The organism is Klebsiella sp. A-Nf5, from assembly GCF_002810545.1.
In the GTDB taxonomy this organism is placed as follows: domain Bacteria; phylum Pseudomonadota; class Gammaproteobacteria; order Enterobacterales; family Enterobacteriaceae; genus Klebsiella; species Klebsiella variicola.
This window is the reverse complement of record NZ_PIOG01000009.1, coordinates 1-55842: the sequence shown is the minus strand read 5'-3', so window position 1 is coordinate 55842 and position 55842 is coordinate 1. Positions and strand designations below refer to the sequence as shown.

At 60.2% G+C, this 55842-nt stretch carries 53 protein-coding genes, 1 pseudogene and 1 riboswitch (1 of these 55 only partly in view); of the genes and pseudogenes, 26 read left to right on the top strand and 28 right to left on the bottom strand.

Going from position 1 to position 55842, the window contains the following annotated elements; translation table 11 throughout:
* A protein-coding gene (araJ, locus tag CWM53_RS00330; protein ID WP_023340216.1) for an MFS transporter AraJ crosses the window boundary here: on the top strand, nucleotides 1-794 show its 3' portion. 361 nt of this gene lie to the left of the window's left edge; only the last 794 of its 1155 coding nucleotides appear in the window; its start codon lies off the left edge, out of view; it ends in the stop codon at nucleotides 792-794.
* A gap of 6 nt (nucleotides 795-800) precedes the next feature.
* Here the strand turns inward: araJ and CWM53_RS00325 are convergent, their stop codons facing one another.
* From CWM53_RS00325 to adhP, 7 genes are all read right to left on the bottom strand, one after another.
* Complete coding sequence (locus CWM53_RS00325; RefSeq protein ID WP_100729627.1) at nucleotides 801-1892, bottom strand: alkylhydroperoxidase domain protein; 1092 nt, start codon at nucleotides 1890-1892, stop codon at nucleotides 801-803.
* Between the two features lie 9 nt (nucleotides 1893-1901).
* Nucleotides 1902-2888 (bottom strand): putative FMN-dependent luciferase-like monooxygenase, encoded by a 987-nt coding sequence (locus CWM53_RS00320; protein WP_165784991.1) that lies wholly within the window; start codon nucleotides 2886-2888, stop codon nucleotides 1902-1904.
* A complete protein-coding gene (locus CWM53_RS00315) occupies nucleotides 2888-4504 on the bottom strand; it encodes a dipeptide ABC transporter ATP-binding protein (RefSeq protein ID WP_074385738.1) in 1617 nt (538 codons plus the stop codon). Before CWM53_RS00315 ends, CWM53_RS00320 begins: the two co-directional genes overlap by 1 nt.
* Complete coding sequence (locus CWM53_RS00310; protein WP_088717340.1) at nucleotides 4501-5349, bottom strand: ABC transporter permease; 849 nt, start codon at nucleotides 5347-5349, stop codon at nucleotides 4501-4503. The genes CWM53_RS00315 and CWM53_RS00310 overlap by 4 nt, the downstream gene beginning before the upstream one ends.
* Nucleotides 5346-6290: an ABC transporter permease gene (locus tag CWM53_RS00305; protein ID WP_100729629.1), complete on the bottom strand. Its 945-nt coding sequence runs from the start codon at nucleotides 6288-6290 to the stop codon at nucleotides 5346-5348. Before CWM53_RS00305 ends, CWM53_RS00310 begins: the two co-directional genes overlap by 4 nt.
* Before the next feature lie 10 nt (nucleotides 6291-6300).
* Nucleotides 6301-7923 carry a TIGR04028 family ABC transporter substrate-binding protein gene (locus CWM53_RS00300; RefSeq protein ID WP_100729630.1) on the bottom strand — a complete coding sequence of 541 codons (1623 nt, stop codon included), beginning with the start codon at nucleotides 7921-7923 and terminating at the stop codon, nucleotides 6301-6303.
* 157 nt (nucleotides 7924-8080) lie between these two features.
* Nucleotides 8081-9091, bottom strand: coding sequence for an alcohol dehydrogenase AdhP (gene adhP, locus CWM53_RS00295; RefSeq protein WP_060875756.1), 1011 nt, complete (start codon nucleotides 9089-9091; stop codon nucleotides 8081-8083).
* 253 nt (nucleotides 9092-9344) lie between these two features.
* Between adhP and CWM53_RS00290 the strand changes: the two genes are divergently transcribed.
* Together CWM53_RS00290 and CWM53_RS32255 are read left to right on the top strand one after the other, a co-directional pair.
* Nucleotides 9345-9944 carry an inorganic diphosphatase gene (locus CWM53_RS00290; RefSeq protein ID WP_074385741.1) on the top strand — a complete coding sequence of 200 codons (600 nt, stop codon included), beginning with the start codon at nucleotides 9345-9347 and terminating at the stop codon, nucleotides 9942-9944.
* Nucleotides 9945-10111: 167 nt separating this feature from the next.
* Nucleotides 10112-11065 (top strand): helix-turn-helix domain-containing GNAT family N-acetyltransferase, encoded by a 954-nt coding sequence (locus CWM53_RS32255; RefSeq protein WP_100630539.1) that lies wholly within the window; start codon nucleotides 10112-10114, stop codon nucleotides 11063-11065.
* 37 nt (nucleotides 11066-11102) lie between these two features.
* Here the strand turns inward: CWM53_RS32255 and CWM53_RS00280 are convergent, their stop codons facing one another.
* From CWM53_RS00280 to CWM53_RS00265, 4 genes are all read right to left on the bottom strand, one after another.
* A complete protein-coding gene (locus tag CWM53_RS00280) occupies nucleotides 11103-12818 on the bottom strand; it encodes an ABC-F family ATP-binding cassette domain-containing protein (RefSeq protein WP_100729631.1) in 1716 nt (571 codons plus the stop codon).
* Between the two features lie 357 nt (nucleotides 12819-13175).
* Entirely contained in the window at nucleotides 13176-13862 is a 687-nt protein-coding gene (locus CWM53_RS00275) for a hypothetical protein (RefSeq protein ID WP_100729632.1), read from the bottom strand.
* Nucleotides 13859-14554: a glycosyl transferase gene (locus CWM53_RS00270; protein ID WP_100729633.1), complete on the bottom strand. Its 696-nt coding sequence runs from the start codon at nucleotides 14552-14554 to the stop codon at nucleotides 13859-13861. Before CWM53_RS00270 ends, CWM53_RS00275 begins: the two co-directional genes overlap by 4 nt.
* Before the next feature lie 183 nt (nucleotides 14555-14737).
* Nucleotides 14738-16435, bottom strand: coding sequence for an NAD-dependent malic enzyme (locus CWM53_RS00265; RefSeq protein ID WP_008804752.1), 1698 nt, complete (start codon nucleotides 16433-16435; stop codon nucleotides 14738-14740).
* Between the two features lie 55 nt (nucleotides 16436-16490).
* Here CWM53_RS00265 and CWM53_RS30700 point away from each other — a divergent pair, with 55 nt between their 5' ends.
* The gene (locus tag CWM53_RS30700; protein ID WP_012541614.1) at nucleotides 16491-16619 is read left to right on the top strand and encodes a hypothetical protein; all 129 of its coding nucleotides are present in this window, start codon (nucleotides 16491-16493) and stop codon (nucleotides 16617-16619) included.
* Here the strand turns inward: CWM53_RS30700 and sra are convergent.
* Both sra and CWM53_RS00255 read right to left on the bottom strand, forming a co-directional pair.
* Complete coding sequence (gene sra / locus CWM53_RS00260) at nucleotides 16616-16756, bottom strand: stationary-phase-induced ribosome-associated protein (RefSeq protein WP_012541615.1); 141 nt, start codon at nucleotides 16754-16756, stop codon at nucleotides 16616-16618. The two genes, CWM53_RS30700 and sra, sit on opposite strands and share 4 nt — an antisense overlap.
* A 177-nt stretch (nucleotides 16757-16933) precedes the next feature.
* Nucleotides 16934-17785: a Vmh family MBL fold metallo-hydrolase gene (locus CWM53_RS00255; RefSeq protein WP_074385746.1), complete on the bottom strand. Its 852-nt coding sequence runs from the start codon at nucleotides 17783-17785 to the stop codon at nucleotides 16934-16936.
* A gap of 114 nt (nucleotides 17786-17899) precedes the next feature.
* Between CWM53_RS00255 and CWM53_RS00250 the strand changes: the two genes are divergently transcribed.
* Nucleotides 17900-18793: a LysR family transcriptional regulator gene (locus CWM53_RS00250; protein ID WP_074386184.1), complete on the top strand. Its 894-nt coding sequence runs from the start codon at nucleotides 17900-17902 to the stop codon at nucleotides 18791-18793.
* 67 nt (nucleotides 18794-18860) lie between these two features.
* On the opposite strand, the gene CWM53_RS00245 is transcribed toward CWM53_RS00250, so the two are convergent.
* Both CWM53_RS00245 and CWM53_RS00240 read right to left on the bottom strand, forming a co-directional pair.
* Nucleotides 18861-19106 (bottom strand): DUF2543 family protein, encoded by a 246-nt coding sequence (locus tag CWM53_RS00245; protein ID WP_100729634.1) that lies wholly within the window; start codon nucleotides 19104-19106, stop codon nucleotides 18861-18863.
* Between the two features lie 166 nt (nucleotides 19107-19272).
* Nucleotides 19273-20187, bottom strand: a complete 915-nt coding sequence (locus CWM53_RS00240; protein ID WP_162677465.1) for an SDR family oxidoreductase — start codon at nucleotides 20185-20187, stop codon at nucleotides 19273-19275.
* 653 nt (nucleotides 20188-20840) lie between these two features.
* On the opposite strand from CWM53_RS00240, the gene CWM53_RS00235 reads away from it, so the two are divergent.
* From CWM53_RS00235 to CWM53_RS00215, 5 genes are all read left to right on the top strand, one after another.
* Nucleotides 20841-21026, top strand: a complete 186-nt coding sequence (locus CWM53_RS00235; protein ID WP_008804757.1) for a general stress protein — start codon at nucleotides 20841-20843, stop codon at nucleotides 21024-21026.
* Nucleotides 21027-21227: 201 nt separating this feature from the next.
* On the top strand, nucleotides 21228-21443 hold the full coding sequence (locus CWM53_RS00230) for a hypothetical protein (RefSeq protein ID WP_008804758.1): 216 nt from the start codon (nucleotides 21228-21230) through the stop codon (nucleotides 21441-21443).
* Between the two features lie 23 nt (nucleotides 21444-21466).
* On the top strand, nucleotides 21467-21973 hold the full coding sequence (locus CWM53_RS00225) for a ferritin-like domain-containing protein (RefSeq protein WP_074385747.1): 507 nt from the start codon (nucleotides 21467-21469) through the stop codon (nucleotides 21971-21973).
* 17 nt (nucleotides 21974-21990) lie between these two features.
* Complete coding sequence (locus CWM53_RS00220; RefSeq protein WP_012968126.1) at nucleotides 21991-22173, top strand: hypothetical protein; 183 nt, start codon at nucleotides 21991-21993, stop codon at nucleotides 22171-22173.
* Between the two features lie 54 nt (nucleotides 22174-22227).
* Entirely contained in the window at nucleotides 22228-23853 is a 1626-nt protein-coding gene (locus tag CWM53_RS00215) for an alpha-amylase family protein (RefSeq protein ID WP_100729635.1), read from the top strand.
* Here the strand turns inward: CWM53_RS00215 and CWM53_RS00210 are convergent.
* The 3 genes from CWM53_RS00210 to CWM53_RS00200 all read right to left on the bottom strand — a co-directional run bounded on the left by CWM53_RS00210 (nucleotide 23850) and on the right by CWM53_RS00200 (nucleotide 26118).
* On the bottom strand, nucleotides 23850-24845 hold the full coding sequence (locus CWM53_RS00210; protein WP_100675532.1) for an SDR family oxidoreductase: 996 nt from the start codon (nucleotides 24843-24845) through the stop codon (nucleotides 23850-23852). The two genes, CWM53_RS00215 and CWM53_RS00210, sit on opposite strands and share 4 nt — an antisense overlap.
* A gap of 314 nt (nucleotides 24846-25159) precedes the next feature.
* Nucleotides 25160-25606 carry a DUF421 domain-containing protein gene (locus tag CWM53_RS00205; protein WP_061154478.1) on the bottom strand — a complete coding sequence of 149 codons (447 nt, stop codon included), beginning with the start codon at nucleotides 25604-25606 and terminating at the stop codon, nucleotides 25160-25162.
* Nucleotides 25607-25614: 8 nt separating this feature from the next.
* Entirely contained in the window at nucleotides 25615-26118 is a 504-nt protein-coding gene (locus tag CWM53_RS00200) for a hypothetical protein (RefSeq protein WP_074385751.1), read from the bottom strand.
* Nucleotides 26119-26263: 145 nt separating this feature from the next.
* On the opposite strand from CWM53_RS00200, the gene CWM53_RS00195 reads away from it, so the two are divergent.
* The 4 genes from CWM53_RS00195 (at nucleotide 26264) to CWM53_RS00185 (ending at nucleotide 28345) form a co-directional block, all read left to right on the top strand.
* Nucleotides 26264-26668, top strand: coding sequence for a YdeI family stress tolerance OB fold protein (locus CWM53_RS00195; protein WP_074385752.1), 405 nt, complete (start codon nucleotides 26264-26266; stop codon nucleotides 26666-26668).
* Nucleotides 26669-26692: 24 nt separating this feature from the next.
* Nucleotides 26693-26827: a hypothetical protein gene (locus CWM53_RS30695; RefSeq protein ID WP_074385753.1), complete on the top strand. Its 135-nt coding sequence runs from the start codon at nucleotides 26693-26695 to the stop codon at nucleotides 26825-26827.
* A gap of 113 nt (nucleotides 26828-26940) precedes the next feature.
* Nucleotides 26941-27372, top strand: a complete 432-nt coding sequence (locus tag CWM53_RS00190; protein ID WP_008804765.1) for an OsmC family protein — start codon at nucleotides 26941-26943, stop codon at nucleotides 27370-27372.
* A 103-nt stretch (nucleotides 27373-27475) separates the two neighbouring features.
* A complete protein-coding gene (locus tag CWM53_RS00185; protein WP_074385754.1) occupies nucleotides 27476-28345 on the top strand; it encodes an oxygenase MpaB family protein in 870 nt (289 codons plus the stop codon).
* 3 nt (nucleotides 28346-28348) lie between these two features.
* Here the strand turns inward: CWM53_RS00185 and CWM53_RS00180 are convergent, their stop codons facing one another.
* Nucleotides 28349-29035 carry an ABC transporter substrate-binding protein gene (locus CWM53_RS00180; RefSeq protein ID WP_100729636.1) on the bottom strand — a complete coding sequence of 229 codons (687 nt, stop codon included), beginning with the start codon at nucleotides 29033-29035 and terminating at the stop codon, nucleotides 28349-28351.
* Between the two features lie 220 nt (nucleotides 29036-29255).
* Here CWM53_RS00180 and CWM53_RS00175 point away from each other — a divergent pair.
* The 4 genes and pseudogenes from CWM53_RS00175 to CWM53_RS00160 form a co-directional block, all read left to right on the top strand.
* Nucleotides 29256-30177: pseudogene (locus tag CWM53_RS00175) on the top strand (cation diffusion facilitator family transporter); the annotation flags it as partial.
* Between the two features lie 264 nt (nucleotides 30178-30441).
* Nucleotides 30442-31359 (top strand): bestrophin family protein, encoded by a 918-nt coding sequence (locus tag CWM53_RS00170; RefSeq protein WP_049163577.1) that lies wholly within the window; start codon nucleotides 30442-30444, stop codon nucleotides 31357-31359.
* A gap of 321 nt (nucleotides 31360-31680) precedes the next feature.
* Nucleotides 31681-33981, top strand: coding sequence for an FdhF/YdeP family oxidoreductase (locus CWM53_RS00165; protein ID WP_087730987.1), 2301 nt, complete (start codon nucleotides 31681-31683; stop codon nucleotides 33979-33981).
* A gap of 145 nt (nucleotides 33982-34126) precedes the next feature.
* A complete protein-coding gene (locus CWM53_RS00160; protein ID WP_061154484.1) occupies nucleotides 34127-35008 on the top strand; it encodes a LysR family transcriptional regulator in 882 nt (293 codons plus the stop codon).
* A 21-nt stretch (nucleotides 35009-35029) separates the two neighbouring features.
* Here CWM53_RS00160 and CWM53_RS00155 read toward each other — a convergent pair whose 3' ends face one another.
* Nucleotides 35030-36436, bottom strand: coding sequence for an MFS transporter (locus tag CWM53_RS00155; RefSeq protein ID WP_074385757.1), 1407 nt, complete (start codon nucleotides 36434-36436; stop codon nucleotides 35030-35032).
* Between the two features lie 262 nt (nucleotides 36437-36698).
* Here CWM53_RS00155 and zapE point away from each other — a divergent pair, with 262 nt between their 5' ends.
* Nucleotides 36699-37760 (top strand): cell division protein ZapE, encoded by a 1062-nt coding sequence (gene zapE / locus CWM53_RS00150; protein WP_100630527.1) that lies wholly within the window; start codon nucleotides 36699-36701, stop codon nucleotides 37758-37760.
* Between the two features lie 35 nt (nucleotides 37761-37795).
* Here the strand turns inward: zapE and katG are convergent, their stop codons facing one another.
* Nucleotides 37796-39973: a catalase/peroxidase HPI gene (katG, locus tag CWM53_RS00145; protein WP_100675542.1), complete on the bottom strand. Its 2178-nt coding sequence runs from the start codon at nucleotides 39971-39973 to the stop codon at nucleotides 37796-37798.
* A gap of 342 nt (nucleotides 39974-40315) precedes the next feature.
* Nucleotides 40316-40395: riboswitch (ZMP/ZTP riboswitch) on the top strand.
* Between the two features lie 17 nt (nucleotides 40396-40412).
* On the opposite strand from katG, the gene CWM53_RS00140 reads away from it, so the two are divergent.
* The 3 genes from CWM53_RS00140 to CWM53_RS00130 all read left to right on the top strand — a co-directional run bounded on the left by CWM53_RS00140 (nucleotide 40413) and on the right by CWM53_RS00130 (nucleotide 44038).
* A complete protein-coding gene (locus tag CWM53_RS00140) occupies nucleotides 40413-41045 on the top strand; it encodes a LysE family translocator (RefSeq protein ID WP_100696390.1) in 633 nt (210 codons plus the stop codon).
* Between the two features lie 221 nt (nucleotides 41046-41266).
* Nucleotides 41267-43177, top strand: coding sequence for a penicillin-binding protein 2 (mrdA, locus tag CWM53_RS00135; protein ID WP_165784122.1), 1911 nt, complete (start codon nucleotides 41267-41269; stop codon nucleotides 43175-43177).
* A 111-nt stretch (nucleotides 43178-43288) separates the two neighbouring features.
* Nucleotides 43289-44038, top strand: a complete 750-nt coding sequence (locus CWM53_RS00130; RefSeq protein ID WP_074385762.1) for a glutamine amidotransferase — start codon at nucleotides 43289-43291, stop codon at nucleotides 44036-44038.
* Here the strand turns inward: CWM53_RS00130 and pqqF are convergent.
* From pqqF to CWM53_RS00095, 7 genes are all read right to left on the bottom strand, one after another.
* Nucleotides 44022-46307 (bottom strand): pyrroloquinoline quinone biosynthesis protein PqqF, encoded by a 2286-nt coding sequence (gene pqqF / locus CWM53_RS31580; protein ID WP_100729638.1) that lies wholly within the window; start codon nucleotides 46305-46307, stop codon nucleotides 44022-44024. The genes CWM53_RS00130 and pqqF overlap by 17 nt on opposite strands.
* A complete protein-coding gene (pqqE, locus tag CWM53_RS00120) occupies nucleotides 46307-47449 on the bottom strand; it encodes a pyrroloquinoline quinone biosynthesis protein PqqE (RefSeq protein WP_100729639.1) in 1143 nt (380 codons plus the stop codon). The genes pqqF and pqqE overlap by 1 nt, the downstream gene beginning before the upstream one ends.
* Complete coding sequence (gene pqqD, locus CWM53_RS00115; RefSeq protein ID WP_074385765.1) at nucleotides 47436-47714, bottom strand: pyrroloquinoline quinone biosynthesis peptide chaperone PqqD; 279 nt, start codon at nucleotides 47712-47714, stop codon at nucleotides 47436-47438. The genes pqqE and pqqD overlap by 14 nt, the downstream gene beginning before the upstream one ends.
* Nucleotides 47715-47716: 2 nt before the next feature.
* A complete protein-coding gene (pqqC, locus tag CWM53_RS00110) occupies nucleotides 47717-48472 on the bottom strand; it encodes a pyrroloquinoline-quinone synthase PqqC (protein WP_008804780.1) in 756 nt (251 codons plus the stop codon).
* Nucleotides 48466-49392, bottom strand: a complete 927-nt coding sequence (gene pqqB, locus CWM53_RS00105) for a pyrroloquinoline quinone biosynthesis protein PqqB (protein WP_100675547.1) — start codon at nucleotides 49390-49392, stop codon at nucleotides 48466-48468. Before pqqB ends, pqqC begins: the two co-directional genes overlap by 7 nt.
* A gap of 54 nt (nucleotides 49393-49446) precedes the next feature.
* A complete protein-coding gene (pqqA, locus tag CWM53_RS00100) occupies nucleotides 49447-49518 on the bottom strand; it encodes a pyrroloquinoline quinone precursor peptide PqqA (RefSeq protein ID WP_002905689.1) in 72 nt (23 codons plus the stop codon).
* Between the two features lie 136 nt (nucleotides 49519-49654).
* Complete coding sequence (locus tag CWM53_RS00095) at nucleotides 49655-50674, bottom strand: dipeptidase (RefSeq protein WP_100729640.1); 1020 nt, start codon at nucleotides 50672-50674, stop codon at nucleotides 49655-49657.
* Between the two features lie 243 nt (nucleotides 50675-50917).
* Between CWM53_RS00095 and CWM53_RS00090 the strand changes: the two genes are divergently transcribed.
* The 4 genes from CWM53_RS00090 to CWM53_RS00075 all read left to right on the top strand — a co-directional run bounded on the left by CWM53_RS00090 (nucleotide 50918) and on the right by CWM53_RS00075 (nucleotide 55370).
* Nucleotides 50918-51910, top strand: coding sequence for an alpha/beta fold hydrolase (locus CWM53_RS00090; RefSeq protein WP_023322671.1), 993 nt, complete (start codon nucleotides 50918-50920; stop codon nucleotides 51908-51910).
* A gap of 86 nt (nucleotides 51911-51996) precedes the next feature.
* Nucleotides 51997-52737 carry a response regulator gene (locus CWM53_RS00085; protein WP_004180014.1) on the top strand — a complete coding sequence of 247 codons (741 nt, stop codon included), beginning with the start codon at nucleotides 51997-51999 and terminating at the stop codon, nucleotides 52735-52737.
* On the top strand, nucleotides 52734-54077 hold the full coding sequence (locus CWM53_RS00080; RefSeq protein WP_074385769.1) for a sensor histidine kinase: 1344 nt from the start codon (nucleotides 52734-52736) through the stop codon (nucleotides 54075-54077). Before CWM53_RS00085 ends, CWM53_RS00080 begins: the two co-directional genes overlap by 4 nt.
* Nucleotides 54078-54179: 102 nt before the next feature.
* Complete coding sequence (locus CWM53_RS00075; protein ID WP_100729641.1) at nucleotides 54180-55370, top strand: cytochrome c biogenesis protein/redoxin; 1191 nt, start codon at nucleotides 54180-54182, stop codon at nucleotides 55368-55370.
* Nucleotides 55371-55842 lie beyond the last annotated feature (472 nt).

Sequence of the window (55842 nt, the reverse complement as noted above, 5' to 3'; positions counted from 1 at the left end):
CGCCGGGGAAGGTGACCGCCGCGGTGGCGGGCATGATCGGCGGGATGACGGTGGCTAACCTGGTGGGGGTCCCCGGCGGCACCTGGCTTGGGCATCACTTCAGCTGGCGCTATACCTTTGCCCTTATCGCCGTGTTTAACGTCGCCGTGTTGATGACTATTTTCTGCTGGGTGCCCACCCTCTATGATCGCACCAGCACCCGGCTGCGCGAGCAGTTCCGTTTTCTGGCCTCCCCGGCGCCGTGGCTGATTTTTGCCGCCACCATGTTTGGCAACGCGGGTGTGTTTGCCTGGTTCAGCTATATTAAGCCCTTTATGATCAACGTCTCCGGCTTTGCCGAAAGCAGGATGATGCTGATTATGATGCTGGCGGGGCTGGGAATGGTGGTCGGCAATCTGTTCAGCGGCAAAATTTCCGGGCGCTTTAGCCCGCTGCGCATTGCGGCCATAACCGACGGGGTCATTGCCGTGACGCTGCTGCTGATCTTTGCCTTCGGTGAGCATAAAGTCGCCTCGCTGACCCTGGCGTTTATCTGCTGCGCGGGACTGTTTGCCCTGTCGGCGCCGCTGCAGATCCTGCTGCTGCAGAACGCCAAAGGCGGCGAGATGCTGGGGGCGGCAGGAGGGCAGATTGCCTTCAACCTCGGCAGCGCCATCGGTGCCTTCTGCGGCGGGATGATGATTGCCCAGGGCTTTGGCTGGAACAGCGTGGCGCTTCCTGCCGCCACGCTGTCGTTTCTGGCGATGAGCGCCTTGCTCATCTATGGCTGCCATCAGCGCCGACAAGCTTGCTAACGACGCTTACTCACGCCAGGGTTCGCCAAGGGTCAGCATCAGCCGGTTGGCCCAGGCGAAAAAGGCCGTAGACTGCAGCAGATCCAGCTGGGCCAGGGTATCTAAACCCTGCTCATCAAGCGCCGCCAGATGGCGGGCATTCAGCCCGGGCGGCGTCACCGACAGCGCAGCGGCGGCGTCGATTTCCGCCTGCCAGCGCGGCGACTGGCCGTCACTCAAATTCTCCCCCGGCGTCACCGCCAGCAGCGTGTCGACGGCGGTCTCGTCCTTTGCCAGCTGCGCCGCTTTGCGGGCATGCACCGAGGCGCAGTAAATACAGCCGTTGATTTTGCTGGTCACCGTGGCCGCCAGTTCGCGTTCGGCGCGCGGCAATCCTCCGGGGGTATAGAAAATGCCTTTATCGGTCAGCGTCCGCTGCTCCAGCACCGGCTGGTTGCGCGCCAGCAGGCGAAAGTAGGGGGAGTCGCTATGGCCATATTTGGCCAGAATCGCCTGTTCTTCAGCGCTGAATTCCGCCAGCGGTTTATCGGCCAGCCAGGGTTCCCAGTGCAGCTCGTCGCGGGTGAAGCGAACCGGGGCCGCTTTGCCGCTCTGGGTGTGCGGTGTGGTATGCCAGTATCCGGCGACCAGCGGCGTATCGGCGCTGACAATGGGCTTATGGTTAAGCGCCCGCAGGCCCAGCAGCAGTCGGCTCTGGAAGCTGACAAAGGCCACCAGTTGCGCCAGAGTGACGATGCCCCGCAGGCTCCAGCCCGCGCCGGTTAAGGTGTGCAGCGCGCCGGGGGTGGCTTCGACGGGGGTGAAGGTGAGCAGGCGGGCAAAGGCCAGCGCCGGGACCAGACGATCGGTGGTTGGATCGGCGAGCCCGAAACCGGCATAGTGCGCCGCCAGCGCGTCCGCCTGGTGCAGTTTCGCCACCTTCGCGGCCACCGCGAAGCGTTCATCAAGAGGAAAGTCAGCGTCCTGCTCGCTGAACAGTACTTCATAACTTCCCTGGGCGTGACGGGTGGCGGCATCGCGTACGGCGCGCGCCTGGTCGAACGGGGAACCGGCGGCAATCTCCGCCAGTTCGGCCAGAATATCCTGACTCAGCGTCATGGTGACTCCTTATCTGATGTGGGGGGCAATATGCTGAGCGATCAGCTCAATGGAACGCAGCGTATCCCGGTGCGAAGGCTCCACCGAGTGCACCTGAAACGAAATATCGGTGGCGCGGGCCAACACGCTGTCCTGCGCCAGGGAGGCAATGACATGCTCAGGATCGCCAACGTGGGCATCCAGCTGTTGCAGATAGTCGGTGACACTGTCACCTTCTATCGTATGACCCGCCGCCCGGTGCTGTGTCGCCTGCTTGCGCAGACCGGGCTCGGCGACCTGCAAGGCGTGGGCGTGACTGTCGGCGACGAAGGCGGTGCGCGAGGCGAGGATCCGCGGTGCAACGCCGTCCGGGAGCGCCGCCAGGTAGGCGTCGATGATCGGGTTCTGAATGGCGTCCAGCGGCAGGCGTGGCTCACCGAGTGGACGTGGTTGTGTGCGCGACAGCATCAGCCCGTGCCCCGCCTGACCGGCACGGATGGCGCCCTCCGCCGAGAAGGTGGCGATCCAGATACGCTCCGCCAGCTGCGGCGCGGGCGGATAGAGACGGTTGTCCGGGTGGCTCAGGGTGTCGCCGCGCCAGGCGCTATGGATCAGGTGCAGATGGTCGGCAAACACCGCCCCGCGCTGCTCGCTGGTCAGGCCGAAGGGCAGAAACGACGTTGGCGTGCCGCCGGAGCCAAACCCCACCTCCAGACGCCCGTCGGTGAGTAAATCCAGTACCGCCGCGTCTTCGGCGACGCGCAGCGGATTTTCCATCGGCAGAGTGATAATCGCCGTGCCGAGACGGATCCGGTCGGTCTGTGCCGCCACGTGGGCGAGAAACACCAGCGGTGATGGCAGGCCGCCTTCCTGTTCATGAAAATGGTGCTGGGCAATCCATGCGCTGTCGAAGCCCAAACGCTCCGCGTGGCGGATCTGTTCGGCCGCCAGCCGGTAGCGCGTTTGCGCGGAGCCCTGATCGAGCAGACGGGTAAAAAAGCCGAGGCGTTTAGGCATTATGCGTTCTCCGTGTGGGCCTGTGCTAAGCGGGGTGAAACTTGGGGAATGGCGGCGATCAGTTCGCGAGTGTAGGCCTGCTGCGGGGTAGCGAACAGGCGGCCAACGTCGCCATGCTCCACTACCTGGCCGGCGCGCAGTACCGTGACGCTGTCGGCAATCCGCCTGACCGTCGCCAGATCGTGGGTAATGAACAGGTAGCTGAGACCCAGCTGCTGCTGTAACTGCTGCAGTAGGGCGAGGATCTGCGCCTGAACGGTGACGTCGAGCGCCGAGGTCGCTTCGTCAAGAACCAGTATCGCCGGCTCGAGGATCAGCGCCCGGGCAATCGCCACCCGCTGCCGCTGGCCGCCGGAGAGCTCCCTCGGCGTACGCGATAGCAGCTCCGGGGCCAGCGCCACCCGCGCGGCGACGGTCTCCACGCGCAGGCGACGTGCCGACGCGCTGAGGCGCTCAAAGTTTTTTAACGGCTCTTCGATAATAGCAAACAGCGTCTGGCGCGGGTCGAGCGAGGCGAAGGGGTTCTGGTAGACAAACTGGATTTTCCGCCGCAACTGACGCTGCGCCTCGCGGCTGAGATGCCCGGCGTCGATACCGTCGATGGTCACCTGTCCGGCATCGGCGCGCTCAAAGCCCAGCAGGATCCGCGCCAGGGTGGTTTTTCCGGAACCGGATTCGCCCACCAGCGCATGGGTGGTGCCGCGTCTGACCTCAAAACTGACGCTGTCGAGCGCCTGCAGCGCCTGTTTGCCCAGCGAGAAGCGTTTACTGATCCCCTCAACGCGAATGGCCGGCGTGGCCAGCGGCCGGTGACGAGACGCCGTCAGCCCCAACGGCGCATCCTGCAGGTCGTGGAGCAGCTGGCGGGTGTAAGGGTGTTGTGGACGCTGGACAATCACCTCGGTGGGGCCCTGTTCCTGAATCTCTCCCTGGCGAAACACCATGATCCGGTCGGCGCGTTCTGCGGCCAGCGCCAGATCGTGGGTGACAAACAGCACGGCGGTACCCGACTCGCGGCGCAGGATATCAAGCAGGTCGAGAATGCGCTTCTGCACCGTGACGTCGAGGGCGCTGGTGGGCTCGTCGGCAATAATCAGATCCGGCTGCAGGGCAATGGCGATGGCGATCAGCACCCGCTGTTTCATCCCGCCAGACAGCTGATGCGGATACTGGTCAAAACGCTGTTCCGGGTGGCTGAGACCGACTTTAGTGAGCAGGTTAAGGACCTGCAGTCGGCGCTCACCTGCGGAGAGGGACTGATGCAGCCGCAGGATCTCTTCCACCTGCTGACCTATGGTTTTTACCGGGTTAAGCGAATTGCCGGGATCCTGCGGGACCAGACTAATGCTCACCCCACGCAGGCGGTTAAGCCGTTTTGCCGACCAGTCGCTAATCTCTTCGCCATTGAGGACAATCCGCCCGCCATCCCGGCGGGCATTATCCGCCAGCAGGCCGATTATGGCCTGCGCGGTGGTGGTTTTCCCCGAGCCGGATTCTCCGACGAAGGCCAGCATTTCGCCACGCTGGATGGAAAAACTCACGTTATGCACCACTTCGCGCCATTCGCCCCGCGAGCGGTAGCTGATGCGCAGATCTTCAACGGACAAAACGTTCATGGGCGTACTCCACTCCACTGGCGGCTAAGACGATTGGCGGCAAGGACCACGGCGACCACGGCGAGGCCGGGGAAGGTGGTCAGCCACCAGGCGGTCGACAGGTAATTGCGACCTTCGGCGATCAATAATCCCCACTCCGGGATCGGCGGCGGGGTGCCGTAGCCGAGGAAGCTGAGGGTAGCCAGGGCCAACATCGCCTGTCCGAACTGCAGCGTCGCGAAAGCAAGCACCGCAGTGAGCGAGTTGGGCAGAATATGGCGCCAGAAGACGGCGAAAAAGGTGCCGCCGCTGCCCCGGGCCGCCTCGACGTAATCACTGTGGCGCACGCGCACGACTTCCGCCCGCGCCAGGCGTGCGAAGCTGGCGATCGCCGACACGCCGACAGCCACCGCCGCATTCACCGTGCCGAAACCGAGCAGAATAATCACCGTGAGCTGCAGCAACAGGGAGGGGATGGCCAGCAGGACATCGACCAGGCGCATGATCGTGGATTCAACGCGTCCGGTCAGCGCCCCGGCGAGGGTACCAAGGGCGGTACCCGCCACCAGGCCGATGGCGACGGCGATCAGCGCCGCCGACAGGGAATGTACCGCGCCGTAAACCACCCGCGTCCACAGGTCGCGCCCCAGCTGGTCGGTACCCAGCCAGTAGTGCGCCTGCGGCGCCAGGCGCTGAGCGCCGGGGATCCCTTCCAGCGGGTTAGCGGAGGTAAACCACTGCGGGGCGAGGGCCATTAACAGCGCAGTGATCATCACCGCCCACGCCAGCCACAAGCCAGGCTGCAGACGCACCCTGCGCCATTCCGGGCGGCGGCGAACCGCGATGGCATAATCGACCAGGCTCATTTCGCACCTCCGGTCTGTAAATGGAGTCGGGGATCCAGTCGCGGCATAACCAGGTCGACCAGCAGGTTTATCAGGACGAAACCGAGGGCGGAGATCATCACCACTGCCTGCAGTACGGCGATATCCTGGTTATTGACCGCCTGCTGGGTCAGCTGGCCGAGGCCGCTGCGGCCGAAGACGGTCTCAGTGATCAGCGCCCCGGCAATCAGCTCGCCCAGCAGCAGCCCGGCAATATTCAGCGCCGGCAGCAGAGCGTTGCCCATCATATGGTGCCAGAGGACGCCCGTTTCGCTCATTCCCTTGGCGCGGGCGACCGCGACGAAGGGCTGAACCGCCACCTGATCCATGCTGCGCATCAGGATCTGCGCCAGCGGTGCCGAAATGGGCAGCGCGACGGCGATAACCGGTAAAATCAGCCCTTCCAGTGGGCCGGGGTTGATCACCGGGATCCAACGCAACTGAAACGAGAAGAGCTGGATCAGGGCGATACCTAGCCAAAAGGTTGGCAGAGAGATAAACAGCACCGGCAGCGACTGCAGGAGGTTACTCAGCCAGCGCAGCCCAGGCAGACGCGAGGCGAAGGCGAGGGCGAACGCCAGCGCCACGGCCAGCAGGAAGGCCGGCAGCGCGAGGCTTAAGGTATCCGGCAGGTTGCTGGCAATCAGACTACTGACTGCCAGCCCTGCCTGCAGGGAATAGCCGAAGTCGCCGTGCAGCATCGCCAGCAGCGTGTGCAGGTACTGGCGCCACAGCGGGCTATCGGCGCCGTAGGCCAGCCGCATGTCAGCGATTTGCGCCGGGCTCAGGCCGAGGTCCGGGTTCTGAAACTTGATCAGCACTGCATCTCCCGGCAGCACCTGCAGCAGGAAAAAGGTGAGGGTAAATGCCGCCCACAGGACCAGCAGTCCCTGGCCGAACCGTCGCAGAAGATAAGCGCTCATATCCGGCCTCTTAGTGCTTATCCAGCCACGCGCCGTAGAACGACGGACGACCGACGGCCTCGAAGCTGACGCCTTTGACCCACGGCGCGCCGGCGAACACCTGCGGCTCTTCGAAAATGGGGATCACATAGGCGTTATCGATCAGATAGCGCTGGGCGTCACCGGTTAATTGCAAGCGCTGCTGCGGCTCTACCGCCGCGGAGATGCCGGTCAGCAGGTCATTGAGCTTATCATCGCGGAAGTGCTGCACTTTATCGCTGGAGCCGCCTTTCTGCAGCAGCGCATCGCGATTGTTGGGGAAGAACATACTTTTCACCACATCCGGGTCGGCGCGGCCCACTTCTGAGACAGTGAGCGGGGTTTTCTGCGGGTCGAGGTTGTCCAGCGTACGGCTACCGGCATCCCCGGCTTTGACGGTCAACGCCACACCCACCTGGCGCCACTGCTGGGCGATCAGCTGCAGCACTTCCTTATTCTGCGGCTGCGGCAGCGATTCATAGACCGTCAGCGCCAGCCGCTGGCCGTCTTTAGTGCGAATACCGTCCGCGCCGGGCTTCCAGCCGGCATCGTCCAGCAACTGTCGGGCTTTGGCCTGGTCGAAGGTCAGTTTATCGCTCAGATTGACATAGCCGGCGGCGGAGCTGGCCAGTACGGAGGTCGCTTGCGGGTAGTTAGCGGAGAACAGCGTCTCCACCACCTGTTTGGCGTTGGTGGCATGGAGCAGGGCCTGGCGCACCCGCAGGTCGGCGACCAGCGAGTTATCCGGGCGGAAGCTCAGGCTGTCGTTGACCCCGCGGGTAGGGGCGGCGTAGACCTTAAATCCCTGATCGGTCGCCTGCTTTTCATCGTAGGCCTGCACCTGGCGAATAAAGCCCGCCTGACCCGCCAGCAGCGCGCCGATGCGCACACTGTCTTCCGGGGTCACAATATAGGTGATGCCGTCGAGGTTAGCGGGCCCCTGCTGGGCAATGTTTTTCGGCCCCCACTGATAATCCTTGCGCGCCACCAGCGTCAGCTCGCGGCCTGGCTTTTCATCCTGCACCACAAAGGGCCCGGAGCCGATAATATGCCGGGCATCGCCCAGCTCTTCAAAATTGCGCTGCAGGGTGCTGAGTGATACCAGACCGGAGCCGATGGTGGCGGTTCCCTGCAGGAAGCCCGGCGACGGTTTGTTGAAGTAAAATTTCACCGTCAGCGGGTCGATCACTTCGCTGCGCTGGTAGTTATTGATGACCTCTGAGACAGGCAGGCGATGGGCTTTATCTCCCAGACCATAGGTGTCGAAGTTTTTGGCCACGGCGGCGGCGTCAAGCGGCGTGCCGTCCGAGAAGGTAACCCCTTTGCGCAGGTGGAAAGTGTACTCGGTTTTATCGGCATTGCTGGTCCAGCTCTCGGCAATCCACGGCTCAATCTCCAGCGTTTTTGGGTTCTGCCAGGTGAGCTTGTCGGTTATCTGATTGAGAATACCGCCATTCGGATAAAAGCCGCCGGCGGGCGGATAGAGATTGGTGTGCGGTTGCTGCTCCAGATAAATTAAGGTGCCGCCTTTAACCGGCGTGTCGGCGGCCCAGACGGAAAAGGCGCCGGAGAGAAACAGGGCGGCCAGCGCAGGCAGGCGAAAATGACGATGCATGGTGAATTCCTTTGTTATCTATTGTGTTGCCATCATCGGGCGCGGCTAAAAACAAAGGAACCAAGGAATTGCGCTAAGCATTTGCGGAAATTGGATTTACTTCGCGAGTGGGAAGCGTGGGGCAAGCGCCTCTCCCGGGCGGGAGAGGCGTCGGCGATTAGCTGCGCAGATCGATAACCATACGACCGCGGATCTGACCTTGTTCCATCTCTTTAAAGATGGCGTTGATATCTTCCAGCGGGCGCAGGGTGACTTTCGGCACCACTTTGCCTTCGGCGGCAAACTGGAAGGCTTCCACCAGATCCTGACGAGTACCGACCAGCGAACCGACTACCTCGATGCCGTCGAGCACCAGACGTGGAATATCGAGGCTCATCGCCTCCGGCGGCAGGCCTACCGCGACCACGCGGCCACCGGCACGAACGGCATCCACCGCCGAGTTAAAGGCCGCCTTAGCTACCGCGGTCACCACGGCAGCATGCGCGCCGCCGGTTTTTTCCTGAATCACTTTCGCCGCATCTTCATTACGGGAGTTGATGGTCAGATCGGCGCCCATCGAGGCCGCCAGCTCCAGCTGCCCGTCGTTGACGTCGATAGCGATCACTTTGGCGTTAAAGACATTTTTCGCATACTGCAGCGCCAGGTTACCCAGCCCGCCGAGACCGTAGATAGCGATCCACTGACCCGGTTTGATGTGGGAGACCTTGACCGCTTTGTAGGTAGTGACGCCCGCGCAGGTGATACTGCTGGCGGCGGCAGAGTCGAGGCCGTCCGGCACTTTAACTGAGTAGTTGGCGGTGACGATGCACTCTTCCGCCATGCCGCCGTCGACGGAATAGCCGGCGTTTTTTACCGAGCGACACAGCGTCTCATTGCCGCTGTTACAGTAATCGCAGTGGCCGCAGCCTTCGAAGAACCACGCCACGCTGGCGCGATCGCCTGGCTTCAGGGAGGTCACGCCCGGTCCGACTTTTTGCACCACCCCGATCCCTTCATGGCCGAGTATGACGCCGGTTTTATCGCCAAAATCGCCGTTTTTCACGTGCAGGTCCGTATGACACACGCCGCAGCATTCCATTTTCAACAACGCTTCACCGTATTCCAGCGGGCGCAGCGTTTTTTCCGTGACGTTAACCTGATGGTCGTGGGTAACAACAGCAGCCTTCATGCCTGTCTCCTTGTGAGGGGATTGTTTAATTTTATTAATGCAATAGTACCCAATAAGGATTAGACGCTATGGAGAAAAATACAAGGCGCTTTAGTACAGGATGTGGTTTTTTGCTACAGCGGTAGCACAAAATTCAGACAATACCTCTAATTTTGGTAGGTAATAATAGCGTCACTGAATGGTCATGTTTTCTTCATCACCCAACTCTATCGTTTTGCGCATCAATTTCTTATAACAACAGAGTGATACAACAATGCATCTGGTAAAAACCATCCTCACTGCCGGTCTGTTTCTGTCCGCCGCCGCGCAGGCGCAGAACGTACTGGAATTCCCCCAGCCGGAAAACAACCCGGAAGAATTTTACGCCGTCACCGAGATCCCGGCAGGTGGCATGATTAAGTATGAAACCGACGCCAAAACGGGGTTTATCATCGCCGACCGCTTTCAGTCGATGCCGGTGGCTTACCCGGCGAACTACGGCTCGCTGACCCAGTCGCTGGCCGGAGATGGGGACCCGCTGGACGTGGTGTTTTACACTCGCGCGCCGATGGCGCCGGGCACACTGATTAAGCTGCGGCCGATCGGTGTCCTAAAGATGATAGACGGCGGTGAGAAAGACGACAAAATCATCGCCGTGCCGGCCAGCAAAATTGATCCGACCTATGACGACATCAAGACCATCACCGATCTGCCGAAAATCGAGCAGCAGCGGCTGGAGGCCTTCTTCCGGGTCTATAAAGAACTGCCAGAGGGGCGTAAAAAGGTTGAGCTGGCCGGTTTTAATGATGCCGCCGCTGCGAAGCAGGAGATCAAATCGGCCTGGGAGGCCTGGAAAGCGAAGAACCCGCAATAATATTCATCGCGGGCGCTGTCCGGCGCCCGCGGTATTCGCTCTCACGACCCCTGTGGCGGCGAAATCAAAGGTCACACGGCAACGCTTATCTCACCATATTGCATCTTGACGCAGGATGAAGATGATGGTTGTATTGTACAACCATTTCATGTTTCGGACCCGCTGCCATGCCTGACACCCCCTTAATCCAACAGATTCGTACCGCCTCGCGGTTAATGGTGCGCGAGCTGGGCTTTATGAGCACCACGCTGGCCGCCACCCATTATTCACCTTCGGCGGTGCACACCCTGCTTGAGGTATCGATGAGGGGGGAGATGACGGCCGCGCAGCTGGTCACGTTGCTGGGACTGGAAAAATCAAGCGTCAGCCGGATGGTCTCTCGTCTGCTGGCGGCCGGTGAGCTGGAGGAGCGTCCTTGCGCGGAGGATGCGCGCGCGAAATCACTCGCCTTGACGGCAAAGGGGCACGATACGGTGGCGAAAATTAACGCCTGGGGTACCCGCCAGGTGGTGGAGGCGTTAGACCATCTGGATGAGACGCAGCAGCAAACGGTCGCCACTGGACTGGCGGCCTATGCCCGGGCGCTGGCGCAGTGTCGGGATAGCGCGCTCGCGGATACGGCTCCGCAAATTTCGCTGATGACCGGCTATCAGCCGGGGATGATCGGCCGGATTGCCCAGATGCACGGGGAGTATTACGCCCGTCATCATGACTTTGGCGCTTTTTTTGAAGGCAAGGTCGCCAGCGGCGTAGCGGAATTTGCCACCCGGCTTTCCTCCCCGGCCAACCAGATCTGGCTGGCGATCCGCGAAGGGAAAATCGTCGGCTCGCTGGCTATCGATGGCGAGGACCTCGGCCAGCAGGAGGCGCATCTGCGCTGGTTTATTCTCGACGACAGCTGCCGGGGAACCGGCATCGGCAGGCGTCTGCTCAGCGAGGCGATGACTTTCTGCGATAGTCGCCAGTTTAGCGCGGTACAGCTGTGGACCTTTAAAGGGCTGGACGCGGCCCGCAAACTGTATGAATCCTTTGGCTTCACGTTAACCCGCGAATGGCAGGGGGAGCAGTGGGGAAAGGTAATGACCGAGCAGCAATTTACCCGGTCCGGAAACACCGGCTAAGGGCGTGACGCCTTAGCCGGTGGGGGGAACATGGAGATTACGCCAGCTGGTTAAGCAGGCGGTTAATCTCCTCTCGCCACTGCGCCTGAAGTGATGGCTTTTGATGTTTTGGCTTGCGGGCCATATCGTCAGCCAGCCATTGCTCAAGGTCAATCAGCCGCGCCAGCAGCGCCTCCTCATCATTGTCAGCCCCGGCGGGCGTACTCTGCAAAGCGAGCCGACTGTCCGGGGCGGGCGCCACGGCCTGCAGACGGGCATAGACCTCCTCCAGGCTGTGCCATTCCGTTAACCCGGCGTTGTCGATCAGCCAGAAGCGGTTACAGCTTTCGCTAATCAGCTGGCGGTCATGACTGACCAGCAGCACGCCGCCGGGGTAATCGCGCAGCGTCTGCGCCAGCGCCGCTTTACCCTCCATATCAAGATGGTTGGTGGGTTCATCCAGCAGCAGCAGACTGTAGCGCGCCAGCGAGAGGCCAACAAACAGTAGCCGCGACCGCTCGCCGCCGCTGAGGGTGCTGACCTTCTGGCTATGTCTCGCCCAGCCAAACCCGGCGGCGATCAGCGCCCGTTTACGGGTGTCGGCCGACGGGGCGAACGGTGTCAGCGCGTCGAGCAGGCTGGCATCGTCCGGTAACTGCTCCAGCGTCTGGTCATAGTAGCCGGGGTGCAGCCGGGGATGCAGGCGCAGCCCCGGGAGGGGCGATGCGTCCTTCATCTGCTGCCACAGCAGGCGCAGCAGGGACGATTTACCGCCGCCGTTGCGGCCCATGATGGCCACGCGATCGCCGCTGCGCAGGCGCGCCACGCCGGTGGTGAAGAGGGATGGCAGGCCCGGCGCGGGCGCGACGGGCAGGGTGTCCATCTCCAGCAGGCGGTCAGCCGGCAGGGCGTCCCCCTGCAATGACAGACGCCACGGCGGGCCGACGCTGAGCTCGGTTTGCTCGTCTTTCAGGCGGGCGACCTGCTTCTCCATCTGTTTGGCTTTGCGGGCGAGGTCTTCGTTGTCATAGACCCGACCCCAGGTGGCTAGGCGCCGGGCGCTGGCGCTGACCCGGTCGATCTCCTTTTGCTCGGCCTTATGACGCAGCGCGGCGCTTTCATCCTGCTCCTGCAGTGCCTGACGGGCAGCGCTGCAGGGCAAGGCGAAGCTGTGCAGCGTCTGGTCGCGGAGGATCCAGCTGGCATTAGTTACAGCATCCAGTAAGATGTTGTCGTGTGACACCAGCACGAAGCTCCCCTGCCAGGTTTGCAGGAAGCTTTCCAGCCACAGCAGGGTCGGCAGATCGAGGTGGTTGCCAGGCTCATCCAACAGCAGCAGATCAGGCTGGCGGATCAGCGCCCGGGCCAGCAGCAGGCGCGTGTGCTGGCCGCCGCTCAGGGTAGTGGTTTGTTGCTCCATCACCGCCGGGGTAAAGCCCATCTGCGCCAGCAGGCGTTCAGCCAGCCAGCGCTGCGCTTCCCGTACATCGGCGGGTAACGGGGCCAGCACGGCCTGCAACAGCGACTGTGAACGCAGCGCCTCCGGCAGATGCTGTTCAACGCGGGCCATCAGACACTGACCGGCGAGTGAGACGCTGCCCGAGGTGGGCGCGAGGGTACCGTCCAGCACCTGCAACAGGGTGCTTTTGCCGCAACCGTTATGGCCGATGAGACCGATACGGTCGCCTTTCTTCAGGGTGAAGGAGAGAGTGTTAAACAGCGGCCCAAAGGCAGTCTCCACGTGGAGCGCATGGGCAGTTAGTAATGTACTCATAGTCAACTTACTCAAGAGTTACAGGCATGCAAATGCCTCGTCAAAACTCGCTGACGATAACCCGGTAAGCCGGAGAGAAGGGATTGCGTGAAGTGTCTTCGCTCAAGCCATAGTTATCGCAGCACGATACCGATAACGCTTGAGCTGGCGCAATTGCCTAATGCATGTGAAACAATAAACATTTCACAATACAGCATGGGGGGCCTCCTTTTTTATTCAGTTAGTGGATGGGTGGTGGCAGTGTAGTGGGGAAAGGAAAAGTGCGCCAGTGACAAAACTGGCAGGGGGCCCCCGCCAGCTTTCGCCTGCGCCGCCTTTGTCTACGAAGCCGGGTTGCGCAGAGGGCTTATGTGTTTGCTAGAACATGATGGGAAACCAGCGGGCGTGGTCGCGGGTATATTCCGTCAGTGCCTGGGGATCCTTTATCACCTGGCAGGGAGCCTCGAGAATATTCGGATACGCATCCGGATACCAACTCTCCTTGGTCGTTAAGGTCAAAAAGCGAGACTCCCGGTGGGTTTCACAGGTATAGGCGTTTTTAATATTGTCGGCTTTGCGATATCCCTTGGGATCGCGATATTCGATATACACTTCGTACTCAGAGCGGGTATCCCGCCACGCGCCCGGTTCCAGTTTCTGCCAGCGGACCGTCTGGTAGTAGCGCTCATGCTCGCCGTAGCGATAGACAGGGGTCTCCCCGCCGGGAATCACGTCGGGTCTCAGGAAGAAAAACACCAGTCCCGCCAGCAGGAGTAACACCGGTGGGAGAATGTGGGTCAGCAGCCGCGGCGTCCGACGGTTAACCAGCAGCAGCCACAGCAGCGGTGGGATCGTGCTGACGATAAAAGCAAAGAGGATTTTTGCCGGCGTATAGAGTTCATGCACCGAAACCTCGCCGGCTTTCGCCGCGTAAAACGCCTGCTTATCGCCGAAATACCAGTACTCACCGTGAAAGGCGCTGATGGCGCTCACCAACAACAGTCCGCTAAACAGCCCCAGCCAGAGACGTAATGTCGGTCGCAGAACGATTTTTTGCTGGCTCATTTACGGCTCCTGATGGTTTTAGTGACCAGAAGCTCGTCTTCAGAGACCGTATCCAGATCGGCAATCTGGCTACACTGGTTGGCAAGGACCTGCGGATCGCCGTTCGGAAACCAGCCCTCATTTAATGACAGGGTGTAAAACTGGCTATGCCGCTGCACTTCACAGCGCCAGGCGCGGCCAAGATTGTTTCTGTCGATAAGCCAGCGGGGATCTTTTGCTTCAACAAAGGTTTCATATTTTGATTGCTTAGCGGAATGACTACCTGACCGGGTTTTCATCCAGAATATAGACGCGTAATAGGTATTGTGTTTACCGTACTGAATACTGGCATATCGTCCGGGGGTAACCTCCGGGTGGAGGAAAATAAATATCCCGGCGGCAATCAGTACCATCAGCGGTAATATAGGATGCTGTATAGCCCGCCAGGGGATTTTACGTACCGCCAACAGCCAGACCAGGGTAATAATAAACACGTAGAGCAGGGCGAAGAAAAATTTACTCGGTTCATAGATGACGACATCCACCAGATCGCCGGTGGCGGGCTGATACTGGTCAGCGCGCGGGGTGAGCATCCACATATCGCCGCTGAAGAGGCACATTCCGGTGATGATGGCGATACCGCCGATAAGAAACAAGACAATCCGGATCAGAATAGCATTCGCTTTATTCGCGCCAGGGGTTAATTTTTGCATTTCACATTCCATTGTGAGGGGGTGAGAAACAACTATTTTGCACAGCGGAGGGCGCGCGGCAAATGCTATCCGTTTTATATTTTTACGATGAATGAATATGGGCGAAAAAGGCGTTTCTGTGGCGGGAGATATTATTCTGACGTTATTAAAAACCGGGCCGATATGTCGACCCGGTGAGCGTGATTAAATCGAGGTGCGGCGATAATTGCGATATTCCGGCAGCCAGAAATTATCGCTAATGGCCTGCAGCAGCGCTTCAGCGGAGGTTTTCACCGCCACGCCTTGCTCCTGCGCCACTTTGCCGACCGCGAAGGCAATTGCCCGTGAGACGGTCTGGATATCCTTCAGCTCCGGCAGCACCGGACCTTCGCCGTTGTTCACCAGCGGCGAGTGTTTCGCCAGGGTTTCACTGGCGGCCATCAGCATCTCGTCGGTGACCCGCGACGCGCCGGAAGCAATCACCCCCAGACCAATGCCCGGGAAGATATAAGAGTTATTGCATTGCGCGATGGCGTACTGCTTGCCTTTCAGGGTGACCGGGGCAAACGGGCTGCCGGTGGCGACCAGCGCCTCGCCGTCGGTCCAGCTCAGGATATTCTGCGGCGTCGCTTCCACCCGTGAGGTCGGGTTAGAGAGCGGCATCACGATTGGCCGCGGGCAGTGCTTGTGCATCTCGCGGATAATCTCTTCCGTGAACAGCCCCGGCTGACCCGAGACGCCGATCAGAATGTTCGGCTTCACGTTACGCACTACGTCCAGCAGGGACAGCACATCGTTAGTGGTATCCCAGCCCTGCAGATGCTCACGCTTCTGCACCAGCTTGTTCTGGAACGGCAGCAGATTAGGCATGCCGTCGGTTAACAGGCCGAAGCGGTCAACCATGAACACGCGCTGGCGGGCCTCTTCTTCGCTAACGCCTTCGCGGACGATCTGGGCGATAATCTGCTCGGCGATGCCGCAGCCGGCGGAACCCGCGCCGAGGAAGACGATTTTCTGCTCGCTGAGCTGGCTACCGGCGCCGCGGCTGGCGGCGATCAGCGTCCCGACGGTGACCGCCGCGGTGCCCTGAATATCGTCATTAAATGAACAGATTTCATTGCGATAGCGGTTGAGCAGCGGCATGGCGTTCTTCTGCGCAAAGTCTTCAAACTGCAGCAGGACGTCCGGCCAGCGGGCCTTAATCGCCTGGATCACGTCGTCAACGAACTGATAATACTCGTCGTCGGTAATGCGCGGATGGCGCCAGCCCATATACAGCGGATCGTCCAGCAGCTGCTGGTTGTTTGTTCCAACGTCCAGCACGATGGGCAGGGTATAAGCCGGGCTGATGCCGCCGCAGGTGGTGTACAGCGACAGCTTGCCGATCGGGATCCCCATCCCGCCGATCCCCTGGTCGCCGAGGCCGAGAATACGCTCGCCATCGGTGACCACAATCACTTTCACGTTATGGTTCGGGACGTTCTGCAGGATGTCGTCAAGGTTATGGCGATTCTGGTAAGAGATGAAGACGCCGCGGGCGCGACGGTAAATCTCGGAGAAACGTTCGCAGGCGGCGCCCACCGTCGGGGTATAGATAACCGGCATCATCTCTTCGAGATGGTTGCCGATCAGGCGATAAAACAGGGTTTCGTTGGTGTCCTGGATGTTACGCAGGTAGATGTGTTTGTCGATTTCAGTTTTGAATCCCTGATACTGGATCCAGGCGCGTTCCGCTTGCTCTTCGATGGTTTCAACCACTTCCGGCAGCAGGCCAAGAAGGTTGAAATTGCTGCGCTCTTCCAGACTGAAGGCGCTGCCCTTGTTGAGGAGGGGGAATTCAAGCAGAACGGGACCCGCGTAAGGGATGTACAGGGAACGGTTTTTCTTATGAGTAAATTGCATCGCACTAACTCCTTGATCATGACCACAGTCCCGGCGCGGCGATAAGCGAGGGCGGGTGGAAAGCAGCGGGCAGAGTATAGAGCAGATGGTCGTCAAGCGGGTAAACAAGCAATCAATTGCCATAAAAAAACACCATCCTGGCAACAGGACGGTGTTGTTTATCATCATTCAGACTGAAAATTAACCACCGCGGCGTTTGCGGCCGGTAGCATGGATGTGGTTGAGGGTGGTTTCTTCATCGCCTTCCAGCACCACTTTTTTCTGCTGGGAAAGCTTATAGTTCAGACCGAGAAGATGACGTGCCTGATGGTTCGATTTCATTCTGACTCCTTTATCCTGTTCTGGTTTCAAGGGCAAACCCGGTGGTGACCGGATGAAATGTAACCCAAAGTCGGCCGCACGTTTTTTGTGCGACCTCAGCTAGGGTGGTCCATTTTCAGGGCAATAGCAACCTTCGCGCGCCAGATTAAGAACAGTCTCCCTCACGCACCGCCGGGATCACCACTTCATCTCACCGGTGTTAACTTTGGCGCTTAACTCCAGCGAGCTGGTCTCCGCCAGGCCCGGCCACTGCGTCTCCATGGCCTTGATCACCCCGGCCGAATCCTGATGCGTCTTCAGCGCCTGCTCAAACTGCTGGAGATACGTTTTTGTAAAGCGCACCGCGCTGTCTCCCTCCGGCGGTGTGCCGAGGTAATGGCCAGGGATCACCCGCTGCGGGTGCAGGGCGATCATCTGGTCCAGGGTATTGCGCCATTGCTGGCGACTGGCCGGCGTCTGGGTGTCGGCGGTCCAGAGATGCATGCCCCACGCCACGCCGGTACCACCGAGGATCGTTTTGTTCGCCGGGATCCAGACGAACGCCGCGTAGTCCTGCGGCTGCTTAATCGTTACTTTCTCGCCGTCGATGGTAAAGCTGTTGGCCTTCAGCGCCTGCGGAACGTACACCTGCGTCGGCGCGCCATCTTTCATTTGCGGGCCCCAGTACGCCAGTTTGGCCGCTTTGGTGGCTTCAATATGTTTGACCACCTCCGGCGTGGCGACCACTTCCGCCTGCGGGAAGGCTTTCACCAGCGGTTCAAGACCAAAATAGAAATCCGGATCGCCAGAGGTGATCACAATTCGCGTCAGCGGCTTGCCGTTTTTCTTGATCATGTCCACCAGCTTTTCGCCGTCTTTGACGCTGAACTGCGCGTCAAACAACACTGCTTCGTGCGGGCCGGAAACGAGGGTGGAGTTAACGGCAAAGATGCCCTTTTCCTGCGGATTGTAGGTTTGCAGCGTCAGAGGCGCCGCGAAGACAGAACCGCTGAACAGGGCCGTGGCAACAGCAAGAGTAGATAATTTCATGATGTGTTCTCAGTAACAGGTGAATGCGTTCCATTGTACGGATTTCGCTATTTGATAGAATTCCTGAAATAAGAGATGCTGAGTTTCATAAATCGTGCAGATGAAGGGGGCATGATGGACAGAGTGATTGCTGCGCAGGTGTACCTGCGCATCTGCGAGCTGGGAAGTCTCAGCGCCGCGGCGCGGGCGCTGGGGATGTCGCGTCCGATGGTCAGCCGCTATCTGGAGCAGATGGAGAACTGGGCTGGCGCCCGGCTGATCCATCGTTCCACCCGCCGGCTGACCCTGACGCCGGCGGGGGAAACAGTGTTGCTTAAGACCCGCGGGTTGACGCGGATCGCCGATGAAATCGCCGGCGAGCGCCAGCGGGCCGACCCCAGCGGCACGCTGCGCGTCGCCTGCGCGCACTTCACGGCAATGCAGCTGATCTCTCCGCTGCTGCCGGACTTCCTCGCTCGCTATCCGCAGCTGCGTCTGGAGCTGGATATCAATAACCATCCGGTCAGCCTGATCGGCGAGCGCATCGACGTGGCTATTCGCATTACCGACAACCCGGAGCCCGGGGCGATCGCTCGCCGCCTTGGGCTATGTCGTTCGCTCCTCTGTGCCGCACCGCGCTGGCTACAGCAGCATGGCCCGCTGACGACGCTTGACGATCTGCAACAGCATAACTGTCTGTTATACAGCCACTTTGCCGGCCAGCGCTGGCAGTTCAGCGATGCGCAGGGGCAGGAGGCGTCGGTGGCGGTGAGCGGCAATCTGAGCGCGGGGATCTCTTCTCTGCTGCTGGAGGCGGCGGTCGCCGGGTGCGGCATTGCGATGCTCCCCGAACTGGAGGCGCGGAGCGCGTTGGCCAGCGGGGCGCTGGAGGTGGTGCTCCCTGACTGGACGCCGAAGGCGCTGAGCGTCTATGGCATCTATCTTTCCCGCGACTATCAGCCCGATGGGCTACCGCTGTTTCTGGATGCGCTGCAGCGACGTCTGGGGGAGATTGCCGCCGGGGCCTGAACATAGGTGTTGCGTTCAGCGGCAACACCGGCGGGCGGTGGCCCTGCCGGTGAGCTGACGATGAGACTTACTCGTTGCCCCATTGATTAAGGAAGTTGGCAATATCGTCTATTCGGCGTTCATCAATAGCCGCTTCACGGGCCATCTCCTGCTGCGCCTCTTCATCGATCTCTTCGTTATTCATCAGCCGCTCAATCAGCAGTTGAAAATAGCGCGCCAGCGCATCGCGTTCCGTCTCTTTGACCGGCGCGGCCGCTTCGGTCTCGTATTCGTCCACGATGTCATAAAATTTCAGGGGGATCCCATTACTCATCAGTTGTCCTCAGGGTCAGCGCACAGCGGCGGGCAGATATCATAGCATGCGGCCGGCTAAATACGCTGCGGGAGAGGAAAAATCGCCACGCAGGGGTTGCGCGGCGATCGTGTTGGGGAGGGACCGGCATGACGCCGGCCCGGTTATCGTTCCGGAGGCGAGGGATTTAGACCACGCCGTCCCCGCCGTCAGAACACCATACCTGACCGGAAGTATACGAGCAGGCATCCGATGCCAGGGTGACGTACAGCGGGGCGATCTCTACCGGCTGCCCCGGGCGGCCCATCGGTGTGTCTTTCCCGAACTGTTTCACTTTCTCGTCCGGCTGGCCGCCGCTGGATTGCAGTACCGTCCAGTAAGGGCCTGGCGCCACGGCGTTGACACGAATGCCTCGTTTCGCCACCTGCTTGGCCAACGATTTGGTGAAGATCGCCAGGCAGGCTTTGGTCTGGGCATAATCGAGCAGGATCGGGCTGGGTTTATAGGCCTGCACCGAGGTGGTATTAATGATTGCGCTCCCTGACTGGAGATGGGGCAGCGCCGCGCGAGTGATCCAGAACGGCGCGTAGACATTGGTTTTAAAGGTGGCGTCAAAGTCTTCGGTGGTGAGCTCCTCGAGGGTCTCGCAGTATTGCTGACGTCCGGCGTTATTGACCAGGATGCTCAGGCCTCCCAGTTTTTCCACCGCGTCGGCCACCAGCGACTGACAGAAGGACTCGGAGCGAATATCCCCCGGCAGGGCCACTGCCGTGCGACCTTCGGCTTTGATCAGCGCGATGACTTCATCGGCATCCTCTTGCTCCTCCGGCAGATAGCTTATGGCGACATCGGCCCCTTCGCGGGCAAAGGCGATCGCCACCGCGCGGCCAATGCCGGAGTCGCCGCCGGTAATTAACGCTTTCTTACCCGCCAGCCGCCCGGTGCCGGTGTAGCTGGTCTCCCCGTGGTCCGGTGATGGCTCCATTTCCGCATCCAGACCCGGTGGGTTTTGTTCTTGCTCCGGGAACTCCGGACGTGGAGCCGTCTCTTCTGGCAACATGGAGGTGGGTAATTTTTTCATTGGCGGTTTTTCATCTTGCATAGTCATCTCCTTCAGACAGAACGGGCCAGACCTAAGGATAGGCCAGCTTCACCCCAGGCCTGGCAACGCGAGAAGATCATCTATCTTGTTTAACAGGCAAAACAGGGGCCTTATTTGACTTTAACCGGCTGATCCATGGCGACTTTCGTTGTATGTCGCTGCGTTATTATTGGTGGTGTTAAATTAGGATTATTCCATCCTTAATTCGGGGCTGGGCTATTTTTATCGGGCGGGCTGAATGACGGTGCGATTTTTAAAAGCGAAGGGGTGGAACATTGTGAAAAAATATTCTTTCGCACCCATGGGTGAATGATGAACTACCTCATTATGAGTATTTTTATGACTGAAGTGCCTGGCTGATGAAAAAATAAAAAAACGCCCATCATTTTCATTTTTTTACAAAAGCGCCGGAGCGAGAAAATTTCATGATAGTGAGTGGTGATAATCTAAGGCGAATAAATGAGTTACACTGTATTTATTTTTTCCGCCGCTTCGTTATTTATTTTTTATTTGCCATTTGGCGTGGATAAAAGCCTGGCGTTAATTTGACTGCTGCGAGCATTCCTCTAGTGTTAGATATCGAGGGCGATGATTTGTAACAGGGTCATTTTCCATTTACCAACCGAGATCGAGTAAACCTAAAAGGTGAAATTATGGCAGAGCATAGAGGCGGTTCAGGTAACTTTGCAGAAGATCGTGAAAAAGCATCCGAAGCCGGGCGTAAAGGCGGACAGCACAGCGGCGGGAACTTTAAAAATGATCCTGAACGTGCATCCGAAGCCGGTAAAAAGGGTGGTAAGAACAGTCATGGCGGTGGTCGTAAAGCCGGTGACAGTTAATGACTGAAGCCTGAGGCGCGTTAAAACGGGCGCCGGAACAAAAACCTGTGGGCCTGCCGGTCCGCAGGTTTCTGTTTATATGGGCTGGTAATAATAAATCGTGTCGCCTAATCCATATTTATCTGTGAAACGCGAAGGGTAAATGATATTAACAATATGCTGGTCAATGGTTAAGTATTTATAACATAGCAGGTAATAAAAATGAAACTGACACCGGCATTGATTAAACGCTGCCATCTTGTCGCTGCTGTGATGTGGGTAATATTGGCAATACCCTCGTTAATCTGGTGGAAAAACAGCGTCCTGTGGGTCATTCTCATTAGTATTTATGCGAATATCGTTGGGCATTTGTCCGGATATAGCGCAGCGCGGGCGGATCAGGCGGCGGAAGAGAATGAAGATCCCACATCCAAATAAAGGATTAGTTATCAGAGGTATTTATGACGGATATTGAAAATTACCATAACTGGCTGCGCGATGCACATGCGATGGAAAAACAGGCCGAAGTGATATTAATCGCCGCAATCAGAAGGAGTGAAAACTATCCGCCACTGCGCACGCGTCTTGAACAACATCTCTATGAAACCCGCCGGCAATTATCGTCTCTGCAGGATATCATTGCCCGTAATCATATTTCCCGCTCCGCGCTGCAGGATGCGATGAGCCGGGTCGCCGCGTTGGGCCAGTCCATTGGGATGATGCTGCCCGGCGATGAGGTCATTAAAGTCATTATCACGGCCTATGTTTTTGCGCAATTCGAGGTCGCCTGCTATACCGCCTTATTGACTGCGGCGAAACGGGTGGGCGACCACCATGCCATCCACGCCCTGGAGGCGATGCTGGCGGAGGAGCGAGGCATGGCTGACTGGCTGCTTCATCATCAGCCGACAATCGTCGGGCAATTTCTGCATCGTGCTGAACTGCCTGGCGTTGAGGCCGGAAAATAAGCCGCCGGAGAAAAACTATGGTTAAACGCCACACGATCGCGCTTCATGCTGTCGAGGAACAGGTTCCTCTGAAATTAACCGCCAGACAGCAGGCTCTGGTGGACGCGGTGGCGAATCGGGCGCCTTCAGCGGAGCACGCTACCGTATCGCCTGTCGCCAAACCCCGGCCGACGGCGAGGGGTGGACGTAAACCGCGCTGAATCTGCTGGAGAGTGACGGGCCACCCGTCAGGGTGAATAAGCAAGGTGATAGTGATGCAACGGGAACAGTGGTTTCACAGAGCGGTCATTTATCAGGTTGATAGTTCACTGTTTTATGACGCTAACGGTGACGGCTACGGCGATCTCGCCGGTATTCGCCAAAAGCTACATTACATTCGCAGCCTCGGGGCGACGGTGCTCTGGCTGACGCCGTTCTATCTCACCCCTCTGCAGGATGATGGCTATGATATCAGCGATCATCTGCAGCCTGACCCGCGATTTGGCACCATTGCCGACGTCATTGAGCTGATTGCCCGCGCCCGGGAGCTGGGACTGCGGGTCATCGTCGAGCTGGTGATCCAGCATACCTCCGCGCAGCACCCGTGGTTTCAGGCGGCCAGGCACGATCCCCGGTCGCCGTGGCGGCCATACTATCTTTGGGCCGACAGGCCGCCGGAGAAGGACGATCCCCCCATGTTTCCCGGCGTCGAGGAGAGCGTCTGGCGCTGGGACGAACAGGCCGGGCAATACTATCGCCACATGTTTTATCGTCATGAGCCGGATCTGAATCTTGCTCATCCGCCGGTGATCGCTGAAATCGAAAACATCATCACCTTCTGGCTGCAGGCGGGAGTGTCAGGTTTTCGCCTCGATGCCGCGTCGCATCTGGTGAAACAGGCCGGGAAGGGTGACGAGGCGCGCGGCTACCCGCTCCTGACCCATCTCCGGCAGGTCGTTCAGCGCCTCAATCCCGATGCGATACTGCTGGGTGAAGTAGACGTTGCGGTAGAAGATTACCGCCATTATTTTGGCCACGGCGATCGGCTGCAGATGGTGCTCAATTTCTGGCTTAACAAATACCTCTACCTCAGTCTGGCGCAGCAGCGCGCCGCCCCGGTGGTGAAGGCTCTGCAGGCGATGGTGACCCCGCCGGACGGGTGCTGCTTCGTCAACTGGCTGCGTAACCATGATGAACTGGATCTCGAGGGGATTGGCGAACGCAATAAGCGCCAGGTTATCCGCACCTTTGCCCCTGATAAATCCATGTCCGTTTACCAGCGTGGCGTACGCCGGCGACTGGCGCCGATGCTGGATGGCGATACCCAGCGCATGGCGCTGGCCCATGCGATCCTGCTGGCGCTGCCCGGTGTGCCGGTGATGCGCTATGGCGACGAGATTGGCATGGGAGACGATCTGCGTTTACCGGAGCGCTATGCGGTCAGAACGCCGATGCAGTGGTCGGCGGCGCCCAACGGCGGCTTCTCCCGGGCGGCGCGGGACGATCTGCCGGTAAAACCGATAGCCAGCGGGCGGTGGCGCTACCAGCGGATCAATGTCGAAACGGCGCTACGCCACCCCCGATCGCTGCTGAACCGGGTGCGCAACATGGTGCTGGCGCGGGCGGAATATACCGAGCCGGGCTCCATTCCTTTCGCCATCCTCGCGGTGAAACCTGCTGCGGTGCTGGGCTTGTGCTATCGCAGCGAATCGCGGGAAGTGCTGATGCTGGCGAACTGCAGCCAGCAGACGGTAGAGGTGCAACTCCCGCCGCTGGCCAGGAGCTACTGGAGCCCGATACTGGAAGATAAATACTATCGGGACAGGTTGACCGGCGGGGATGACGCGCGGCTGTCGCTTTCCGGGTATGGGTACCGCTGGTTCAGCCGGAGCCTGGATTAGCGCCGTTTCCCGGAACGACGGAACAACGCCCGCAGGGCCATCGTCGCCACCGCTACTCCGACGCCGGCAGCCACTTTTCCCGGGAGATCGGCGCTGATCGTCACCGCTTTACGCCGCGCGCCATCGTTAAAGGGGCCGTGTCCGGGGTGATTGCCGCGCACCGGCGTGAACAGGTCGTCCTGATGCTCTGCCGGTTTCGGCTGGCCGGTAAACTGTCCCTCCCACGCCTTTTTCACCATCAGCCGATCGAGCAGGCGAGGGAAGAAGACCTGGCCGAGGATCGACTGGATGGTGCTTTTCCCGACCCACAGCTCGTTGACCGGACGCTGGATAACGCTGTAGATAGCCTCGGCGGCGACTTCCGGCTGATAGACCGGCGGCACCGGCTGCATGGCCTGATCCATTTTATTCCGCGCCCAGCCAAACTGGGCGGTGTTCATCCCCGGCAGCTGGACCATGGTCAACTGGATGTGGCTTTGCTCGTGCATCAGTTCGGTACGCACGGCATCGGTAAAGCCGCGGATCGCCGCCTTGGCTCCGCAGTAGGCCGATTGCAGGGGAATCGACCGCCAGGCCAGCGCCGAGCCGGCCTGAATAATCACTCCCCGATCCCGAGGCGTCATCACCTCCAGCGCTGCGCGGGTGCCATTGACATAGCCGAGATAGGTGACCTCCGTCACCCGGCGAAATTCCTCCTCGCTCATCTGACGAAAGGGGGCCAGGACGGTGGTCATGGCGTTGTTGATCCAAACGTCTATCGCGCCGAGTGTGGCTTCCACCTCGGCGGCAGCGCGCTGCAGCGCCCCGGCATCGGCGACGTCGGCGCTAATGGCCAGCGTTTTAATGCCAAACCGTTCGCAGGCCAGCTGTGCTTCCTGCAGACCCGTCTCATCTCGGGCGATCAGCGCCACGTGATATCCTGCGCGGGCGAAACGCAGCGCGGTGGCTTTACCCGCCCCCGCGGTTCCGCCGGTAATTACCATCACAGACATAGTGACCTCATTCTTTTTGGCTAGCGCAATATTAACTGCACGGATCGGTTAATTATTCCTCACAAATGACAATGACGAGGTGGGAAATATCCTGGAATAACCGCAGTGTGAATCAGGCGACATATCCGGGTGACGCTGGCTGGATCGTGCCTGCATCGGCGAGGACGTTCTATAATCTGTTAGAACCCTGACAACCCGCGAGGAGGAAAAATGGTGACATTAAATATGCTTAGCGTTGAAAAAGAAGAGGATGACGCCACCCGCGCCCCGGAATCGGGTGATAAACAACCGGAGCGCGATAAATAAAATTGAGACTATTCCTTTTCAGGAATAATGGATATCTGGCCGTTACGCTCGAGGATAGCGAATTTGATCGCTTTGAGCTCATAAATCCCATGGTGCTGCCTGGCTGCCAGCAGGATATCATCGACAGAGATATTGACGAGATTTATCTTTTCGTCGATGACAGCACCATTTTCCACCACAATAACCGGGCTACCATCAATGAAATTTTCCGCCTGCGAGAAGCGTTTTTTAATATAGCCGAATAAAATATCAACACCCACCAGAGTGACGATGGTGAGCATCGAACCGGTGACGGAATAGTCTGTGCTGAGCATCGCCTGTTGGGTGGCTTCGCTAATTATCAGCAGCAATATTAGATCAAAGTTGGTTAACTGCATCAGCGTTCTTCTGCCAGCAATCTTAAAAATAATCAACAGGATAAAATAGATTGCTGCGGCTCTGAGGACCATTTCCATAGCCACTCCTAGGGATAGACAAACTGGTTCCAGGTGACAGGCGCGCGATCGTTCACTGCTGCCTGCAGGGAAATATTGCCGGCTGTTTTTGGGGTAATGGATAACCACACCGACATCGGCAAGCGGTTGGCCGTTTGCTGATACACGAGGTATAATTTCCCCTCGGCGCTGTACATTTTATCCGGCTGTGGGCGGATATCACCGACCTGGTAGCGCGATAAAAACGGGGCGGTGAAGCTGATAATGTTTTCATTCCCCCCATCGGGTTTAATCTGGATATTCACTTCGGTTTCACTCATCAGTCTGGCATAGCGTTGATAATCGACGCTTAATTCACCTGCGTCACTTTCCCGGTGCGCTTCACTGAAATAACCGGAGGACCACAGACCGCTTAGTGCGGTAAGAATGATGAGACTCAGAACAATTATCCCATAGCGCCGGAATCGATATTCGAAGCGTAGTGCTCGTTCATTTTCGTCAACGATGGGACAATCCTGTTGATTCTTAATCATTATTATTTCCCCCGCGTTTCGTTTCGGCAACAGCGTAACGATAAGGACATTCTTATATTAGTCGATATCAGAACAATTGACTTTGTAAAAGTGGATAGCCTCAGCCAGGCTTTATTCTAATCACTTATAAAATGACGGAGGGATGATGAAAAAATTAGCGCTCGCTATGGCCTGTGTACTCGCCGTGGGTATTGCACAGGCGGAGGATAAGGGCGGTTTTAGTCAGGATGCCGCACCGCCGCCGCCGCACAAACTGGATGACGGCTATCGCGGCGTCGAGGATGGCCGGATCATGACCGTTGAGCAGGCGAAAACCATGCACGATGGCGCGACTATTTCACTGCGCGGTAATTTGCTCACCCGAGGGGAAAATGACCGTTATCAGTTTCGCGATAAAAGCGGCACCATCACCGCCATCATTCCGGCCGCCGCTTTTAACGAACAGCACGTAGAGCCTGACGATCTGGTCAGCATCAACGGCAGCCTCGATCGCAAAATGACGCCGCCGGTGGTGCGTGTCGATCGTCTGCTCAAGCAGTCGCCTAAGTAACCTACGCAAGCGGAGAATACCGATATGAGTAAACAAGGCGAGCAGGGCGGAAAGCATCCTGCGCGAGAAGCGCCTGCCGAGCATGGCGAAGTGCCGCGTAAACGGGACGACAGCAAGGACGACAAAACCGATCCTTATCATCCACACGATGGCCGTTAGCGAGGCTGACCACGAGATCCTTAAGGGCACAGTGATGCCCAGGCCGCAGAAAAGGCGCAGGTTCGGCATCACGCACTATACTTTTTGTTCGACATCATCACAGGAGGAGTCACATGGCGATTCATAAGAAAGGGCTGGCGCACTGGGAAGGCGATCTGAAACATGGCAAAGGCACCGTGTCGACAGAGAGCGGGGCGCTGAGCCAGCAGCCCTACGGCTTTAACACCCGTTTTGAAGGGGTGAAAGGCACTAACCCTGAGGAGCTGATTGGCGCCGCGCATGCCGCCTGTTTCTCAATGGCTCTGTCGCTGATGCTCAGCGAAGAGGGCTATACCGCAACGTCAATCGACACGACGGCGGTGGTCACCCTCAATAAAACCGACGGCGGCTTTGCGATAACCGACATCGCGCTGCAAAGTCAGATTGTTCTGCCGGACGTTGCGCCGGCGGCGTTCGATGAGATCATTCAGAAAGCGAAGGCCGGTTGCCCGGTATCGCAGGTGCTGAAAGCCAATATCACCCTCGACTACCAGCTGAATCCGTAAGCTGTCGTGCCCGCGTGCAGCGGGCACCCTCTCCGCGATATCTCTCCCTGCCTGCCCAATAGTGGTATCTTTTGTCCTTTAGTTGAACGTAAGGGACACCATCATGATCGGCATTCGCGGGATGATCGAGGCGCAGGTGCTCGGCCTGACCGGCATGGCGCTAAAAGAGATCGATTTTGAACAGCCTAAAGGGGAGCCAGGGCTGTTTGGTCCGCAGTCGGCCATCTGGCAGGTACACGGCGATTTTACCTCGATGCTCTGCGGCGGCATCAGCGCGCTGCTGCTGCAGATGCTGCATCCCCTGGCGCTGGCCGGCGTCTGGGATCACTCCCGTTTCCGTGAGGACATCTTTGGCCGCCTGCGCCGTACCAGCCAGTTTATTTCCGCCACCACCTTTGCCACTACCCCCGACGCCGAGCGGCTCATCGCCAAAGTGCAGGGGATCCATCAGCGGATCGGCGGGGTGGATAAGGACGGAACGCCTTATCAGGCCAGCGACCCGGCGCTGTTGACCTGGGTGCACGTCGCCGAGTGCAGTCGCTTTATGGCCTCCCACCTGCGCTACAAGCGGACGGTGGTCAGCGCCGAGCGCCAGGAGGACTATTTCCGCGAGTCGGCGGAAATCGCCCGCCGGCTGGGGGCCCAGGACATCCCTCAGACGCCGCAGGAAGTGGCGGACTATCTCGAGGCGATGCGTCCGCAGTTGCGCTGTGACGAACGTACCCGGGAGGTAGCCGAGGTGCTGCTCTCTACTCGTCTGCCGGGTAGGCTGAGCCAGCCGGTGGGTCAGGTCATGATGCGCGCCGGGATCGATCTGCTGCCGGAATGGGCGCAGGAGATGCTGGGGCTGCCGCTCACGCCGCTGCAGCGGCGCACGACGCGCCTGATGGTGCATGGCGTGGCCCGTGTGCTCCGTGCCTCGGTACGCAACGGCGCCTGGCATTGCGCCATGCGCCGGATGGAAGTGGAGTGAAGGTCACTCCGCCTTGCCCAGCTGTCGGGCAATCAGTGCCTCCAGGCTGCCATCCGCCCGCCACTCGCTGAGCGCGTCATTCACCGCGTTGAAGCCAGCGACATCCGCCCTGGCGACGCAGATGGCCTGCTGGATCTCGGTAAAATTATCCGCCAGTACCCGCACCCCAGCGTGCTGACGGGCTGCCGCCTCCAGCGGCTGTCGGATACCGGCGACCATATCCCCTTCACCGGCGAGGAAGGCGTCAATGGCTTCCTGCGAGGAGGGAAGGCGATTCAGGCTGGCGTGCTGCAGATGACGGGTTAACCACAGATCGTAAGCGGCGTTTTGCCCGACGTTAATGGTGGTTGCCGGGCGATCCATGTCGGCCACGCTCTGGCAGGGCGAACCGGCTCTCACCAGCGCGGTCCCCTGGATGGTGATGTAGGGAGGCGTAAAACGCAGGGTCGCTTCCCGGGCCGGGTCGATGGCCAGAAACGCGATGTCCCAGTGATCACCGCCAGCGTCAGCCACCACTTTTCCGGCGGCAGGATAGGGGACGAACTCGGCGGCGACGCCCCAGCGCGTCGCCAGCCGATGGCTAAGCTCGACGGTGAGGCCTGCGGGCTCCCCCGTCTCCCCGAGATGGGCCAGGACCGCGTTGCCCAGGTTAATGGCAAAACGCAGCCGGGATGAGGTGATCTCTGACATCGCTGACTCCTGTGGTGGTGAAGAGAAAGTGGCCCGACCTGCCGGGCCAGTCATAAGATAGCCCATCCGCGCGCGGTTGTACCTGTCCTGCCACCCTTTCAGAATATATTAATAATCGACAGCGCCGATATCGTTAAACTGAAAGGCAATGGCTTTTATATTGTTAAGCATAAACTCAGCTTGTCAGTTTATTCTTCCCGCTCACAAAGGGAGAGAAATAATGACACAACATAATTTTGAAAATGATAATAAATATCATGAGCGTTCGATGCAGGCGCGAAAGAGTACCCTTATTAGCGTGGTGGTCAATATTTTCCTTTCCGTGTTTCAGGTTGTGGTGGGAATATTCTCTGGCTCACAGGGGTTGATTGCTGATGGGATGCACTCTTTTTCCGATCTGGTCGCCGATGGGGTGGTGCTGGTGGCGAATAAAAAGAGCCGTCGACCCTCGGACCACGATCACCACTATGGACACTGGCGCTACGAGAATGGCGCCTCGCTGATCCTCGGCGCGATCCTGGTGCTGGTCGGGGTCGGCATGCTGTGGTCCGCGACAGGTCACCTGGTGCAGCCGCAGACGATTCCGGCGGTGCACAGCGTGGCGCTGTGGATGGCGCTGGTGGCGCTGGCCGCCAAGGAGGGTCTGTTTCGCTATATGCTGGCGGCTGCCACGCGGCTGAATTCGTCGCTGCTCATCGCCAACGCCTGGCATGCCCGCTCCGACGCCGCGTCATCTCTGGTGGTGGCGCTGGGGATTATCGGTAATCTGGCTGGGTTCGCCTGGTTCGATCCGCTTGCCGCGCTGGCGGTGGGACTGCTGATCACCCGCATGGGCTATCGTTTCGCCGCCACGGCGCTGCACGATTTAATGGACCGCGCCGTCGATGAAGAGACGCAGCGGGCGATCGCCGGCACGCTGCAGGCTACGCCGGGCGTGGCGGGTCTGCACGATTTGAAAACCCGTAAGGCGGGGGATCTGGTGCTGGTGGATGTCCATCTCGAGGTGGCGGGAGAGATGTCGGTAGCCGAGGGACACCAGATCGCCCGTCAGGCGCGGGAGCGGGTCCTGGCGCAGCATCCGGTGCTCAATGTGATGGTGCATCTCGATCCCAGCGCGCTATGCGGGGCTGACGAAAGCGGCCTGGCGCCCCCGGTGTCCTGAAGCGACAATTTTATTGGCTCAGCGGCTATTTTTTCCCTGAGCCTTAATTGCTGGCGTAACGCGCCCGCGCATCGATTGCCTGAAATATAAAAAAGGCCCATACTAAAAACGCCATTACCATCGCTAAATAATGGCGAAGATCTGCCCATCGCAGTTAACGATAAAATAAACCAATCGGTTCATAGATAATCTCTATTCTTTATTCAGAGATAATGACCAGAGCGGTAATTCAGGAAGTCAGACAATGATCATTCGGCCAGAACAACACTGGTTTCTTCGCTTATTTGACTGGCACGGCTCCGTGCTGTCGAAAATCATCTTTCGTCTGCTGCTTAATGTGCTGATGTCCATCATCGCCATTATCAGCTATCAATGGTACGAGCAGCTAGGGATCCACTTAACGGTGGCGCCGTTCAGCCTGCTGGGGATTGCGATTGCGATTTTCCTCGGCTTTCGCAACAGCGCCAGCTACAGCCGGTTCGTCGAAGCGCGCAATCTGTGGGGGACGGTGCTTATCGCCGAACGCACGCTGGTACGCCAGTTGCGTAATATCCTGCCGGCCGAACACGATGCCCATCGCCGCATCGTCAGCTATCTGGTGGCCTTTAGCTGGAGCCTGAAGCACCAGCTGCGCAAAACCGATCCGACGGCTGACCTGCGGCGGTTGCTGCCGGAGGACAAGGTGGCGGAGATCCTCGCCAGCTCAATGCCCACCAACCGGATCCTGCTGCTGGTCGGCAACGAAATTGGCCAGCTGCGGGAGGCGGGCAAGCTCAGCGACATCACCTACGGGCTGATGGACAACAAACTCGATGAGCTGGCGCACGTGCTGGGCGGTTGTGAAAGGCTGGCCACCACCCCGGTGCCATTCGCCTATACCCTGATCCTGCAGCGCACCGTGTACCTGTTCTGCACGCTGCTGCCGTTCGCCCTGGTCGGCGATCTGCACTACATGACGCCGTTTGTCTCGGTGTTTATCTCCTACACCTTTTTGTCATGGGATTCGCTGGCGGAGGAACTGGAAGATCCTTTCGGTACCGCTGCCAATGACCTGCCGCTGAACGCGATGTGCAACACCATCGAGCGCAATCTGCTCGACATGACCGGTCAACATCCGTTGCCGGAGACGCTGCGTCCGGACCGTTACTTCAATCTGACCTGAACCAGACCCACCGGGCGGTTTCCGCTGCCCGGTCATCGCTTTCCCGTGGGCCTTTTATCCGTCACCGCACAGCGACGAAAAGCGCGAAAATTTGCAAATAAGTTAAATTTAACACCTGATAGATAACATCAATTATACAGATTTGTGGTGTATGTTATTATTCAGTTAACAAACGCAGTACCTACGCTTTCCCATCGTACTATCCTTGAGAAACCGCATCCTAATCAGGTGACGCCGCGCATATCACGCCACGTCGCCCGGGGCCGTCGTACGCCTTTTTTCGGGCTGCGGCGGCCAGAACAGAGCAGCAGGAGTTAAAAGATGACCAACAAAAGACGCGCGGTGCCCGGTGTTCACCCCTATGATGGCCCGGCAGGCGGGTGGGGCGCGCTGAAGGCCACGGCCATCGCTGTGCGCACCCAGATGGATGCCTTCGAGGCGCCCGCCACGCTGCTGCGAACTAACCAGCCGGATGGGTTTGACTGCCCGGGCTGCGCCTGGCCGGATAAAGAGCATAAATCCACTTTTCAGTTTTGCGAAAATGGCGCCAAAGCCGTGACCTGGGAAGCGACCACCAAACGGGTGACGCCCGCGTTCCTCGCGGCCAACACCGTGACCTCCCTGCTGGCGAAGAGCGATTTCGAACTGGAGGGCTACGGCCGCTTAACCCATCCTTTAGTCTACGACCGCGCCAGCGATACCCTGCGTCCGGTGGCGTGGGAGCAGGCCTTCGCCCGCATCGGCGAGATCCTTCGCGGCCTGCAGCCTGATGAGGTCGAGTTCTATACCTCTGGCCGGGCGTCCAATGAGGCGGCGTGGCTGTTCCAGCTGTATGCCCGCGAGTATGGCACCAACAACTTCCCCGACTGTTCCAACATGTGCCACGAATCCACCAGCGTGGGCCTGCCGCAGTCGATCGGTATTGGCAAAGGCACCGTCTCCCTCGACGATTTTGACCAGACCGAACTGGTGATTTCCATCGGCCATAATCCGGGCACCAACCACCCGCGGATGATGGGCACCCTGCATGAGCTATCCCGCCGCGGCGTGCCGATTATCGTTTTTAACCCGCTGCGTGAGCGGGCGCTGGAGCGTTTTGCCGACCCGCAGAACGTGATGGAGATGGCGACCCGGCGCTCGACGCCGATCGCCTCGACCTACTACCAGGTGCGGGCCGGCGGCGACGCGGCGGCGCTGAAAGGGATCGCCAAAGCGCTGCTGCAGCTGGAGGAGGAGCAGGGCAATGTGCTCGACCACGCGTTTATTGCCCAGCATACCCAGGGATTCTCCGCCTTCGCCGAGGATCTGCACGCCACCCGCTGGCAGGATATCGAACAGGAGTCCGGCCTGACGCGTGGATCCCTGACCCAGGTCGCCGTGGCTTACGCCAAATCCAGGGCCACCATCGTCACCTACGGCATGGGTATCACCCAGCATAACAAAGGCACCTCCAACGTCCGTCTGATTGCCGACCTGCTGCTGATGCGCGGCAACATCGGCAAGCCGGGAGCGGGCATCTGTCCGCTGCGCGGCCACTCAAACGTGCAGGGAAACCGCACCGTTGGGATCAGTGAAAAACCCTCCGCGGCCTTCCTCGACAGCCTGCAACGGGTAATGGGGATTACGCCGCCGCGGCATCATGGCCACGATGCGGTAAAGGCCCTGGAGGCCATGATCGCCGGTGACGCCAAAGCGCTGATCTGCCTCGGGGGCAACTTTGCCGTGGCGATGCCTGACCACGAACGCGCCTTCCCGGCGATGCGCGGCCTTGAGCTTAGCGTTCACGTCGGCACCAAGCTCAACCGCTCGCACCTGCTGACGGCGAAAGAGACCTTTATTCTGCCGTGTCTGGGCCGCACCGAGCTTGACCTGCAGGCCAGCGGCCGGCAGTCGATCACTGTTGAGGATTCGATGTCGATGGTGCATGCGTCGTCAGGCAAGCTTAAGCCCGCCTCGCCGACGCTGCGCTCGGAGCCGGCGATTGTCGCCGGTCTGGCGAAGGCCACTCTGCCGGCCAGCAAAGTGGACTGGCTGTATCTGGTGGAAGATTACGACCGCATTCGCGATCTGATCGAACAGACCATTCCGGGGTTCGAGGAGTATAACCAGCGTATTCGTCATCCCGGGGGCTTTCGCATGCCGCTACCGCCGACCGAGCGCATCTGGCCAACGGCCACCGGTAAAGCCATGTTCTCGGTCTTCAAAGGGGTGCATGAGAACGTGGTGGTGGAGGGCGAGGACGTGATGCGCCTGGTGACGCTGCGCAGTCACGATCAGTACAACACCACCATCTACGCGATGGATGACCGCTACCGCGGCGTTTTTGGCCGCCGCGATGTGCTGTTTATGAATGAACAGGACATGGCTGCCCAGGGGCTGGAACATGGCGATCGGGTAGATATTCATACCGCGCTGCCAGACAGCGAGCTGACGCTGGAAGATATCACGGTAGTAGCCTACGGCATCGCGCCCGGCACCGTCGGGGCCTATTATCCGGAAGCCAACGTGCTGGTGCCGCTGAACTATCTGGATGAAGAGAGCGGCACCCCTTCGTATAAGTCGGTTCCCGTTCGCCTGACGCTGCGCTCGAAAGAGATCCGCCCGCTGGCCGGCGTGCGCTAAAAGGTAGTGTGCAGGGCGGCATCTCGCCGTCCTGCGCCCCCGCGCCTTGTATATCCTCGCTTGAATTTATCGCTAGTGAAACTAACATTCTGGTAACCTGTGCGCGGCCCCGGGGGTGAACGGCGGGGTTCAAACGGGAAAGAGAATGGATATTAAGCAACTCAAGTATTTGATCGCGCTCGATCAGACGCGCCATTTTGGCCAGGCGGCGGCGGCCTGCCATATTACTCAGCCGACCCTCTCCATGCGCATTCGTAATCTGGAGGAGGAGCTGAACCTGACGCTCATTCAGCGCGGCCAGCGCTTTGAGGGTTTTACCCCTGAAGGTGAGCGGATCCTGGCCTGGGCGCGGGCGGTGCTGGCCGCCCATGATGGTCTGGCGGCTGAGGCGGCGATCTGCCGCGGGCAGATGGTCGGTCAGCTGCGGGTCGGTATGGTGCCGCTGGCGAGCCTCAATCCGATGCAGTTGATTAAACCCCTGGCGGAGAAATACCCGGCGCTGCAGTTCAGCCTGTTGTCGATGACCTCGGAGCAGATTATCGATGGCGTCAGCCGTAACCAGTTGGATCTGGGCATTTGCTATCTGCAGCATCTGGACCAGCGCCTGTTTAAGGTCGCCCGGTTGCCGCAAACCCGGATGGGGCTCCTGCATGATAAACGCCATTTCGACTTCAGCGGTGGGACGCCGGGGTGGGAGGCGCTGTCGACGTTGCCCCTCGGCTTTCTGACCAAGGGGATGCACTACCGTGAATCCATAGAAATCAGCTTTAAGGCCAAAGGGTTAACGCCGAAATATGTCTTTGAAAGCGATTCGACGTTTCAGATAATCCAGGCGGTGCAGGCGGGGATCTGCTGCGCCATCATGCCGCTTAACAACGGCCTCGAAGCGCTCAGCGATAATCTTGACATTCTGCCGATCGCCGAAACCCAGGTCGATTCACAGCTGGCGCTGATTATGCGCCAGCAGGAGCCGGTATCAACCCTGGCGGAAAAATGCTTCGCCGAGGCGCAGGGGATTTTTGGCTGAGGCCAGCCCCTGCGACAGCCGTCAAATATTCTCCAGACGAATACCCCGCGTTTTGGGGCCGAAGATCCCTACCGACAGCATCACCATCAGCATACTGACGACGATAAAGCTAATCACCCCCGGCGTGCCGGCGTATTGCAGAATAATGCCGATCAGGATGCTGGTGACTGCGGTGGAGAGTCGGCTGAACGAGTAGCAGAAGCCGACGGCGCGGGCGCGAATATGGGTCGGGAAGACCTCGGCCTGGTAGGCGTGGTAGCTGATGGTCAGCCAGGCGTTGGACCAGGTGATCATAAACCCGCAGATCACCAGCAGGATCGGGCTGTTTTGCAGGGCGAACAGGGTCCCGAAGATGACGGTCATCAGCGCGGAGAGGACAATCTGCCACTTGTTCTCAAAACGATGCACGAAGCGGGTGCAGAACAGGCAGCCCAGCGGATAGGCGAGGGTGATAAAGAAGGCGTACAGCAGACTGTGGGTGATGCTGGCTCCCTGACCGGAGAGCAGCGCCGGCAGCCAGTTGCCGAAGCCGAAGAAGCCGATCGCCTGGAAGAAGTTCATCACCATCAGCATCAGGGTGCGCTGCCGATACTGCGGCGCCCAGATCTCGCGGAAGGTGCCGCGTTTGACGACGCTCTGTGCCGCATGCGCATGCTTCGGCGACGGCGTCAGACCACAGCGGGCTTCCATCTCACTCATCACCGCATGCGCGTCATCATGCCGCCCTTTGCTTTCCAGCCAGCGCGCTGACTCCGGCAGCTTTTTGCGGATAAACCAGATCGCCAGCGAGAACAGCGCGCCAAAGATGATCACCCAGCGCCAGCCGCTGAGGCCGAAGAGGGTGGTCGGCACCAGCATCCAGGACATCAGCGCCACCGCCGGAACCGACAGGAACTGGATGAAGAAAGCGAAAGCAAAAGCTTTATTGCGCAGATGGGTTGGCATCCATTCGCTGAGGTAGGTGTCAATGGTCACCAGCTCAATGCCAAGGCCGATCCCCACCAGAAAGCGGAAAAAGATCACCCCTTCCGCGCTGCTCTGCGTCGCCATCAGCAGCGAAAAGAGGCCGTACCAGGCGAGCGCCACCATAAACGTCAGACGGCGCCCCAGCCTGTCCGCCAGCGGCGCTAACAGACTGGCGCCAATAAACAGCCCCATAAAGGTGGCGGAAGCAAAGGCCGCCTGATCGGCAATCCCGAATATCCCCGCCTGCCCGGTGTGGAAAATCCCGTCGGCCAGCAGCCCTGCGCTGATATACCCGGTCTGGAAAAGGTCGTAGAGCTCGAAGAAGCCACCGAGGGAGAGCAGGGTGATAAACGACCATAACCCGACGGAGGCGGGCAGCGCATCAATGCGCCCGGTTAAGCTGGCGTGCGGTTGTCCTGGCGAGGCATAAGGCGCGCCGCCGAGAACCTGGGTGGTAGACATGGTGTTGTATTCCTCAGGATGAATGGTTTGCCTGCTAATGTTAATTGATTGTTAATAGTTTTAAATTTTTAATCCTACGCGTTAGCCGCAATCTTTAGCGCAAGATCGCGCGGTACAACGTGAATAATGCGATTCATGCTGGTTTTCGCCGCATGCCAGGCGAAGAATTGAAGTAAATCACCGCGGACGGTATTTCCCGTTGTGCGATTCGCCAACCCGCGGGAAAGCGGCTAGAATGGCCTCCTCGCAGGAGGTTAAAAGAATGTTAAACAATGGACGTATGGCGTCGAATGCTGAGCAGACAGAGACGACGACTGAGTTTCGCTTTACCCGTGTGATGGCCGAGCAGGCGGCGCGGGCGCGTCTGACGCTTGATGACGATCAGCTGTCGCTGATCGCTCGCCTGGATGCACTGGGCCAGCAGCTGTTGTCCGCGGCGGGTACGCCGCAGGGGTTGTATGTCTGGGGACGGACCGGGCGGGGGAAAAGTTTTATCCTCGACCACTTTTTTGCCAGCCTGCCGCTCGCCGCCCGGCGTCGGGTCCATTTTCATCACTTCTTCCGCGAGCTACATCAGCGGCTGAATGCCCCCGGGGCGCCCGACCTGCAGGCGGTGATGAGGCAGATGACCTCTGGCTGTCGCCTGCTGTGCTTCGACGAATTTCATCTTCACGACCCCGCCGACGCGATGCTGATCAAGGTCTTACTGGAGCATCTCTTTCAGCGCGGCATTGTGCTGTTGGCGACGTCAAACTATCCACCGGAGATGCTGCTGCCCAATCCGCTATATCACGATCGCTTTTTACCGTCGATCGCGCTGATCCGCGCCCACCTGGCGGTCGTCGCGCTGAACGGTGAGGAGGATTATCGCCAGCGTCATCTGAGCGTCGATAATGCCTTCTGCAGCGGGCGGATGTGGGTTAATCCGAATGCACAACAGCGTCAGCTGTACGATCTGCCGTCGCTGCCTGCCGAACCGGTTTCGCTGGCGGTAGGTTATCGCACCCTGCTGGCGGCCGCGGCGTCACCCACTCTGCTCCACTTCACCTTTGCCCAGCTCTGTCAGGCCGCCACGGCGGTGATGGACTACCTGTCACTCAGCGAAAGCTATACCGTCTGGTTACTGGACGAGGTGCCGCCGCTGGCTACGGTGGGGCCGGCGGCCCAGCAGCGCTTTATTAACGTGATTGATGTGCTGTATGAAAAGCAGATCCGCTTGCTGTTGGTGACCTGCTGTGATCTGGAGACGCTGGTGGCCGGGGTGGAGCTGGAGGATATTCAGCGCACGCGGAGTCGCCTGCAACAGTTGCCGCGGGCGGTGTGAGAAAAACGCCCCGGCGGGATACCGGGGCGGGGGGATTACAGATCGAAACGGTCGAGGTTCATCACCTTGGTCCAGGCGGCGACGAAGTCATGGACGACCTTCTGCTGCCCGTCGGCGCAGGCATACACTTCCGCCAGCGCGCGCAGTACAGAGTTGGAGCCAAACACCAGATCCACGCGGGTGGCGCTGTACTTCGCTTCACCGGTTTTACGGTCGCTACCGGTAAACAGCTCCGCGTGGTCATCGGCCGCTTTCCAGACGGTGGCCATATCCAGCAGGTTGACGAAGAAGTCATTGCTGAGCACGCCGACGCGGTCGGTAAATACCCCGTGTTTGCTGCCGTCGTAGTTCGCGCCCAGTACACGCAAGCCACCGACCAGCACGGTCATTTCCGGGGCGGTTAGCGTCAACTGCTGGGCTTTATCGATCAGCAGGGTTTCTGTCGATACACCGCCTTCGATACGGCGATAGTTGCGGAAGCCATCCGCCAGCGGCTGCAGCAGGTCAAACGACTCGATGTCGGTTTGCTCAGGCAGGGCGTCGACACGGCCTGGGGTAAACGGCACGTTAACGCTAACGCCTGCCGCGGCAGCAGCTTGCTCAACGCCGACCACGCCAGCCAGCACGATGATATCGGCTAACGACGCTTTGCCGGAGGCGCGCTGAATCGCCTGCAGAGTCGGCAGCACCCGGCTGGCGATAGCATTGACCGGCCAGTCTTTCTGCGGGGCGAGGGCCAGTCGTGCACCGTTGGCGCCGCCGCGCTTATCGCCACCGCGGAAGGTGGAGGCGGACGCCCAGGCGACCGAGACCAGCTCACTGACCGACAGGCCGGCGCCGGCGATGGCGGTTTTCAGGCTGGCGATATCCTCAGCGCTCGGCTGGTGGGTCGCTGCCGGCAGTGGATCCTGCCAAATCAGATCTTCTTTCGGCACTTCCGGACCGAGGTAACGGGATTTTGGCCCCATATCACGGTGGGTCAGCTTGAACCACGCCCGGGCAAACGCCTCGTTAAAGGCCTGCGGATCGTTGAGGAAGCGGCGGGAGATCTTCTCAAACTCCGGGTCGAAGCGCAGGGTCAGGTCGGTGACCAGCATGGTCGGTTTGCGCTTTTTCCCCGGATTAAACGGATCTGGGATAATTTCCGGCGCGTCTTTGGCTTCGAACTGGATAGCGCCAGCCGGGCTGCGGGTTTGCACCCATTCGTATTTAAACAAGTTCTCGAAGAAGTAGTTGCTCCACTGGGTGGGCGTCTGCGTCCAGACCACTTCCAGACCGGAGGTGATGGCATCCGCACCTGCGCCGCTGCCGTAGCTGGAGTGCCAGCCCAGACCCTGCGCTTCCAGCGGGGCGGCTTCTGGCTCGGCGCCGACGTGGCTGGTTTCAGCTGCGCCGTGGGTTTTGCCCAGCGTATGGCCGCCGGCGATCAGGGCGACAATCTCTTCATCGTCCATCGCCATATTGCCGAAGGTGGCGCGAATGGCAGCCGCGGCGGACAGCGGCTCGCCGCTGGCGTTCGGTCCCTCCGGGTTAACGTAGATCAGCCCCATTTCGGTGGCGCCGATGGCCTGTTTCGCCAGGCTTTCCGGGTGACGGTGGGCCAGCCACTCTTTCTCATCGCCCCAGTCGACGTCCAGATCCGGTTCCCAGACATCTTCACGACCGGCGCCAAAGCCAAAGGTGCGGAAGCCGGCGTTTTCCAGAGCGACGTTACCCGCCAGCATGTAAAGATCGGCCCAGGAGATTTTCTGGCCATATTTCTGTTTTACCGGCCACAGCAGGCGACGGGCTTTATCGAGGCTGACGTTGTCAGGCCAGGAGTTCAGCGGTGCAAAGCGCTGCTGCCCACGGCCCGCGCCGCCGCGACCGTCAACGGTGCGGTAGGTGCCGGCGCCGTGCCAGGCCATGCGAATAAACAAGCCAATATAGCTACCCCAGTCTGCCGGCCACCACTCTTGCGAGTCGGTCAGCAACGCTCTGAGGTCAGCTTTCAGCGCGGAGTAGTCGAGCTTTTTAAACTCTTCCCTGTAGTTAAAATCCTCACCCAACGGGTTGGAACGACTGGAGTGCTGGTTCAGCAGATCGACACGCAGCTGGTTAGGCCACCAGTCGCGGTTGCCGGTGCCGCTGCCGGCGCTCTGTTTTGGCGTCTCGGCGTGGAAAGGGCACTTCCCGGCGGATGCGTTGTTGGATGGGTCGTTAGACGTGCTCATATCAGGCTCCGTTTGCTTTTGTGAATGCCATTACGATATACACTGCTACCAATAAGCGATATTTGAATGAGTCTACGGATTTAATAGCTAATTCCGTTCAACGAAGGGCGAAATACCCTCTCATGGGACCTGGCGGATCCAGGGTGTAAAATAAACCTCACCATTAACCATAGACGTAACGAGACGGCAAAGGAAACGATCTGCAGCATTCTGGCAATCGGAATGCTAATTGTTTGAGATATGACAATTTTACTGCGAGAAAAAGATGAGGGTTGTCTGTTGAGCAACCGTTGCGAATGTCCGGTGCAGGGGTTGTTGCCTGACACAGAATAAGCTAATACTTAGGCACCATGTGACTGGCGCTAAAGACAGAATACTGTTGGGGAGCATGGTCGCCGTCGCCGCGCGCCTGGGCATTACCGATATCTGGAGATAAGTTATGCCTGAATTCGCTTCATTAATGGCCTTTGCCGCGGTGGCGCTGGGGTTGGTGTTAACCCCAGGCCCCAATATGATGTATCTCACTTCGCGTTCGATTTGCCAGGGAAAACGCGCTGGCTTTATCTCCCTTGCCGGTGTGGCTGTGGGTTTTTTTTTCTATATGTTGTGTGCCGCGTTCGGCATCACCGCGTTGGTTTTCGCTGTCCCTTACGCCTACGATGCCTTGCGTTTATGCGGGGTCGCTTATTTGCTCTATCTGGCGTGGCAGGCGATTAAACCGGGAGGGCGGCCGATATTCGCGGTGCGCGATTTACCCGCGGACAGTGGGCGTAAGCTGTTTCTGATGGGATTTATCACCAGCCTGGCGAACCCCAAAGTTGCCATCATGTATTTGTCCCTGCTGCCGCAGTTTATCACCCCCGGACTCGGCAGCGTGCTCAGTCAGTCGTTAATATTAGGCTGTACCCAGGCGATCATCAGCGTAGCGGTGAACGGCATGATTATCTTGCTGGCCGGGCAGGTGGCGCTATTTCTTGGGCGGCGGCCGGGCTGGCAACAATTTCAACGCTGGCTGATGGCGACGGTACTGGCCGGGATGGCGGTAAAGATCGCTTTTGAGGCCAGAAAATAAGCGGGTTGACCGTGTAAACAGATGCCAGCAATACCGGTTGCTGGCTACCCTCGCACCCTGAAGCCTTTCTTCCACACAGAAAGGCTTCCCACGCTCTAACATGCTGAAACATTTCTGCCAGATCATTAGCAACCTTTCAGTAGGGCTGGCGCCGCGATAAGGCTATGCTTCCCGGCCGTTACGCTGTTGGTTTTTCTTGTGATTCAGGTGATGTACCGCTAATGCCCCTTTTGAGAGATGAAATTCGCGACCACTCCGCGGAAGAGATGCTGTTTATCCGCCGGGCCGCAATTGCTTTTCTGCTGGTGGTGGTCTGCTTTGGCGTGCTGATCGTCAACCTCTACCATCTGCAGGTGGAGCAGCATGATTTCTACCAGACCCGATCGAACCAGAACGACATTAAGATGCTGCCCATCGCCCCCAGCCGCGGGCTGATATTCGATCGCAACGGCATTCCGCTGGTGCAGAACATTACCCTGTATCGCCTGCAGGTGATCCCGAGCAAAATTCCCGATATGGCCGCGCTGCTGCAAACCCTGACCCCGATCGTCGACCTGACGCCGGATGACATCGCCAGCTTCCGCGACGATATGCACCACAACAGCCGCTATAAAGCGGTGACGCTGAAGTCCGACCTCAGCGACGTGGAGGTGGCGCGCTTCGCGGTTAACGAATTCCGTTTCCCCGGCGTGACGGTGGAGAGCTATCAGCAGCGCGAATACCCGTACGGCGCCGAGCTGGCGCACGTGGTGGGCTATGTGTCGAAAATTAACGACAACGACCTGCAGCGGCTGGCGAAAGACGGTGAAGAGGAGAACTATGCTGCCGACCACAATATCGGCAAGCAGGGGATCGAGGGCTATTACGAAAAAGCGCTCCACGGCACCACTGGCTATCAGGAAGTGGAGGTGGATAACCACGGCCGGGTGGTGCGTCTGCTGAAAGAGGTACCGCCGGTGGCCGGGAAAAACCTCTACCTGACCCTCGACCTGCACCTGCAGCAGTATATTGAGTCGGTGCTGAAGGGGCAGCGCGCGGCGGTGGTGGTGGTCGATCCCCGGGATGGCGGCGTGCTGGCGATGGTTTCCAGCCCCAGCTACGATCCTAATCCGTTCGTCAAAGGCATCGGCTATCAGGCCTATAAATCGCTGCTCGATAATCCGGACCGGCCGCTGATCAACCGTGTCACTCAGGGTCTTTACCCGCCGGCCTCGACGGTGAAGCCCTATATGGCGCTGTCGGCGCTGTCCGCAGGGGTGATCACCCCGAACACCACCTTCTTCGGCGCACCGACGTGGACGCTGCCGGGCACGGAACGCCGCTACCGCGACTGGCTGAAGACCGGCCACGGGATGCTCAACGTGACCAAAGCCATCGAAGAGTCGGCTGATACCTTTTTCTACCAGGTCGCCTTCGAGATGGGTATTGACCGGATCCATGAGTGGCTGAGCAAGTTCGGCTACGGCCAGTCCACCGGCATCGACCTTAATGAGGAGTATGCCGGGGTACTGCCCAGCCGGGCGTGGAAACAGCGGGTGCATAAAAAGCCCTGGTACCAGGGGGATACCATCTCGGTCGGCATCGGCCAGGGGTACTGGATCGCGACACCGATCCAGATGGTCAAGGCGCTTACCACCCTGCTGAACAATGGCAAGGTGCAGGATCCGCATCTGCTCTACTCGATGAAGCAGGGCAATCATGTGGAACGTTATCAGCAGCCGGCGAACCTGCCGCAGGTGGGTGATCCGACATCGCCGTACTGGGGCATTGTGCGCAACGGCATGTATGGAATGGCGAATCTGCCCAATGGCACCGGCTACAAGCTGTTCCATACCGCGCCGTACCAGATCGCGGCGAAATCCGGTACCTCGCAGGTGTTCAGTCTGAAGCAAAACCAGACCTATAACGCCAAAATGATCCCGGTGCGTCTGCGCGACCACATTTTCTATACCCTGTTTGCCCCTTATCAGCATCCGAAGGTGGCGATGGCGCTGATTCTGGAGAACGGCGGCGGGGATGGCGTAGTGGCCGGACCGACGGCGCGCGCCATTCTGGACCACATCTTTGTTCCGCAGCAGGCGTCATCCGCGGCGGCTGACGTGCCGCAGCGTGACAGCGCCGATGCCCAGTAAGCGACGGGACTTATTCCTGACACGCATCGTTCATAGATATTGGTTATTTGTCCCGCGGCTTTCCGGGCGGCATAGTGATGGCAGGAACATGACCCGGAGCGAGGAGGAAGGGTGACACGTAACCGATTATTGCTGGTTCAGACCGGCACGCCGCCGGCAGCCATCCGCGAGGAGCATGGCGATCTGCCGCACTGGTTCCGTACGCTGCTGGCGCCGTGGCAGGCGCAGCTGACCGCGGTGCGGGTGTTTGAAGATGAACCGCTGCCGGCGCCGGATCGCCAGACCGTGGCGGTGCTGACCGGTTCGTGGGCAATGGTTTCTGACCGCCTGGCATGGAGCGAACGGACCGCCGACTGGATCCGTCAGGCGGTGGCTATCGGCATGCCGCTGTTCGGCGTCTGCTATGGTCATCAACTGATGGCCCATGCGCTGGGCGGTGAGGTGGCTTACCATCCTGCCGGGCGGGAAAGCGGCAGCAAAACGATTGCGCTTTCGCCGTGGGGTGTCGATGACCCGCTGCTGAGCGGCCTGCCAGCGACATTCCCCGCGCATTTGAGCCATTTGCAAACCGTGACCCGTTTGCCGGAGGGGGCTACCGTGCTGGCCGCGTCCTCCCACGATCCCCACCAGATTGTGCGCTACGGGCCGCAGGCGGTCTCCACGCAATTTCACCCGGAATTCACCGCGCCGATTGCCCGCTCGCTGATCCGCTACCGTGAGGCGGTGCTGCAGGCGGAGGGCATCGACCCGCAACAGTTACACGACGAGGTGCAGGAGAGCCCGCAGGCCGCGGCGATCCTCACGCGCTTCGTCAGCGACTTTCTGACCCCGGATACCCCGGCCATTAATTCCCTGTCGTGAACAGCACCCGCCAGCGGCGACGCCGGCGGGTCATCTCACGCCACAGGGCGACCACTTCTTCAACGCGCAGCGCGTCAGCCGCCTGCGGCGTCACCCCCGGCAAGTTATACTCCTGGCGCAGTGCGTCCAGGGCGCGCACCTGCGGCTCTACCCGGGTGCGGGCCTGAGCGGCCAGCCGCTGCTGTAACAACCTGAAGGTCGCCTCATCCATGGGGTCCAGCTGGCGCAGAAAGGTTTTACAGCAGCGGAGGAGTTCTCCGGGACGGCGTTCCGGGGACTGGAGCGCCATCAGCAGCCCATCACGATCGGCAACGCGCTGATAGCGGCAGCTCACCACATAGCCAATCTGCTGCTCCACCCGCAGGCGCTGGAAAAACTGCGGCTCGCAGAGCTGCGCCAGCACCCGCAGGGCCGCCAGCGAAGCGCCTTCCGGCAGCGGAATAAAGACCAGCAGCGCCGTGTCGCCCCCGGGGAAAGCCAGCCGCTCGACACCGCGGCGGCAGGGGGCCGGAGCGGGCATCGGTTGATTAACCGGGACGGTAAGCCGGCTCAGCTGACGCGCTACCCACTGCGCATCTTCCGCGCTGCCGCCGGTCAGGGCCGCCAGCCAACCTTCCTGGTGCGCTGACGTGCCCAGCCGTTCGGGGAGCTGAGCCATGAGATGACGGATCGCAATACTCTCCGGCGGTGGGGTCAGCGGGGCGACCGGGAGCACGAGCTGCCCCACAATGGCCTGCAGAATTGCCTCCGGCCGTTGGCCGGACGTCGGCAACTGCAGGATCAGCTGCCAGCTGCCGTCGAACAGATGCCACTCGCCGTGTCCCCCGGCATGGCGCAGGGCGGCAAGCAGTGGGCGCAGCTGTTCCCCGCGCGCCAGCCCCTCAGCCGGCGTGGGCGAGCAGTAGAAGGGCGGTCGCAGCAGGAGCGTCGGCGGCTCTTCCGGTGACGGGAGGTGACGCAGTGGCGCGGCTTCCGCCGGGCTTTCGGCCTCGAGGTCGCCAGCGGCCTGCGGATAAAAAGCGAACGCCAGCGCCGGGTCAGAAACCGGACGTGGCGACCAGCGGCTGAGCGGCAGGCTAAAGCCCTGGGTGGCTACCGTTGCTCCGGGGGGCAGCGTCTGGCAGGCCAGGCTGACCGCGGGGGCGGCCAGCAGGGCGGCGCAAAAATCGGCGAACCCGGTGGGCGGCGCCCCGGGGGCAAAGCCGAATGCCCGCTGGCGCAGCTGATCGAGGGGCGACAGCGCCTGAAAACGGCGCTGGGACAGCTGATAGTAGTGTTGCTGCTGCTCAGGCGTCGTCTGCTGTAGCGCCTGCAACCAGTGGGTTATCTGCCGGTCGACCTGTTCCGGCCGGTCGCTGGCGAAAATCAGCGCCAGCCAGCCGAAGTGCTGATCCTGATACAACCAGTTCAGCGTCACGTCCTCGGCCAGCCCGCGCTGGCGCAGGCCGGCCATCAGACTGCCTGGGGCTTCATCCAGCAAAAACTCGCGCAGTAACGTGACATTGTCACTTAAGGCGATCAGCGGACAGCGCCACAGCGCGGGCTGGCTGGAGACGGCCAGCTGCTGTTCAGGGGGCTCGCCCAGGCTGAGCGGCGGCGCCGGCGGCGGTGCCTCGCCCGCAGCAAGCCCGGCGGCGAAACGCGCCGCCAGTTCGCCGAGCACCTCCAGCGGCTGTGGTCCCTGCAGCCAGAGTTGCATCCGGCGGGCGACGTAGTGGCTGCGGTGAAAATCGCGTAAGGCCGCCTGTAGCGCGAGGAAATCCTCCCCCAGCGACCCGGCGTCGCCCACCTGAAAGCGGCGAAACGCCGCGGGCGCGATGGCGGCGTGGCGCACGGCGGCTTCCCGTCGCGATGGCTCATGCTGTTGGATCAAGCGGTTTTCGGCATCGATAACCGCGACTTCGCGTTGAATATCGTCCCTGAGCAGCAGCGGCGCCTGCAGCATCTCCTGCAGGCGCGCGACGCCGTCAGCCAGGCCCTCGGCGGCGACCTCGAAAAAGAAAGCGCTGTGGCGGGCCAGGGTGGTGGCATTCACATTCCCTGCCTGGCGCTGCACCCAGCCCATCAGCCGTTCATCATTGCGGTAGCGCTCACCGCCGTAAAACAGCAGGTGTTCCAGCAGGTGCGCCAGACCGGGGAAGCGCGACGGTTCGTGGTGACTGCCGGCGGCAACTCGCACCAGGGCCGCCGCGCGATCGGCCTGCGGCTGATGAACCAGGGTGGCCTGCAGGCCGCCCGGCAGGGTGACGGTGCGGGTCGCCAGCGTCATTACAGTTCCCGGGTTTTGTAGATCAGCTGTGAGCGGGTACGGTTGCGGAACTGCAGCTGGCTGACTTTGATGTCGCTGCAGGCCGCTTCACGCCGGGCCTCGAGGATTTTGTGATGATGCGGGGATTTGCTGCACACCGGGTCGGCGTTATCGGCGCTGCCGGTCAGCATAAAGGCCTGACAGCGGCAGCCGCCGAAGTCTTTCTCTTTTTCATCACAGGAGCGGCACGGCTCCGGCATCCAGTCATACCCGCGATAACGGTTGAAGCCGAACGAGTCATACCAGATCGATTCCAGACTCTGCTCCAGCACCGACGGGAACGCCACCGGCAGCTGGCGCGCGCTGTGACACGGCAACGCAGTGCCTTCCGGGGTGACGCTAACGAAAATCGATCCCCAGCCGCCCATACAGCCTTTCGGGCGTTCCTCGTAATAGTCCGGGGTGACGAACAGCAGGTTGGTGAGGTTGCCGCTGGCGGCCATTTTCTGCCGGTAATCGGCGACCACCTGCTCGGCACGGGCGATCTGTTCCCGGGTCGGCAGTAACCCCTCGCGATTGAGAAACGCCCAGCCGTAAAACTGGCAGGTGGCGAGCTCGACGTCATCGGCTTCCAGCTCAATGCACAGCTCGATAATTTTATCGAGCTGGTCGATATTGTGCCGGTGGAGGACGAAGTTCAGCACCATCGGGTAGTCGCGCGCTTTTACCGCTCTGGCCATCGCCAGCTTCTGCTGGAAGGCTTTTTTATTGCCGGCAAGAGCGGCGTTGAGCACCTCATCGCTGGCCTGGAAGCTAATCTGGATATGGTCCAGCCCGGCCTCGCTGAAGGCGTCGAGTTTGCTCTCGGTTAGCCCAATTCCCGAGGTGATCAGGTTGGTATAGAACCCGAGGTCGCGCGCGGCGCGGATCAGCTCCGGCAAATCTTTACGGGTCAGCGGCTCGCCGCCGGAAAAGCCCAGCTGTACGCTACCCATCGCTCGCGCCTGGCGAAAGACCTCGATCCATTGTTCGGTGGTCAGCTCCTTTTCCTGCCGGGCGAAGTCCAGCGGATTGGAACAGTAGGGACACTGCAGCGGGCAGCGGTAGGTCAGCTCCGCCAGCAGCCACAGCGGCGGATTGACGGCGGGTTTATTCTGGCTCACGGCAGGTGATCCACTTCTGTTGACAGGCGATCTGCAGGAACTCGACGACGTCGTCATCGACGCCGCTGGCTTCCGGGAAACGTTCGTTAAGCATGGCGATAATCGCCGCGACGTCGCGCCGGCCATCGACCAGCTCGAGGATCGCCGCGGCGGTCTCATTGAGTTTAGCCATTCCCTCCGGATAGAGGATCACATGGCTCTCCTGGGCGGCTTCCCACTGCAGGCGGTAGCCGCGACGAAAGGCAACGATGGACGTTTTTTGCATGATTACACCAGTCGGGTCGTGTGCCAGGCCGCCTTGTCGGTGACCGTATGATAGGGCGGGCGCTGCAGAGCGTAGGCCATGGTCATGGCATCGAGCATCGACCACAGGATGTCGAGCTTAAACTGCAGGATCTCCAGCATCCGGTTCTGTTTTTCAGCGCTGTCGCAGTAGGTCTTCGCCAGCGCCAGACCATGCTCAACGTCGCGGTTGGCCTGGCTCAGACGACTGCGGAAGTAAAAATAGCCTTCCTCTTTGATCCACGGATAGTGCTGTGGCCAGCTGTCGAGGCGCGACTGATGGATCTGCGGGGCGAACAGCTCGGTCAGGGAGCTGCAGGCCGCCTCCTGCCAGCAGGCGCGACGGGCGAAGTTGAGATAGGCATCCACCGCGAAGCGCACGCCGGGCAGCACGTGACGCTCGCTGAGCAGGTCGTCGCGGCTCAAACCGACCGCTTCCCCCAGCCGCAGCCAGGCTTCAATCCCGCCATCTTCGCCGTGGCTACCGTCGTGGTCGAGGATCCGCTGCACCCATTTGCGCCGGGTCTGCGCATCCGGGCAGTTGGCCATAATCGCCGCGTCTTTCAGCGGAATGGTGGTCTGGTAATAAAACCGGTTCGCCACCCAGCCCTGAATTTGCTCGCGGGTCGCTTCGCCGTTATGCATGGCGATATGGTAAGGGTGGTGAATATGGTAGAAGGCGCCTTTGGCCCGCAGAGCCTCTTCAAAGGCCTGCGGCGACAGCGTGTCGGTGATCAGCATGCGGTATCCTGAAGGGTGATAGCCATCCCGTCCCAGCTCACTTCAATCCCCTGTTGCGTTAGCGCCTGGCGCTGGGGAGACTGCTCGTTAAGGATCGGGTTGGTGTTATTAATATGAATGAGAATTTTGCGTTTTGCCGGCAGGGAGGCCAGCAGGGCCATCATCCCGTGCTCATCGCCGAGCGCCAGGTGGCCCATATCGCGACCGGTATTGCGCCCGACGCCGGCGGCCTGCAGCTCGTCATCCTGCCAGACGGTGCCATCGATCAGCAGACAGTCCGCTTTTTGCAGCCACGGCAGGAGGGCTTCATCCGGCTCACCCAGCCCCGGGGCATAGAACAGCGTCTGCCCGTTGCGGCGGTTTTCGATAAACAGCGCCACGTTATGGCCCGGCAGCGGCCGGTCGCGATACGGCGAATAGGGCGGCGCGTTGCTGGCGATAGGCACCGCGGTAAACTGCAAATCAGGACAGGCGTCAACGGTAAAAGGCTGCTGCGGGGCGATGGGATGATGCACCAGGCCGCCGTTCCAGTGTCGCAGCATGGTAAACACCGGGAAGCCGGTGGAGAGATCCTCATGAACCTCCGGGGTGCACCATACCTGGTGCGGGCAGCCTTCGCGCAGGCTCAGCAACCCGGTGGTGTGGTCGATCTGGCTGTCGGTGAGAATAATGCCGCCGATAGACGTCCCGCGCAGCACGCCGGGTTTATTTAACTCGGGGGTATGGGCAATCTGCTGGCTGATATCCGGCGAGGCATTGCACAGCACCCACTCTTTGCCGTTATCGCTGACGATGATCGACGACTGGGTGCGGGCGCTGGCCTGAATGGTGCCGTTGCGCAGGCCCTGACAGTTGGCGCAGTTGCAGTTCCATTGCGGGAAACCGCCGCCGGCGGCGGAGCCGAGGACTTTAATTAACATGAAGACGGACCGGGTAATGAATGAAGATGCCCGCGCGAACGGCGGGCGGGGCGACTAGCGGTTAGAAATGTACAGCGTCACTTCCAGACCGAGACGTAAATCGATAAAAGCAGGTTTCTTCCACATGTTTTGTTCCTCTTAAAAATGACAACAGGCCTCACGGATAATGGTGGATCTGTGACGGCCGCCGCATATTGCGCTTCACCGGGAGAGAGATCAACCCGGAATATGTAAGGAATTAACTTTATGTTTACAATATAACCTATTGTTGCCAAACATTTTTTAATACCCGCAGCCAGTTGTTCCACAACAGCTTATCCAGCACCAATTGATCATAGCCATTGTTCCGCAAGGCATTGATAAGCCGCGGTAAGCCGGCCACATCGCCCAGCTCGTCCGGCAGGGTGATGCCGTCAAAATCCGAGCCGAGAGCCACATGATCCTCACCCATTATGTTAATAAGATAGTCGATATGCCGGACAATGGTGGTTAAGGGCGTGTCGCTGTCACGCCGTCCGTCGGCGCGCAGGAAAGCATTGCCGAAATTGACGCCCACTACGCCGCCGCTGTCGCGGATCGCCCGCAGTTGCCGGTCGGTCAGATTGCGCGGCTGCGGGCACAGGGCGTGGGCATTGGAGTGGGTGGCCGCCAGCGGGGCGGTGGAGTGGCGGGCAGTATCCCAAAAGGCCTGTTCATTCATGTGCGAAACATCGATCTGCATCTTCAGGGCGTTGGCCTGAGCGATGAGCGCAATGCCCTCGCGGGTAAGACCCGGCCCGCTGTCCGGACTGCCGGGAAAGGCGCCGGTGACCCCGCAGCCGAAGCGATTGGCGATGTTCCAGAACGGACCAATGCTGCGCACCCCGGCGCGATAAAAGGCCTGCAGATCTTCGCCTTGCGCGTCGAACCCGCCGGCGCCTTCGATGTGCGCCACCATCGCCAGCGCGTTATCCTGCCGACAGCGTTCGATATCCGCCGCGCTCAGGCACAGGCGCGCGCGGCTAGCGGCATGGGCGCAAATCGCCTTGAGGATAGCCAGCTGCTGCCAGAGGATCGCCAGCGGATCCCACGCCTGGCTGGCGTACTGCGGCGCCACGCGGGCAATATACTCCTGCGGCGGTACAAAGAGGGCGAACAAGCCGCCGGCCAGCCCGCCCTGGCGGATACGCGGATAGTCGAGATGGCCGTTTTCTATCCCGGCAAAGAAGGCGCTCACCGGATCCTCGCGATGGTGAAGCCAGAGATTCAGCAGCAGGTCATTGTGACCATCAAAAATCGCCATAGCGGGTTCCTGCGTTCTTAAGTGGTGAAAAATGCCTGCCACGGTAACGGATTTATGCCCCGGGGCAAGCAGAAATTCACATGCCCGCAACAATTGCCAACCTCGACTCTGTATCACACTGTATCCCGCGGCGCAGCGCTGACATTAAGAGATAAAAACGGCCCCGGTCGGGCACATGGCAGATACAAATTTCCGCTTAACTGGTCACGTACTCTCTTGATGATGATAAAAGGTGAGAAAGTGATGAACAGATTATCCCTGATCCGCTATACCAGCGCCGCGGCGCTGGGGTTATCCACCCTGTGGTCCGCTGCCGTTTGCGCCGCGGAAGACGCGGGGGCGTTCGACAAGATCCACCAGATCCGCGCCGGCGACCTGAATATAGGCTACGTGGATATCGGCCCGCGCGACGGCCAGCCGGTGATCCTGCTGCACGGCTGGCCCTACGATATTCAGAGCTATGCTCAGGTGGCGCCGGCTTTAGCGCAGAAGGGTTACCGGGTCATTGTGCCGTATCTGCGCGGCTACGGCACGACCCGTTTCCTCTCCGCCAGCACGCCGCGTAACGGTCAGCCGTCGGCGATGGCGGCCGATATTGTCCATCTGATGGACGCCCTGAACATCAGGCAGGCGGATCTGGCCGGTTTTGACTGGGGCGCGCGCACGGCGGATATCGTCGCCGCGCTGTGGCCGCAGCGGGTGAAATCCCTGGTCTCGGTGAGCGGGTATCTGATCAGCAGTCAGCAGATTGGCGAAAAACCGCTGCCGCCGCAGGCGGAGCTGTCGTGGTGGTATCAGTTCTATTTTGCCACCCCGCGCGGCGAAGCCGGTTACCGGCAGAACACCCACGACTTTGCGAAATTTATCTGGCATCAGGCGTCGCCGCAGTGGAAATTCAGCGACGCGACTTTTGCCAGAACCGCCCGGGCGCTTGATAACCCGGACCACGTGGCGATCACCATCAGCAACTACCGCTGGCGCCTGGGGCTGGAGAAGGGGGAAGCGAAGTATGCCGGCTATGAACAACGGCTGGCGGCGCTACCGCCGATAACCGTGCCCACCATCACCCTTGAAGGGGCGAATAACGGCGCGCCGCATCCGGCTCCCGCCAGCTACCGGGCTAAATTTACCGGGAAATATGAACACCGGGATCTGCAGGGGGCGGTGGGCCATAATCCGCCGCAGGAGGATCCGGCAGACTTTGTCCAGGCGGTGGTGGACGCCGACCGTTTGTAACCCGCACCTTGCCGGCGGCGCGACGTTGCGCTTCCGGCAACACGGCTTATGCTTGTGAAGAGTTAATTTTGCCGCAGGAGCACCCTTTGGAGCGTATTGACCACATCCTGGTCGTCGATGACGACCGCGATATTCGGGAACTGATTGTCGACTATCTGGAAAAATCGGGATATCGCGCCAGCGGCGCGGCGAACGGCAAAGCCATGTGGTCGGTGCTCAAAAATCATCAAATTGACCTGATTGTGCTGGATATCATGATGCCGGGCGAGGACGGCTTAACGCTCTGTCGCCAGCTGCGCGCCAACCCGCAGCAGGATATCCCGGTGCTGATGCTCACCGCCCGCACTGATGACAGCGACCGGATCCTCGGCCTGGAAATGGGGGCTGACGATTATCTGATTAAACCTTTTGTGGCCCGCGAACTGCTGGCGCGCATCAAAGCTATTTTACGCCGTACCCGGGCGCTGCCGCCCAATCTGCAGATCACCGAGGCGGGCAGGCTGATCGCCTTTGGCGACTGGCTGCTCGACACTGCCGCCCGCCACCTGCTGGATGACAGCGGCGCCATCGTCGCCCTCAGCGGGGCGGAGTATCGGCTGCTGCGGGTGTTTCTCGACCACCCCCAACGGGTGCTGAACCGCGACCAGCTGCTGAATCTGACCCAGGGACGCGACGCGGAACTGTTTGAGCGGTCAATTGACCTGCTGGTGAGCCGACTGCGCCAGCGGCTACGGGAGGATGCCCGCGAGCCGGCCTACATTAAAACGGTGCGCAGCGAAGGCTATGTGCTGTCGGTGCCGGTCTCCATCCGCGAGAGGCATGAATGAGGTTTTGGCCCGCCTCGCTGCAGTCGAGGCTGATGGCGCTGCTGTTTCTGGCGCTGCTGCTGGCGAATACTTTAACCCTGTCGCTGCTGTTTTATGAGCGCATGAGCAGCGCCCGCAGCGTGATGCTGGACAACCTGGCCTCCGATGTCGCCACCAGCGTGGCGATCCTCGACCGTTTGCCGGCCGCTGAGCGCCCGCAATGGCTGCCGAAGCTGGCGCGCGGCAACTATCGCTATCTGCTGGGCGCCGGAGAGCGCGGCGACTACCCGGACAGCTGGCGTGCCCGGGACGCGGCCCGCTCCCTGCAGGAGGCGCTGAGCGCGCAGTATCCGGTCAGTATTGTGACGATCCCCGGCCCCCGGCAGCATATTCAGGCCCATATTACCCTCCACGACGGCGCCCCGTTGACTCTCGATCTGTGGCCGAAGCTACCGGCCATCGCCCGCTGGCTGCCGGTGGTGCTGATTGCTCAGTTTGTTCTCCTGCTGGCCTGCGCCTGGTATGCCGTTCGCCAGGTGTTGCTGCCCATCACCCGCTTTACCCGCGCGGTGGATGCCCTTGAACCGGCCAGCGACACGGCGGGAACCATGGCCGAGCAGGGGCCGGAAGAGGTCCGCCGTGCCGCTCGCGCGTTTAACGCGATGCAGGCGCGCATCCACGACCATCTGCAGGAGCGGGCGCGGATCCTCGCCGCCATCTCCCACGATCTGCAAACCCCGATCACCCGAATGAAGCTACGGGTGGAGATGGCCGACCAGCCGGAACTGCGCGATAAACTGCTGCAGGATCTCGACAATATGACCCGTCTGGTGCGGGAGGGCATCGCCTTCGCCCGCACCTCGCAACCGCTGGCGGAGGCGCGCCAGCGGCTGAACCTTGACGCCTTTCTCGACACCATCGTCTGCGATTATGCCGATGTCGGCCGGCCGGTGCGCTTTTGCCCCGAGGAGACCGCCGGGGTGGTGTGGATCCCACCGCAGGCTCTGCGCCGGGTGATGACTAACCTTATCGATAACGGGCTGAAATTCGGTACGACGGTCACGGTAACCCTGACCCGCGACGCCGCCGGGGATATCACTCTCCATGTGCTGGATGAGGGGCCGGGGATCCCGGAGGCCTCGCTACAGGCGGTGTTGCAGCCGTTTTATCGCCTGGAGGACTCGCGCAATCGCGATACTGGCGGCACGGGTCTGGGGCTGGCGATTGCTGCGCAGCTGGTCAGCCAGATGAACGGCATGCTGCGTCTGACCAACCGCCCGCAGGGCGGCCTGGACGCCAGCGTTCGCCTTGCCGCGGCGGGATTGTATCCTGCTGTATCTCCGGCGCAGACGGATAACTAAGCCGACAATTCTCTCGCTTTCCCGACACATCCGCCTTACATGCCCTTGCTCTAATGTCGTGGCTGCCACTCTGGGTAGCGACGGCATAATGAGGAGAAGGCGATGTCGATATTAATTGCATTTTTGGGCGGGATGTTAACCCTGCTGAGCCCCTGTACACTGCCGGTGATCCCGCTGCTGTTCGCCAGCGTCCGGGGCCGCCGGGGGCAGCTGGCGATTATGCTGGCTGGAATGGCGCTGATGTTCGGCGCGGTTTCGTGGCTGGTGACGGTCGCCAGCGGCTGGGTGGTGAATTTGACTCTGGCTGGCCGCGGCCTGGCGCTGGCGTTCTTCGCCCTTGTCGGGCTGAGCTTGCTTTCGCAGCGCGTCGCGCAGCGGCTGACTTCACCCCTGGTGGCGCTGGGAAATCAGCTTAACAACGCCAGCTCACGCCAGCGCGGCTGGATCGGATCGCTGCTGGCCGGGCTGGCGGTGGGCCTGCTGTGGGCCCCGTGCGCCGGGCCGGTATTGGGGGCGATACTCAGCCTGGGCTTTGTGCATCCGGGGCAGGCGACCACCGGCGGGTTGCTGCTGGCCTACGGCAGCGGCGGGGCGCTGATGTTATTCCTGCTGGGGTGGTGTGGTGCAGCATTGATCGCCCGACTGCGTCGCGGGCTGGCGTTCGGCGAACGGCTGCGCCGGCTGGCGGGGGTGGCGATGCTGGCCTCGGTGGCGCTGATCGCCAGCGGCGGCGGTCGCTATCTGCAAAGTGCGGGAGGATGGAGTCAGGCGCTGGAGCAGCGGCTGGCCGCCCGTCTGCCGCAGCCGGAGCAAAAGACCATCCTCCAGCCCATCGCCGCGCCGCAGCCCAGCAGCGCGATGCCCTCCCTGGCGGGAGGCAGCGCGTGGCTCAATAGCCCGGCGTTAACCCCGGAGCGTCTGAAGGGCAAAGTGGTGCTGGTGGATTTCTGGACCCGGGAATGCATCAACTGTCAGCATACCCTGCCTTACGTACGCGACTGGGCGAACAAATACCGCGCGGCCGGGCTGGTGGTGATTGGCGTCCATACCCCGGAATATCCCTGGGAGCGTTCGCTGCCTCTGCTGCGCCAGTCGGTGAAGGACTGGCGGATAACCTACCCGGTGGTGGCAGATAATGAGTACGCCATCTGGAATGCCTTCGGCAATCAGTACTGGCCGGCGCATTACATTTTCGACGCTCGCGGACAGCTGCGTTATACCGCCTTCGGCGAAGGGGATTATGCCCGCCAGGAGCAGGTGATCCAGCAGCTACTGCAGGAGAGCAAAGCCTGACCCGCGGTGTAGACGTCGGGCGGACGGATCCCTCGAGCCCCTATACCTGATGCCGGGCGGCGCGGCGCTTGCCCGGCCTACACGAGCGCGCAGGGAGAATGTAGGCCCGGTAAGGCGCAGCCGCCACCGGGCATTGAAGCGGGAACGGCGCAGAATGCCCATTGCCGGGCGGCGCTACGCTTGCCCGGCCTACACGAGTGCGCAGGGAGAATGTAGGCCCGGTAAGGCGCAGTCGCCACCGGGCATTGAAGCGGGAGAGGCGCTGGATGCCTGTTGCCGGGCGGCGCTGTGCTTGCCCGGCCTACACGAGCGCGCAGGGAGAATGTAGGCCCGGTAAGGCGCAGTCGCCACCGGGCATTGAAGCGGGAGAGGCGCTGGATGCCTGATGCCGGGCGGCGCGGCGCTTGCCCGGCCTACACGAGCGCGCAGGGAGAATGTAGGCCCGGTAAGGCGCAGCCGCCACCGGGCATTG

Excerpts from the sequence above, each read along its gene's own strand:
- CWM53_RS00325 (WP_100729627.1), bottom strand. The coding sequence starts at position 1,892 with ATGACGCTGAGTCAGGATATTCTGGCCGAACTGGCGGAGATTGCCGCC.
- CWM53_RS00320 (WP_165784991.1), bottom strand. The coding sequence starts at position 2,888 with ATGCCTAAACGCCTCGGCTTTTTTACCCGTCTGCTCGATCAGGGCTCC.
- CWM53_RS00315 (WP_074385738.1), bottom strand. The coding sequence starts at position 4,504 with ATGAACGTTTTGTCCGTTGAAGATCTGCGCATCAGCTACCGCTCGCGG.
- CWM53_RS00310 (WP_088717340.1), bottom strand. The coding sequence starts at position 5,349 with ATGAGCCTGGTCGATTATGCCATCGCGGTTCGCCGCCGCCCGGAATGG.
- CWM53_RS00305 (WP_100729629.1), bottom strand. The coding sequence starts at position 6,290 with ATGAGCGCTTATCTTCTGCGACGGTTCGGCCAGGGACTGCTGGTCCTG.
- CWM53_RS00300 (WP_100729630.1), bottom strand. The coding sequence starts at position 7,923 with ATGCATCGTCATTTTCGCCTGCCTGCGCTGGCCGCCCTGTTTCTCTCC.
- adhP (WP_060875756.1), bottom strand. The coding sequence starts at position 9,091 with ATGAAGGCTGCTGTTGTTACCCACGACCATCAGGTTAACGTCACGGAA.
- CWM53_RS00290 (WP_074385741.1), top strand. The coding sequence starts at position 9,345 with ATGCATCTGGTAAAAACCATCCTCACTGCCGGTCTGTTTCTGTCCGCC.
- CWM53_RS32255 (WP_100630539.1), top strand. The coding sequence starts at position 10,112 with ATGCCTGACACCCCCTTAATCCAACAGATTCGTACCGCCTCGCGGTTA.
- CWM53_RS00280 (WP_100729631.1), bottom strand. The coding sequence starts at position 12,818 with ATGAGTACATTACTAACTGCCCATGCGCTCCACGTGGAGACTGCCTTT.
- CWM53_RS00275 (WP_100729632.1), bottom strand. The coding sequence starts at position 13,862 with ATGAGCCAGCAAAAAATCGTTCTGCGACCGACATTACGTCTCTGGCTG.
- CWM53_RS00270 (WP_100729633.1), bottom strand. The coding sequence starts at position 14,554 with ATGCAAAAATTAACCCCTGGCGCGAATAAAGCGAATGCTATTCTGATC.
- CWM53_RS00265 (WP_008804752.1), bottom strand. The coding sequence starts at position 16,435 with ATGCAATTTACTCATAAGAAAAACCGTTCCCTGTACATCCCTTACGCG.
- sra (WP_012541615.1), bottom strand. The coding sequence starts at position 16,756 with ATGAAATCGAACCATCAGGCACGTCATCTTCTCGGTCTGAACTATAAG.
- CWM53_RS00255 (WP_074385746.1), bottom strand. The coding sequence starts at position 17,785 with ATGAAATTATCTACTCTTGCTGTTGCCACGGCCCTGTTCAGCGGTTCT.
- CWM53_RS00250 (WP_074386184.1), top strand. The coding sequence starts at position 17,900 with ATGGACAGAGTGATTGCTGCGCAGGTGTACCTGCGCATCTGCGAGCTG.
- CWM53_RS00245 (WP_100729634.1), bottom strand. The coding sequence starts at position 19,106 with ATGAGTAATGGGATCCCCCTGAAATTTTATGACATCGTGGACGAATAC.
- CWM53_RS00240 (WP_162677465.1), bottom strand. The coding sequence starts at position 20,187 with ATGCAAGATGAAAAACCGCCAATGAAAAAATTACCCACCTCCATGTTG.
- CWM53_RS00235 (WP_008804757.1), top strand. The coding sequence starts at position 20,841 with ATGGCAGAGCATAGAGGCGGTTCAGGTAACTTTGCAGAAGATCGTGAA.
- CWM53_RS00230 (WP_008804758.1), top strand. The coding sequence starts at position 21,228 with ATGAAACTGACACCGGCATTGATTAAACGCTGCCATCTTGTCGCTGCT.
- CWM53_RS00225 (WP_074385747.1), top strand. The coding sequence starts at position 21,467 with ATGACGGATATTGAAAATTACCATAACTGGCTGCGCGATGCACATGCG.
- CWM53_RS00220 (WP_012968126.1), top strand. The coding sequence starts at position 21,991 with ATGGTTAAACGCCACACGATCGCGCTTCATGCTGTCGAGGAACAGGTT.
- CWM53_RS00215 (WP_100729635.1), top strand. The coding sequence starts at position 22,228 with ATGCAACGGGAACAGTGGTTTCACAGAGCGGTCATTTATCAGGTTGAT.
- CWM53_RS00210 (WP_100675532.1), bottom strand. The coding sequence starts at position 24,845 with ATGTCTGTGATGGTAATTACCGGCGGAACCGCGGGGGCGGGTAAAGCC.
- CWM53_RS00205 (WP_061154478.1), bottom strand. The coding sequence starts at position 25,606 with ATGGAAATGGTCCTCAGAGCCGCAGCAATCTATTTTATCCTGTTGATT.
- CWM53_RS00200 (WP_074385751.1), bottom strand. The coding sequence starts at position 26,118 with ATGATTAAGAATCAACAGGATTGTCCCATCGTTGACGAAAATGAACGA.
- CWM53_RS00195 (WP_074385752.1), top strand. The coding sequence starts at position 26,264 with ATGAAAAAATTAGCGCTCGCTATGGCCTGTGTACTCGCCGTGGGTATT.
- CWM53_RS30695 (WP_074385753.1), top strand. The coding sequence starts at position 26,693 with ATGAGTAAACAAGGCGAGCAGGGCGGAAAGCATCCTGCGCGAGAAGCG.
- CWM53_RS00190 (WP_008804765.1), top strand. The coding sequence starts at position 26,941 with ATGGCGATTCATAAGAAAGGGCTGGCGCACTGGGAAGGCGATCTGAAA.
- CWM53_RS00185 (WP_074385754.1), top strand. The coding sequence starts at position 27,476 with ATGATCGGCATTCGCGGGATGATCGAGGCGCAGGTGCTCGGCCTGACC.
- CWM53_RS00180 (WP_100729636.1), bottom strand. The coding sequence starts at position 29,035 with ATGTCAGAGATCACCTCATCCCGGCTGCGTTTTGCCATTAACCTGGGC.
- CWM53_RS00170 (WP_049163577.1), top strand. The coding sequence starts at position 30,442 with ATGATCATTCGGCCAGAACAACACTGGTTTCTTCGCTTATTTGACTGG.
- CWM53_RS00165 (WP_087730987.1), top strand. The coding sequence starts at position 31,681 with ATGACCAACAAAAGACGCGCGGTGCCCGGTGTTCACCCCTATGATGGC.
- CWM53_RS00160 (WP_061154484.1), top strand. The coding sequence starts at position 34,127 with ATGGATATTAAGCAACTCAAGTATTTGATCGCGCTCGATCAGACGCGC.
- CWM53_RS00155 (WP_074385757.1), bottom strand. The coding sequence starts at position 36,436 with ATGTCTACCACCCAGGTTCTCGGCGGCGCGCCTTATGCCTCGCCAGGA.
- zapE (WP_100630527.1), top strand. The coding sequence starts at position 36,699 with ATGTTAAACAATGGACGTATGGCGTCGAATGCTGAGCAGACAGAGACG.
- katG (WP_100675542.1), bottom strand. The coding sequence starts at position 39,973 with ATGAGCACGTCTAACGACCCATCCAACAACGCATCCGCCGGGAAGTGC.
- CWM53_RS00140 (WP_100696390.1), top strand. The coding sequence starts at position 40,413 with ATGCCTGAATTCGCTTCATTAATGGCCTTTGCCGCGGTGGCGCTGGGG.
- mrdA (WP_165784122.1), top strand. The coding sequence starts at position 41,267 with ATGCCCCTTTTGAGAGATGAAATTCGCGACCACTCCGCGGAAGAGATG.
- pqqF (WP_100729638.1), bottom strand. The coding sequence starts at position 46,307 with ATGACGCTGGCGACCCGCACCGTCACCCTGCCGGGCGGCCTGCAGGCC.
- pqqD (WP_074385765.1), bottom strand. The coding sequence starts at position 47,714 with ATGCAAAAAACGTCCATCGTTGCCTTTCGTCGCGGCTACCGCCTGCAG.
- pqqC (WP_008804780.1), bottom strand. The coding sequence starts at position 48,472 with ATGCTGATCACCGACACGCTGTCGCCGCAGGCCTTTGAAGAGGCTCTG.
- pqqB (WP_100675547.1), bottom strand. The coding sequence starts at position 49,392 with ATGTTAATTAAAGTCCTCGGCTCCGCCGCCGGCGGCGGTTTCCCGCAA.
- CWM53_RS00095 (WP_100729640.1), bottom strand. The coding sequence starts at position 50,674 with ATGGCGATTTTTGATGGTCACAATGACCTGCTGCTGAATCTCTGGCTT.
- CWM53_RS00090 (WP_023322671.1), top strand. The coding sequence starts at position 50,918 with ATGAACAGATTATCCCTGATCCGCTATACCAGCGCCGCGGCGCTGGGG.
- CWM53_RS00080 (WP_074385769.1), top strand. The coding sequence starts at position 52,734 with ATGAGGTTTTGGCCCGCCTCGCTGCAGTCGAGGCTGATGGCGCTGCTG.
- CWM53_RS00075 (WP_100729641.1), top strand. The coding sequence starts at position 54,180 with ATGTCGATATTAATTGCATTTTTGGGCGGGATGTTAACCCTGCTGAGC.